The following is a 57,671-nucleotide window of genomic DNA, read 5'->3' on the forward strand; positions in this document are numbered from 1 at the left end:
AGAGTCTTAATACCTATTATCTGTTATGGAAGGATATGATATACTCTGTTTACGAAAATAATGTTCTTTATAAAGAACATTATTCGTTGCAGATTGAACAAAGGACATGATTTTTATTTACAAATGGGAATTCAAGGTCTATAATATTCTTTATAAAGAACGACAGGTTTTTTATAGAGAACGAATTGGATGCGTGAAAATGAAGGTGGAGGAGGACAGCCATGAATTACCGTAAAAGAATTCTTGCTATGTCATTACTGGTAGATACTTTACTTATGTGGACCGCTGTTCACGTAGGGTGGCGCATCGCTGAGGGAGAGACGAATATACCGGTTTCTTATCAGGCAGCTGTGTTCCTTGCATTGGCTGGCAGCTATCATTTTTTTGCTTTCAAACACCAATTATATAAACGGGCATGGTCGTATGCCAGCACCGGAGAAATGACCGCTCTATTTAAAACTATTTTATTTTCGGTTATGGTCATGACACTCAGTGAGTTTTTGTTCACTGGATCGGTTATAGGCGAGCCTGCAATTGTCACTTGGCTGCTGCTTATGGTGACAATGACCGGTATTCGCTTTTCTAACCGGGTGATTGGAGACATGGAGTTGATTAAAAGCAGCCGCAAGAAGAAAACGCTCATTGTTGGAGCAGGTTCAGCCGGTATTATAACAGCAAGGCAATTGTTAAAAGACCGGCAGACGGATTTAACACCAGCTGTTTTTGTTGATGATGATCCGAGAAAGCATCAGCTCCAGATGCTGGGGATTCCGATTGCAGGCAGTACAGACCAGTTAGTAGAAATTGTTGAGCAGTATCATATTGATCATATTGTCATTGCCATTCCGTCGCTTTCCCGCTATCAGCTTGACCGAATCTATCAGATTTGTTTAGAAACAGGCGTTCACACGCAGATTCTGCCACGAATCGAGCAGCTAATGCTGGAGAAAGGGCGGATGCCGAAATTGGAAGATATTCAGCCGGAAGACTTGCTGGCGAGGGAGCCGATTCTTTTAAATACGGATGAAATTACTGACACGCTAACGGGAAAAACGGTTCTTGTGACAGGAGCGGGGGGATCGATCGGTTCAGAAATATGCCGTCAGGTCTGCCAGTTCCAACCGGAAAAGCTTTTGCTGCTCGGACACGGGGAGAACAGTATTTATACGATTGAGATGGAGCTAAGAGAGCAATACGGAGCTGAAATTGACTTTATTCCAGTTATTGCGGATATTCAAGACCGTGAACGGATGTTTCAAGTGATGGAAATGTACAAGCCCTCTGTTGTCTATCATGCCGCGGCTCATAAACATGTGCCCCTTATGGAACTAAATCCGCATGAAGCGGTGAAAAACAACATAATAGGGACAAAAAATACAGCTGAAGCGGCAACAGCGGTCGGTGTAGAACGATTTGTCATGATTTCTTCCGATAAAGCGGTGAAGCCTACAAGTGTAATGGGAGCGACAAAACGGCTCGCTGAAATGATTGTGCAGCATATGGACACAGTCAGTACAACAAATTTCGTCGCTGTCCGATTCGGAAATGTGCTTGGAAGCCGGGGCAGTGTAATCCCGCTTTTTAAAAAGCAAATTGAACGCGGCGGTCCGGTAACGGTGACTCATCCGGATATGGTGCGCTATTTCATGACTATACCTGAAGCCTCCCGCCTCGTCATGCAGGCAGGTGCGCTTGCGAAAGGTGGAGAAGTATTCGTATTGGATATGGGCAGGCCGGTCAAAATTGTGGATTTGGCTAAAAACTTAATTCAGCTTTCCGGATACAGCCTTCAGGATATTGGGATTTCGTATACGGGGATGCGGCCAGGTGAAAAGCTTTATGAAGAATTGCTTGATGCTGATGAGATTCATGAAGAACAAATTCATCCGAAAATTTACATCGGCAAGGCATCTGCACATAATGTTCAAGAGGTATATTACGTCTTGCGTGAATACGCGTCAATGGATCCGTCCCTTCTTTCCGGGCTGCTGCTGGATATTGCTCACCACCGCGTGGTAGGCCAAGAGGCTAATCCTATCGCTGTGAATCAATAAAGAACTAATGAAGGAGAGGATGGAAATGGCTCTTGTTTCAACAAATAAAAAACGAATTTTTTTGTCACCGCCTCATATGAGCGGAAAAGAGCAATGGTATGTGAATGAGGCATTCCGAACGAATTGGGTTGCCCCGCTGGGCCCGAATGTGGATCAGTTTGAACAAGAGATGGCGAAATATTCCGGAACAAAAGGGGCGCTGGCTACTAATTCTGGCACGGCGGCTATTCATCTGGCGCTTATGCAGCTCGGGGTCGGAAGGGGGGATATCGTCTTTTGCTCAACGCTTACGTTTGTCGCCAGCGCAAATCCGATTGTTTATCAAGAAGCGGAGCCGGTGTTTATTGATTCGGATGAAGACTCATGGAATATGTCTCCGCAGGCACTGGAGCGGGCTTTTATTGAAGCGAAGAAAGAAAACAGGCTGCCAAAAGCAGTTCTTATTGTTCATTTATATGGGCAAAATGCAAAAATGGATGAGCTTTCGGCGCTTTGCAGCCATTATGGTGTACCAATTATAGAAGATGCAGCTGAATCACTTGGCACTGAATATAAAGGGAAAAAGAGCGGCAGCTTTGGAGAATTCGGTATTTACTCATTTAATGGAAATAAAATTATTACAACATCGGGGGGCGGGATGCTTATCTCCAATGAGATAGAAAAGCTTGATAAAGCACGTAATATCGCTTCTCAAGCCAGGGAACCTGTTCCCTACTATCAGCATGAAACGACCGGCTACAATTACAGGATGAGCAATGTTCTTGCAGGTATTGGCCTTGCGCAGCTAGCGGTGCTGGATGAGCGGGTGGAGGCAAAACGCGCCCTTTTTGTTCGTTATAAAGAATCGTTGGAGTGTTTAGATGGAATTAATTTTATGCCTGAAGTGGAGGGGGGGAAATCGAATCGCTGGCTGACGACATTAACAATTGATGAGGCCGTTACAGGAATTAATATTAGCGAGCTGATTATTGCGCTGGAAAAAGAAAACATTGAAGCGAGACATGTTTGGAAGCCGCTTCATGCGCAGCCGCTGTTCAAAGGATGCCAATACGTTGCGCATTGCGAAGGCGATAGTGTATCAGAACGCCTTTTTGAGAGAGGGCTTTGTCTTCCATCCGGAACAGGCATGGCTGTGGACGAACAGGATCGGGTGATTGCTGTTATCGAACAATATTATGCCAAAAGTAGAAAAAGACAAGGGGGACGCATATGCCGATCTTGGTAACAGGAGGAACAGGGTACATAGGCAGCCACACATGTGTAGAGCTTTTGGAGAATGGCCATGATGTGGTTGTATTGGATAACCTTTCGAACAGCAGTTTAGATGTGCTGAATCGAATTCGCTCATTAACCAACAAGGATATAACGTTTTACGAAGGTGATCTGCTGGATCGTGATCAGCTTGAAGCGATTTTTAATGCTCATCAGATTGACGCGGTCATTCATTTTGCTGGTTTAAAATCGGTTGGTGAATCAGTACAGGATCCAAACCGTTATTATTCTATCAATTTGAACAGCACACTGAACTTGTTACAAGTGATGGATCAATTCCATGTGCGAAAAATGATCTTTAGTTCTTCAGCTACCGTTTACTCAGAGGATAACCCGATGCCATTATCAGAAAGTGCCTCACTTCAGGCGATCAATCCGTATGGGCGGACAAAATTAATCATCGAGCAAATGCTGAAAGATCATTATCAGGCGAACCCGGCCTGGAGTTTTGTTATTCTGCGTTATTTTAATCCGATTGGCGCTCATCTGAGCGGTGAAATGGGTGAAGACCCAAGGGGGCGACCGAATAATTTAATGCCATATATTACACAGGTCGCAATTGGCAAGCTGCCGGAGTTGAATATATTCGGAAATGATTATCCAACCCCGGATGGAACGGGGGTGCGGGATTATATTCATGTTGTCGATTTAGCAAAAGGTCATCTTCAAGCGTTGGAAAAAGCAAAAGAAACCGGTTTTTTCACTTATAATCTCGGTACTGGAAAAGGATACAGCGTTTTTGACGTCATTGAAGCATTTGAAAAAGTGTGTGGTCAAAAAATTCCATATCGGATCCTTAATCGAAGACAGGGCGACGTACCGGCTTGCTGGGCCAACCCCGAAAAAGCGAAAAAAGAACTTTACTGGGAAGCGAAGTTTGGACTTGATGAAATGTGCAGAGATTCCTGGCTGTGGCAAATGAGGAATCCGAACGGGTATGAAAAAACACATACGTTCGTATCGGATAAAGGCTAAAAAGTTATTAATAATTTATTAATAGAAAGAAAGGTAGGAATATTATGATGAATGTTCAGCAGCAAAATGTCAGCAGCTTTATAAAGGTTCTTTTAAATCGATGGCAGTTGATTGTTTCGATCACACTTCTTTTTACAATAGGAGCAGGACTGATCAGCTTTTTCGTCTTATCACCTGTATATGAAGCTACATCAAAAGTATTAGTAAGTGAAGGAAATACTCAAGCAGCCAATAGCGACCCGGCTACTTCTTTTTATCAAATGGAAAAATCTTTTAAGTTGTTTGACACATTTATCGTCGTCGCGGAAAGTCCGCAAGTGCTCGAGAAGGTTATTGATAATTTATCATTGAGAGATTCTTACGGCCAGTTGAGTGAGAGAGTAACGATCAATCAAGTGCGGGAATCACTGGCGATTGAAATTAAAGTAAGGGATGAAAGCTCACGTCAGGCCGTTCAAATTGTGAATGAAACAGCGGCCGTATTAAATAACGAAATCAGCAAATTATACGGGGAAAATCAACTTTCTGTGCTGGATCAGGGAAATAATACAGAAGTTGTCAGTCAAGTAATGCCGAAGCCGTTTTTGAATATGGTAGTCGCATTTCTAGTGGGGCTGGTCCTATCCATGGCAGCTGCGTTCGTTTTGGAGTTGATAAAAAGACCAATAGAGCGGACCTTGCCGAAAACAGAGGACACCGCCGTCTTAAATAGCAGAATGCTGACAAAAGTGGACAAACTATAAAGAAAGAGTGATCTAGATGAACCAAATCAGAAAAGCGATTATTCCCGCGGCAGGCCTGGGCACCCGGTTTTTACCTGCCACCAAAGCGATGCCAAAAGAGATGCTTCCGATCGTAGATAAACCAACTATTCAATACATTGTAGAAGAAGCAATCGAATCAGGCATTCGTGACATTTTAATTGTAACAGGCAAAGGAAAGCGCGCCATTGAAGATCATTTCGATCGTCACATTGAATTAGAAAACCATTTGTTTGAAAAAGAAAAAATGGAACTGCTGCAGGAAATCCGCAATATTTCAACAATGGTTGATATTCATTATATTCGCCAAAAGGAGCCAAAAGGGCTGGGGCACGCCGTCTGGTGCGCGCGAAACTTTATCGGCAATGAACCTTTTGCCGTGCTACTCGGCGATGATATTGTTCAAGCAGATGTGCCATGTACGAAACAGATGATGGATATGTATGAAAAAACGAATTCCTCGATCCTCGGCGTTAAAAAAGTGCCGCGCCAGGAAGTGAACCGATACGGGATTGCTGCTGTAAAAGCACACAGTCCACTCCTTCATACCGTGACAGAACTTATTGAAAAGCCGCTGGTTGAAAAGGCGCCATCTGAATTGGCGATTATGGGCCGTTACATTTTAACACCAAACATTTTTAGCATTCTCGCTCAACAGGAGCAAGGCGTAGGGGGCGAAATTCAGCTGACTGATGCGATCGCCCGCCTACAGCAAACTGAACGAGTTTTTGCGTATGAGTTTGATGGAAAGCGGTACGACGTCGGGGAGAAAATCGGCTTTGTGCAAACAACCATTGAATTTGCTCTTCAAAAGCCGGAATTGAAGCAATCGCTTTTAACGTATTTACAAGAAATCGTGGCAGCTGAAAATAAAAAAGAACAATATGAAGAAAAGTTCGCATAATGAAATGGTCGTAAAGGAGTGATGGCAGTGGAAAAGAAAAAGGTGGCGCTCTTTCTTCCATCATTAGCAGGAGGCGGGGCTGAGCGGGTTATGGTCAGCCTTGCGGAGGAATTTTCCAGGTCAGGTCACGACGTTGATCTTGTACTGGCGAAAGCAGAGGGGCCTTATTTAGATCAAGTACCACCGGCTGTCCGCATTATAGATTTAAATGCGTCGAGAGTATTATATAGTTTAGTTCCGCTTGTCCGTTATTTAAAGAAATATCAGCCGGAATCTATTCTTTCCGCTCTCAGCCATGCGAATATAATCGCTGTTTTTGCTTCTTTAATTGCCAGGATCAATACGAAAACGGTAGTGAGCATTCATAGTAATATGACGCATATCTCCCCGATGACAACGAGGCCCTTTGTGTCAAAATGGATTTCACCGCTCATAAAATGGAGTTTTCAAAAGGCGAATAAAGTGATCGCGGTGTCCCAGGGTGTGGCGGAAGACGCCGTCCAGACGCTTCATCTGCCAAAAGAAAAAGTTCAGGTGATTTACAACCCGGTCGTTGATGAAGAGTTGATCCGAAAAGCAAATGAGCAAGTCGAACATCCCTGGTTTGCGGAAGGGATGCCGCCTGTCCTGCTGGCTGTGGGACGTTTAACAGAAGTAAAAGATTTTCCGACACTAATCCGGGCTTTTGCAAAACTTCGAAAAACCTGCCCGGTCAAATTAATTATTCTTGGTGAAGGGGAGAAAAGAAGCGAATTAGAATCACTCATTCACGATCTTCACTTGGAAGAAGATGTTGATATGCCGGGTTTCGCTGAAAACCCATATGCATATATGAAAAGGGCCAGACTTTTTGTTCTTTCCTCAATTAGTGAAGGACTCCCAACGGTGTTAATTGAAGCTTTAGCATGCGGAACGGAAGTGATCTCCACCGATTGTCCGAGCGGTCCGAAAGAAATCCTGAAAAATGGGAAGTACGGGACGCTTGTCCCAGTCGGCCATGATCACGCCCTATATGAGGCAATGAAAATAATTCTTGAAACTGTCCCGGAACAAACCAATGCAGAAGCCTATAGTCCATTTTGGAAAACTAATGTGTCACGTCAATACCTTGATATTTTATAGACGGCGGTGGCGAGAATGAAAAATGTATCTTTTCTTTTATTACTGATTATGATATTTGCAATTCCGTGGGAGAATGCGGTTGTTTTGGGAGCGTTCGGAACAATCGTTCGTCCACTTGGAATGCTTGCCTTTGTGATGACTGTTTTTTACGTGCTGAAGACAGGCGAGTATCGGCCATTCAACATGATTCATTATGCACTATTGGCTTTTGTCGTTTGGAGCGGTATGAGCATTCTCTGGACCGTTGATCCGGATTTGACACTGATCCGCATTAAAACATATGCACAGCTGTTTATTATGGTATGGCTCATTTGGGAGTTAGTACGGACAGAGAACCAAATGAGGATCCTCATACAGGTATATATATGGGGTGCATGGGTATCAATTTACAGTACAATAACGAATTACATGGCACACGAGCAGGCAGCATATGGGCGCTATTCGGCGGAAGGATTTGATCCAAATGACCTCAGCGTTATGCTTGCGCTTGGCATTCCACTGGCCTGGTATTTGTTCCTAAAGCAAAAAAACTTCCTTTTAAAATGGACCAATGCTGCTTATATTATGCTGGCGATGTGGACGATCAGCTTGACCGCATCACGCACAGGATTTGTGGTCGGCGTTATGGCCCTTTTCTACATAGTTCTCACATACCGGCAGCTGTCGGGCAAAATGAAAGTGACGATGTCACTCTTTTTGGCAATAGCTACTTTCTATGGTATTTCTTCCACGCCGGCTGACTCGTTTAAACGCATCGCCACTATTCAACAAGATATGAATGATGGCAGCTTGAATGGGCGGGGGGTAATGTGGAATGCGGGACTTGAGGTAGTTAATGATCAGCCCATAATCGGGATAGGGGCCGGTGCTTATCCTGCGGAAATGGAATTGTTGATTAACGCTCGGAATTTAAGCCATAACACACTGTTGGCCGTTCTGGCTGAAACGGGCCTCATTGGACTGCTCCTGTTTTTATTTGTCTTATTTCTTTTTTTCTATACAGCCAGCAAAACGAATTATGTAGAGAGTATGCTTTTTCTCACATTGCTTGCCGTCTGGGTGTTATCAACGATGTTTTTAACATGGGAAATGAGAAAGCCAACATGGCTGTTATTCGCTCTGATTGCACTTGAATACACGAAATTGTATCAACCAACGCTATTTTACCAAAGGAATAGGGTTCAAATAAGTAAGGAGTGAGAAGAAATGGTCAACATTTTGTTTCTCATCACTGGGCTCAATACAGGGGGCGCGGAGATGCAGGTATACCAAGTTGTGAAAGCACTTCAGGCAAAGAAAGCCGGCTTTCATCCTGTCATTGTTTCGCTTCTTCCTCTTGGGCCAGTTGGACAAAAGCTGCAAGAAGAAGAATTCACTGTTTATTCATTGGACATGGATCGGGGGAAGCCAAGCATCGCGGCGGTTTCCCGGTTAAATCGAATTATGAAAAAGGAAAGTATTCAAATCATTCATTCGCATATGTATCATGCCAATCTGCTAGGCCGGCTTATGAAGCTATTTCACCCTGGTGTAAAGCTTGTTAACACGATTCATAATATTAACATTGGCGGTCGTCATCGGGAACGAATTCTGCAACTGACAAATCGAATGGCCGATTCTATTACAATTATTAGCCAGACTGCACGAGAGCATTTTGTCAAAGTGGGCGCTGTACGGCCAGAAAAGTTATTGTTTTTACCGAACGGCGTCAATACGAACCTTTATCAAGGAAAAGCGGCAGCAAGAGATATTATTCGATCCAGTTTAAATATTGGTAATGCCTTTACATGGCTGGCCATTGGACGATTTGATGAACAAAAGAATTACCATAATCTTCTGAAGTCATTTCAGCTTGTTCTAAAAGAAGAAAAGAATACTAAACTATTACTAGTCGGTATTGGTCCGCAGCTGGATGAAATGAAACAACTGGCAAATAAATTAGGAATCTTGGAATATGTACACTTTCTCGGGTATCGTGCGGATATACCGGATGTGATGAGCGCTTCCGATGCGTATGTGATGTCTTCTGACTGGGAGGGAATGCCGCTTGTGCTGCAAGAAGCCTCCTCTGTTGGTCTGCCGATTGTTTGTACAGATGTCGGAGGAAATAAAGAAGTGGTTATCTCTGAAAAAACAGGATTCATTGTTCGGCCGAAAAGCCATTCCGCCTTAGCCGAAAGAATGCTCCAGCTGCTTCAGCTCGATGATGAAGAAAGAAAGCAGATGGGCCAGGCGGGAAAAGAATACATGCAGGCCGTTTATGAGCTTGACAGTGTAGCGGATCGATGGAATGCGCTATACAAGCAAGTGTTAAGCAAAAGCTCACAGGCAGGATAAGGAGGACAGGCAAATGATTCAACAAACAGCTGCCAAACCCAAAGTTGCATTCGTCGCTTCTGTCTACAGGCATTTAGCTGCTTTCCATAAACCTTATATGGAGTGGTTTCAGCATCAGGGTTTTGAGGTACACGCATATGGACAGCAAGATATTGGAAAAGAAGAAGTCCAAAATACTGGTGTTATTTGTCATGATATACCGTTCCAGCGCTCTCCATTTCAGTTAGACAATGTTCGAGCATTGAAAGAGCTGACCAAAAGCTTTCAAGAAGAATTGTTTCAAGTGGTTCACGTTCATACGCCGGTCGCAAGCGTACTCGGAAGAATTGCAGCAAAGAAAAGTAATGTGCCAACGGTTTTTTATACAGCGCATGGATTTCATTTTTTCAAAGGAGCCCCGCTGAAAAATTGGCTCACATTTTATCCGGTTGAACGATTGATGGCGAAATACACCGACTATCTTGTAACTATTAATGAAGAAGATTTTCGCAGGGCGAAACGTTTTCCGGTGAAAAAAGAGGTCTTGTTTGTAAAAGGAGTTGGTGTTGACCGGCAGGTATATGAAAGCGGGCGTTTAAGCGGTCAATTAAAACTTGAAAAACGACAAGAGCTGGGGATTGGAGCCGATGAATTTGTCATCATCTGTGTGGCAGAATTAAGTGAACGAAAAAATCAAATGCAGCTGATTGAAGCGTTGGGAAAAATGAGGAAAGACGGCCCGGTTAAATGTTTATTAGTCGGAAACGGGGAATCGGAAGAAAAATTAAAAGCAATGGTAGACCAGCTGAATCTCAAGAAGACGGTTCAATTTCTTGGATTTAGAAGGGATGTGCCTGACCTAATAGAAATCGCGGATACTGTAACGCTCTTATCAAAGCAGGAAGGGCTGCCGCGGGCGATTATGGAAGCACTGGCAGCGGCAAAACCAGTTGTTGTGACCGATGTGAGAGGAAATAGTGATCTGGTGATCCATGGTGAAAATGGATACGCAGTTGAACTGGGGAATATCGATGCAACCGTACGCGCGTTTGAATCGTTAATGAACAGCCGGGATCAATTAAACAAGATGGGCAAAAAGAGCAGGGAACTTTCCGAAGAATATGATACTGTGCGTATCGCCAAACATATGGAGAAAATTTACAAAAAAGCAACACACGTTGCATCTCATTTTTCCCCACGGGAGGAGATCGGATGAATCAATTAACAATTAAAAGAGGCTTGGATATACTGTTTGCTTTGTTTGCCATTATTGTCCTATTGGGTGTACTTATGATCATCAGCATTGCGATTAAAAGCGATTCTAAAGGACCCGTCTTGTTTAAACAGAAACGGCTTGGTAAGAATGGGAAAACATTCGAAATTTATAAATTTCGAACAATGGTGGAAGGGGCAGAGCAGAAAGGAAAAGGAATCTTTCAGGATACTAATGATGAACGAATTACCAAAGTAGGAAAATTTTTAAGAGAAACAAGCCTTGATGAGCTGCCACAGCTGTTTAATATTTTGAAAGGTGACATGAGTTTTATTGGGCCAAGACCTCCACTAACGTACTATCCATATTCATTTGATTCTTATTCCGACGAGCAGAAAGACCGTTTCAATGTTCTTCCTGGAATAACCGGCTATGCTCAGATTATGGGAAGAAATTCGTTAAACTGGGAAGAAAAGATTAATTACGACATTGATTATGTTGAAAATTATAGTTTAGTACTGGATCTAAAGATTTTTATTTTAACGATATATAAAATCGTCCAAAAGGAACATATACACCACCCGGAATCAGCAGATAGCAACATGAAGCAGCTGGACAAAAAAGCTTAATTGTATTGATTTGCCTTAAATAAGGGGGAAAGTTCCTTTTTGATCATAGAACGGGACACTCAAGACAGCATGTTGACCGCATGCAAGTCAATAAAGATGAACGGCTTGTTACGGGAGAAGGGCATCCGTTCGATCATCAACTGTATTAAAGAAACTGCAAAATTCCTTCCATAATAAAATAAAGCCTGTTTCAAAGCGCATCAGGCATGTATGATTTTTCTTAAAAGGAGTTGAGTTTTTTGGTTGAAAACGGTGTAATTTCAATCATTCCAGTGCGGCCGTCTGATGTGGAGCTGGTATCAAAATGGACAGAGGAATGGATCGTAGCCGGAAACTCTTCCGCTTATTCATTAACGATTTTTTCAAGCCCGGGCTATACAAACTTTTTAACATATCAGCAATCCATTCCATGGCCATACAATCCGACAAGGCTGCTTGGGGCTTACGATGAGGACGCGCTGCTTGGGTTTATCGAGATCCGTATCATGTCGGATCGCTTGTTTATTAATAATTTTTGCGTTCAAAAGGAAGCGCGCGGACGGCGGGTTGGCGAAATGCTTTTGCAGCAGACGGAACTGCTTGCCCGGAGTATGAATAAAAAAGCCGTTAGTCTCGATTGCTTTCTATGGAACGAGCGGGCGATGGACAAATACTTGAAAGCAGGATTTCATCAGGTTGCACATGCTCATTGGTTTACAAGTGAAAATCAGTACCGCTCTGAAAAAGATCCGGCACTGTTCCTTGTTGAAGGGTACCCGAATGCGGAAGCGAATCAAAAAGAATTTGGCTTTTCCCAGTTTCAGATACGAACCGAAAACGGGATCTTCAGCGTAAATCGCTTAAAAGAAAACTATTTTCGCGTCACGGCAAATGAGCAGAACCTGAATTATTTTAATATTCTTTCAAGATTAGATCAAAATCGCTCTCTTTTTATCATTAGTCCAGATTCGGAACCGGAAGCGGGATCGCTATGGAAAAAAGTAAGTTCCAGTGTTCGAATGGAAAAGCTTATTTAATACAACTAAAATAACGGGGTGAAGATATATTGTTTAAGGTACTCGGTATATTGGAGAAGGAACAATGGCAGCATTACATGCAAAAGATGCCGCATGCTGATATTTATTTTACAGCAGAATATTGTCAAATTTACGAAAATAATCAAGAGGGACAAGCGCAGCTGTTTGTTTATGAGAATGGAGACGCTTGTATTTGCTATCCCTATTTATTAAGAGAAATTGACTGTGCCCGATTAAATGTACCCAGCGTTGAAAAGTTGTATGATATTATAACTCCTTATGGCTATGGCGGCCCTCTGGCAAATATCACGGATGAGCAGGAAAGAAAAGCACATTTTCAAACATTTAATCACTTATTTGAAGAATACTGCAAGACGAAAAACATTGTGACGGAGTTTGTCCGCTTTCATCCGCTTATCCGAAACGATCGGGATTATGATACTATAACGCCTATTTTTAACCGGAACACGGTTGCTCTCACCTTGCAAGAGGATGAAAGTGCCTTAATGGACAGCCTTCGGAACAAGGGAAGAAACCGGGTCAAATATGCAATGAAGCAAGGGCTGACGGTCACAGAAGAAGGATTGGATCACTTGGATTGGTTTGCGCAGAATTACGCAAAAACGATGAAAAAAAACCAGGCGGATACGTACTACTTTTTTAAGGAGGAGTTTTTCAGAGATACTGTTGAGCTGCTGAAAGACAACATCACCACATTCGCGGTTCGGTATGAAGGTGAAGTTATTGCTTCCTGCATGTTTATGCATTATAACGGCTATGTATCCTATCACCTCACTGGTTCCAAACAGGAATATCTGCATCTCGCCCCATCTAACCTTTTGGTCTGGCATGCAGCTGCATGGTTTGGGAAAAAAGGATATAAAACACTTCATCTTGGGGGCGGTTATCAGCAAGATGATGATTTATTAAGATTTAAGAGAAATTTCACGAAGAATCCGCTGCTTGAGTTTTACATCGGCAGAAAAATTCACCTTCCGGAAACATATCAGTTGTTAACAGAAGGAATTGATGTAACAGGAGATTATTTTCCTTTATATCGTCATCCGTCATTAGCGGAGAAAGTGAATGTTTAAAAAAGGAAAAACTGGCGCCGGAGAGGCGCCAGTTTTTTTATTGAAGGCGGCATGTAATATTGGCTAATGACAGGGATGTGGGCATTGGCGGGTAAAACCGCCTGTAATAGTATATAAAAGAATTGGAAAACCGATGTCCACAAAAGCAGGGGCTGTCTCTATCCGGTAGAGACAGCCCCTCAGAATGCAGATAAACAAAATCTTTTGTCAGCACATCTATTCATTCGTTCTTATTCACCCTTGTTCTTTTATGATAGCGGGTTGTGGCTTTCTTATTGGCACTGCCGATGTTTCTTATAAGAGGAGTGCATAAAAGAGTCGGTTCACGCGAACATGTGCCGCTGGCGGCAGCGCCGAAACGGAACCATTAAAATGCCTGCTCTTTTTTCGTGAATAAAAAAAGCTAAAAAACAGCATGAATATTCACTGCTCTTCAAAAAAACGGAAGACTTTGTCGATATCTCCTATTTCTATTAATAAAGAAGATAGTAGCCGGCCAGTTTCGCATATTCTTTCCACAGCATTCGTTTACTTTCCTCATCGTCCCACCAGGCGGTAAATTGATAACGGGAGGGCGCCGTTGCGTATGAAAGAGCAATGCTGCTGTCGCGGTATACTTTTTCAAAAATATACTTCGTTCTTCTCATATGGTAATCACTCGTCACAATAATAGCGGATGTTATCCCCTCCTCCTCAAGTAATTCTCTCGTGTGAGTTGCATTTGTATATGTGCTGTGGGCGGCTTCCTCGGCAATAATATCTTCTTTAGGAATTCCAAGCTGGAGGGCCTGCTCTACGGTAAATGTTCCTGTGTTAGCGCGAGATAATAAAAGCTTATCTGCGTAACCTTCTTTCCAAAGGTCTACTCCTTTATAAATTCTTTCCACACCAGGACTGAGGACAATCACGATATCTGCTTTCTCTGGTTTTTCCTGAGTTAAAAGAACATTCCCGGCATTTATAAAAAAAACGGCAAGAAGACCGGCCCCAAGTATGGAAATGCCAGTAATCAGCCGCCGTTTATTACGGACTTTCAATGGTTTTAGTTCTCTCCCTTCTCAAAAAAATAATGTATTAATTTGATCCGTTTCCTTGTGATTTATTCCGCTCAATGGTTGATTCCTTCGCTTCTTCCCTGTGGAGTCCTGCGCCCGCATTGTCGAGTAAGTCGTTATCAGTGATGGTTGCATCTAACACATTTAAAACAGCAATCCCTGCTTTGCTATTCTTACTTATTTTATTTTGTTGAACCACGATGCCGCTTTGATCATGAAGTCCACCCCAAATATAAAGGCCGTTTCCTTGATTATCCCGGACTAGATTTTTTACCAGTCTGTTTTGCCCAACGTGATTGATAAGGACAATGCCATCCTTTTTACTTTTCTCAATTACATTATTTGATATGTTATTTTGCGTTGAGAAGTTAACGAAAATCCCTAAGCCATTTTCTGAAATAAAATTATCATCCACAGTATTATTTTTGGCAATTCCTTGTTCCACACCGCCGCCGATATAAATGCCGCCTTTTTTATTATTTTTTACGATATTTTTTTGTGCAGAGCTGTTGCTCGCATAAATAAATGAAATACCATAGCCCTCATTGTTGAAAACTTCGTTGTTTAACAGTTCTACCTCTTCAAGCGGCAGGCTGTAAGGCGGATCGCGTTCTAAATCAATGCCTGCTGCCGGAGGCGTTCCGTTCGTGCCGGAAAAGATGCTGTTTTTAACCACAATCTGTTTGCCGGCTGTTATTGAAATTCCCTGCCGTCGGTTGTTATGGGATTCAACATTGTCAATTGTGATAGAAGATGGGTACGTTTCCTGGCTGGCATTTCCTTCCACGAAAAAACCATCTCCCCAGAAATCCTGTGCTCTCACATTTGAAATGGTGATTTCGCTGGAGTTGCCTCCAATGTAAATGCCGTGCCCGAACTCTCCTTCTGTTCCTTCATGTTTATATCGGTCACCAATCAGCGTACCACCGGTGATTTTTACATTTTCACGATTGTAAATGGTGAGCATCCGATAGATGGGCAGACCATTCGGAATGCTTTTTAAAATCGTTTTTTCATCCATGTTAATTTCAATATTATCTTTTACATTTAGTGACCCTGTTTCTGGGTCAGTGTTGATAAGAAACGTTCCGGCGGGAATGAGGACGATGCCATTTTTGCCAGCCGCCGCGTCAATGGCAGCTTGGATGGAAGAAGTGTCGTCCTTTGAATCATCAGCATTTGCACCGTAATCGGTAATATTGATTTCAGGACGTGTTTCATCTGTAGTCTTAGTGGAAGAAGTGTCATCTTTGGAATCATCCGAATTTGGTCCGTAGTCGGCCACGTCGACTTCGGACCACGTTTTCGTCGTATTGGTATTATTTTCATTTGAACCTTCCTGCTGCTGAACAAACAGCCCAGATAAAGATGGGAAGAGAAACGCCAGAATGACTATAAATAAAATGATTAAATAGGCAGATTGCTTCTTAAACAAACGATTGCTGTTAGATTTCATAGATACCACCTTATTGAACTTTGACAGAGGGTGTTTCGATTTTTTTAAATGAATTTTTTGGTTTGCTGGTTTTGCCAATGCCGACTTTTCCAACTAAATAAGCGCCAAAAGGAAGTTTATTGAATGAGAAAATCATGAAAGCGGATAACGCAATACAGCCAAAAAACAGAGCCGGCACCATTACGAGTGGGTGGATATCCTCCCATAAAAAGGAGAAACTTGCGGCGACCGCCAGGAAAAACGGATGGAACAAGTAAATGCCAAATGAATATTTACTGACCCAAGTGAAAAAGCGCGGCACGCGTTTCAGCAGCATAGCGTGTGAATAAAGGAAAAAAATCATGCTTACTGTGAAAAATACCATATCGATCCGTTTGGACGAAACGACTGGCAGGACGCCAAGCTGATAAAGAGAAATGGATAGTAAACCGAATAACAAAACCGAAACGGTTGTCCAGTGGCGGTATTTCACAAGCAGCCGCTGAAACGCCTCATAATAGTAGCCGCTGTAAAATGCTATCGTAAAGTAAAACAACCAGCCTGGAAATGGCACCCAGTAATATTGCGTCCATATATAATTAGCGAATGGGATATCCATTGGCGGGACAAAATTAAAAAATGACAGATAAGCAGCATTAATGAGAAACGAGCCGGCAATGACTTTTTTTAGTGATGCTTTTTTTAAATAGTTATGAAAAAGCAAGTGAAGGGCATAAAATTGAAAGATAATTAATATAAAATAACCATGATAGTCACCAAGCAAAATATGGCGCCACGTATACGTCAAGAAAGCTTCTGAAAAAGCGGCACTCGCTCCTGTTTCTTGAAATGCTTTTGCAGCCGCGTAAAACACCCCGAAAAATACGTATGGTAAAAAGATGTACTTGATCCGGTTTCCCCAAAAGGAACCAATCGCCCGATTCCGGTACGAGTAAGCGATAATAAACTCAGAGATAAACACGAAAGCAGGTGTGCCAAATGTAATCAGCAAACTAAAACTGTTTATTGTTTCACTGTTGTTCAAATATACGCGATCTAGTACGTGTAAAAGCAAAATGCTTAGACAGGCTGCACTTCGCAAAATAAATATTTCATTGACAAGCGCCCGTTTTTCTTTCATAGTCACCTCTCCTAATCTTAAAGTTTTTTCTTTATGAAGAACATATTGTTCGTTATATAGAATATTACTATGAGAACAAAAAAAAGTAAAGTGCTTTGCCATGCTTTCTTCTCTCAATCTCTTTATGAATTGTCAAACAATATGTTAATTTATCTGACAACATAAATTTTTCAGAAAATACTTGTAAAAGCGTTTTCGATTGATTAAGATGAAGGTGATAAACAGAATAAGCGCGGATGATAGTTGTGGGAGAGTGCGGAAACGCCGCCGACGGAGCAAGTTTCAAAAGCCTTGAAACGAATCTCTCAGGCACATGGACCACAATTGGACGCAGCTCTGGAGAGTGCATGATCATTCATGCCACCAAAGGGGAAAATCCAAATTGGATTAAACTTTCAGGTAAACGGACAGAGAAAAGGGTTGATACCTTTTCTCTGTCTTTTTTTATTGCCAGCTTCAGACGCCATCAGGCCTACAGGATGTAGGTCACAAAAGCATTGCGGCACGATGCCGCGTTCTTAGCTTTTGTTCCATTTATCCAGCCAAGCACTTCTGGAGGCATAAACCGCCTCTGCCAGCGCTCGTCTTATTTGTCTTCGATAAACAGACATCTTGCGCTTTTCTTGTATCCAAAACGATAAGTGGAGGTTTGTTATGGTGGAATTAAAGAAAACACCCCTTTTTAGCGAGTACGGAAAGTATGGAGCGAAAGTAATAGATTTTGGCGGCTGGGCGCTGCCGGTTCAGTTTACCGGCATTATAGAAGAACACGTGGCGGTGCGGACAAACGCCGGGCTGTTCGATGTCTCGCATATGGGAGAAGTGCTGGTAAGAGGAAGCGGAGCAAAAAGCTTTATTAACCACCTTGTCACCAATGATGTATCAGCGCTCGAAAACGGGCAGGCATTATACACCGCAATGTGTTATGAAGATGGCGGGACAGTGGATGACCTGATTGTGTATAAAAAAGCGGATGGTGAATGGATGCTTGTCATCAACGCAGCAAATATTGACAAAGACATCGACTGGATGAACAAGCATGTGTCAGGCGATGTAACAGTGACCAACATTTCAGATGAAACGGCTCTCTTGGCAGTGCAGGGACCAAAAGCAGAACGCATTTTGCAGACACTGACAAAGGAAGACTTGTCCGCCATTCGTCCGTTTCGATTCAGTGATCATGTTTCGATTGGCGGTGTTGACGCTGTGCTCATCTCCCGAACCGGCTACACAGGAGAAGATGGCTTTGAATTGTATGTGCCGGCAAAAAGGGTGGCTGCTCTATGGCAGCGGCTGGCGGAGGAAGGAGTTCCATTATGCGGGCTCGGCGCCCGCAATACGCTCCGCTTAGAAGCAAGACTGCCGCTTTACGGCCAGGAGCTGACAAAAGAGATCAGCCCGCTTGAAGCAGGAATTGGCTTTGCGGTGAAAACAGCAAAAGAAGCAGCGTTTATCGGGCAGGCTGCGCTGCAAAAGCAAAAAGAAACCGGTCTTGCACGGAAAACAGTCGGCATTCACATGATCGACCGCGGCATTCCGCGGACCGGTTACCGGATTTTATCCGAGCAGGGTGAGCCGATCGGATTTGTGACATCTGGAACCCACTCGCCGACATTGAAAAAACCGATCGGCCTTGCCATTGTCCATGCGGATTTTTCCGGCATTGGCACAAAATTTTTTGTGGAAATCCGCAAGAAAAAAGTGGAAGCGGCCGTTGTGAACATACCATTTTATAAAAGGGGAGTGAACTAAATGACGTCGACATTCAGATATTTGCCAGATACAAAAGAAGATCAAAAAGAAATGCTGTCTTTTTTAAACATGTCATCTATAGATGAGCTTTTTTCCGATGTGCCAGAATCGATTCGCTTAGACGTCGAGCTGGCCATTCCAGAGGCGAAACCTGAACCGGTATTATGGAAGCACATGCAAAGACTGGCCGGGCAGAATGTAACTGCCAATGAACTGCCGATGTTTCTCGGCGCCGGCACGTATGATCATTACATTCCAAGTGTTGTGAATCATATGATTTCCCGATCGGAATTTTACACCGCCTATACGCCGTACCAGCCGGAAATTTCACAGGGAGAGCTGCAGGCGATTTTTGAATTCCAGACGATGGTGTGTGAACTAACAGGAATGGACGTCGCCAATTCATCGATGTATGACGGTTTTACCGCTCTTGCTGAAGCGGCGTCGCTGGCGGTGGCGCATACAAAACGGTCAAAAGTCATCGTATCCAAAGCCGTTCATCCGGAATCGCGCGCGATTTTAAACACGGTGGCGGCAGGTCCTGATTATGGAGTAGAAGAAGTGGCTCTTTCAGCTGATGTGACCGATCTTAAAGCTTTAAAGCAGCAAATCGACAGCGAAACGGCTGCGGTGATTGTACAGTACCCGAACTTTTTCGGATCGATTGAAGATTTAAAAGAAATCGACGCCATTGTGAAGGAAAAAGGGGCACTTTTTGTCGTTAGCGCCAATCCGATGTCACTAGGCCTTTTGCAGCCGCCTGGTAAGCTTGGTGCAGATATAGTTGTTGGCGACATGCAGCCGCTCGGCATTCCGATAGCATTTGGCGGTCCTTCCTGCGGCTATTTTGCGGTGGCGAAAAAATTAATGCGGAAAGTGCCGGGCCGTATTGTCGGCCAGACAACTGATGATAAAGGGAACCGCGGTTTCGTTCTGACACTTCAGGCACGCGAGCAGCACATCCGCCGCGATAAAGCGACGTCGAATATTTGCTCGAATCAGGCGCTAAATGCGCTTGCATCCGCTGTTTGTATGACCGCGCTTGGCAAAACAGGGCTGCGAAAAATGGCTCTGCTGAATTTAGAAAAAGCCGATTATACCGCGAAAGTATTTAAGGAAAAAGGTTTTTCCGTTCTGAATAAATCACCGTTTTTTAATGAATTTGTGGTCGAGCTGCCATGTGCGGTTACAGATATAGAGGAGAAGCTGATTGAAAAAGGGTTTATCGGCGGCTTTGATTTAGGTGCTGACTACGGTGAACCGAACCAGATGCTTATTGCAGTAACCGAGCAGCGTACTAAAGATGAAATTGACCAATTTATTGATGTAATGGAGGCGGCCACGAAATGATCACATATAAAGACCTTATTTTTGAAATCAGCCGCCCGGGACGTATCGGCTGCAGCCTGCCGGAAAGTGATGTGGAAGCAGTCGATTTGTCGAAAAAGCTGCCGGCGCATTTAATCCGCGACGAAGCGCCGGAGCTGCCGGAAGTGTCTGAATTGCAGCTGGTCCGCCATTACACGGCGCTCTCAAATAAAAATCACGGCGTCGACAACGGCTTTTACCCGCTCGGCTCATGTACGATGAAATACAATCCGAAAATCAATGAAGATGTAGCACGCCTTGACGGCTTTAGCCGCATTCATCCGTATCAGCCGGAAGCAACGGTGCAGGGAGCACTTCAGCTTTTGCATGAACTGCAGGAGGATCTTGCGGTCATTACCGGTATGGACGCCGTGACGCTTCAGCCATCTGCCGGTGCGCAGGGCGAATGGACCGGGCTTATGATGGTGAAAGCGTACCATGAGCAAAAAGGTGAAAAGCGTAGGAAGGTACTCGTGCCGGATTCCGCGCATGGCACAAATCCCGCGAGTGCAACGGTTGCCGGATTCCGCACCGTGACGATTCCATCGAATGAAAATGGCCTGGTTGATGTCGAAGAGTTAAAGAAGCATGTAGATGATGATACCGCGGCACTTATGCTGACAAATCCAAACACGCTCGGCTTGTTTGAAAAAGATATCGTGGAAATTGCTAAAGTTATTCATGAAGCAGGGGGGCTGCTTTATTATGATGGCGCCAACGCCAACGCCATTTTAGGCAAAACAACGCCAGGAAAAATGGGCTTTGATATTGTTCACTTGAACCTGCATAAGACATTTACGACACCACATGGCGGCGGCGGTCCGGGGGCAGGGCCGGTTGGTGTGAACAAAAAACTTATTCCATTTTTGCCGGTGCCGCGTATTGAGAAAAAGAACGATTTGTTTGTCCTAAACGTAAATGAGCCGCTGTCCATCGGCCGTGTGAAAGGCTATTACGGCAACTTCGGCATTTTAGTACGTGCCTACACGTATATTCGCACAATGGGGCCGTCTGGGCTGCGGCAAGTCTCAGAAAGCGCCGTATTGCACGCGAATTATTTGCGCAAAAAGCTGGAGCCGTATTTTTTGTCGCCATACGAGCAGGTAAGCAAGCATGAATTTGTGCTATCAGGCTCAAAGCAGAAAAAGCTGGGCGTCCGTACGCTTGATATGGCGAAGCGGCTGCTTGATTTCGGCTACCATCCGCCGACCATTTATTTCCCACTCAATGTCGAAGAATGCCTCATGATCGAACCGACGGAAACAGAGACAAAAGAGACATTGGACGCATTTGCGGACGTGATGATTCAAATTGCGCAGGAAGTAGAAGAAAATCCGGACATTGTGCTGAATGCGCCCCATACAACGGTGATCGGGCGGCTGGACGAAGTAAAAGCGGCCCGCCAGCCAATGGTCCGCTATGAGAAAGAAACGGTTCAGACATGAAGATCGAACTGACCTTATCTGCCCGCCAGCAGCTGCTTGGCTGGCCTGTTACAGAAAGTCAGGTGCCACGCATTGACGCCAATTTGTCAGGCGGATGCAGCCTGTCGGTTCATTTCTCACTCGTGCTGGACGAACCGCGCCGGAACGACACAGTTATTGACTGCGGTGACGGCGTTTCTCTTTACATTGACCGGTTTACCGATCGGTATATGGAGGAAGAAACGGTCGTTGATTACACAGATGAGGATGGATTCATCTTCAAAAATTCGTTTGGTTCGAGCTGTACCGTTTAAACGCAGGAGACTGTCTCTTTTTGGAGACAGTCTTTTTTGCTCTGCTAGATTCATTTTTAACAGAACAAACTGCTGTTTGGCGTAATCAGCCAATTTCACTTCAAGGTACGGGGATGCTGCCATTTTATTTCTAGCGCGCATGGTCCTTTTTTCCTGTTTTTAAATTTTTGAGATTAAAAGTGTTTTCTTGGGATATATATAAATAGTTGGTATTTTTTAAAGAAGGAAGGTGGCTTTATGGGGGAAAGAGCATGGCCTGTTCATTCTTTTGCAGATGCGATTCGACCGGAGCAAACGTCGGAAGACATTTACGGAAAAGGATATGTATATTCGCCAAAATTATATGCGCATGATTATGAACATTTTGGCGGAGATTTACTTAGCCTTGAAGCGTTGACTGGGCGCGAACTGAGCATAGCCGGAGAGATGCCGGTTATTTGTCATGAAGGCGCAGTGACACCTAGTGCCGTTCGTTTGCTTGAAAAAGCGGGGCTGCATTTACCGTCTGTCCGTTATACGTACCGGAATGATGAAGAATATGTATCTATTTTGAAGAAACTGTCTTTGCATGGAAAAAAAGTGATTTTTCAATATCCACATCCTTCTGAAGATGTCCCCGATTCTCTTTATTGGGTCGATCCATCCATCATTGCTTATTTAAGCGACAAGCGCAGCATTCCGGCCCTTGTACCAGCAGAGCATGTTGCGCCAAGGCGAATGGTCAGCCTGGATGAGCTGCTGGAGGATACGCCGCCTATGCCTTTTATTTTAAAAACGGGCGACGGACGCCCGACGTCTGGCGGATGTGGTGTGCTTTTGATTGAAAAAAAGGAACAGCTTTATCATATAAATGAAGACTTTGGTGATTTATCGACTATCATTTTAGAAGAATATATACAATACGATCAGAATTTTGGTTTTCATTTTGCAGCAGACGAGGCAGGAAACATTCGATATTTGGGAAAATCCGAGCAAGTCGTCAATGATGAGAATTGCTTCCGCGGCAGCTGGATCAGTACAGATGCTGCGCCATTTGAGCGTGTTGTCGAAGCAGGGTTGCGGGTAATGGAAAATATCGCAGCGGCCGGTTATGTCGGTGTTGCTGGCTTTGATGTGCTGATGCGCGGCGACTCGTTTTATTTTATTGATTTAAATGTACGCTTTAACGCCTCTTCATGCGGCCTCATGCTTTATGAAAACATAAGGGGCTTGTATAAGAAACCGTCTGTCCGTTTATCTAATCTTGAATGGAATGGATGGTTTGATGATGGACTGGCGGTTGTGGAAAAATACATGGACAAGAAACAATTTGTTCCGCTCAGCTTACTGGATGCCGCGTATGTAGATGGTGCGACAGGCTCCTCAAAAGTGATCGGCCTTGTAATAGGCGAGAATGATCAAGAAGTGGAACGAATTTTAAATTTTATGGAACATGATGGGTTAACAAGAAGAGAATAGGAAGAGAAGGCTGTCCCGTAAAACAGGGACAGCTTTTTTATGGAAAACAGAAAATTTAACTATTTTAGAGCTATATATGTTCAAAAAAAGTGTAGCATCACGCCATTATATTACTTAATAATACTATTTCGAGTATATATTACCCGGTAAAAAAAGTAGTCATAAATAGAAATATAATCAATATAATAGTTTTATAATCTTAGAATTGTACGAAAAGGCATGGAAGGATAAAGGAAAAGGAGCGAAAAAATGTCGGAGAAAACCGGAGTGGATCTTGAGTGGATAGAATTGATGAGCCAAGCGAAAGAAATCGGTTTGGAACCAGATGAGGTACGGAATTTTTTACACTGTAGTCAGGAAGAAAAAAAGGAAATCTCTAATTAAAAGGGATTTCCTTTTTTTCTGGAGTGTTGTTTGGGACCTCTACGTGTTTGCAGAAAAGAAGAAAAAGGGAAAAAGAAGCCGACCTGCTTTTTTAGCTAACTGGCTGAGATACAATCATTGTTTTATCCTTTGTTCTTTTATACGAACTCCGATCATAGCGATCTCTCTTTTCCACTCGCCCTTCTTAGTTCATTATAATGCACAAATATTTAAGAAATCACTATTATTCTTTATATTAAGTACGCAAATTGTTTCTTTATTAAGAACATTTAGTTCTTTGTACCTATTAAAACTCATTTTGAAGAGTGATATAATCGCCTCAAAGTTGTTCTTTAAATAGAACAAAATATGGAGGTGAGAAGGATAAACGTTTTGTATATTGCACAAAAACGCCCAATTTTCACCGGATCTACGGATCAAATGAGAGCTTTTCAGCAAATAAGCAGCCTTTTAAAGAGAAATTATTGTGTATATTGTCTGTTCCAGGAAAATGGATCGGTTTTCTTAGTAGAGGGAGAAGAGTTGGTTCGGAGCGGTATAGAAAGTATTTATATGAAAAAAACAGGTCCTTTATGCTTTGCAATGTTGAAAAGTTATTTGTTTAAGCGGTATCCGTTTAGTGCAGCACGTCACTCATTTCCAGAAATCAGACGAACGTTGAAACATATGATGCAAGAAGTCCGCTTTGATATTATTCATATTCAATCGAATATGGTACACAATTTTCCAGACATTGATCGCTGGCTGGAGGCTGTGGTCGTTGATTACATGGATGCGATCAGCTTAAGCTTAGAACGACGGTACAGATGGACAAACCAGCTTATGGAGAAAGCGGCGGTGCGGGGAGAGCTGGGCCGTGCACGAAAATATGAATCTTACTTGAAAGAATGCGCAACAAATGGCATTGTCCCATCTGAAACCGATCGAAGTCATTTAGCACCGGTGACGATCGAAAAACTGGATGTTGTGCCAAATTACGTAGACGATTCGCTTTTTTCGACCGATATTCACAATCCTAAAAAAGAAGCCATCGTTTTTACGGGACCGCTTCATGAGCCAGAGTATGTCGACGCAGCTATTCGCCTTGTGAAAAATATTTTTCCGGCGTTAAAGCTGTCTTTTCCAGAACTTGAATGCTGGATTGCTGGATCTAATCCTTCTGCTGAAGTGAGGAAACTAGCTTTATTAGAAGGGATCACATTAATAGAAGAACAAGAGAATGTGCGTAAACACGTGTTGAAGGCCGCTGCTTGTGTTTATCCGCTTCGGTTCGGGTATGGACAAAAAATCTCTGTATTAGAGGCGGCCGCCCTTGGATGTCCGATTGTCTTAAGCCATATTGCTAACGAAGGAATTGAGTTTACAAGTGGAAAAGAGGTGCTGCTGGCTGACACAGATGAGCAATTTATTTTTAAAACCAGGCAGATGCTTTCGAACCGGATAAGAAGACAGTTCATGGCGCATCAGGCTCAGTCCTTTGTTTGTACTTTTTTTTCGGAAAAACAAGTCATCGATCAGTTGGTGTCGGTATATGATAAGGCGGCCAAACAACGAGAATACTATGAAAAAAATAAGCATGAAGAAAAATCGGGTATATGGAATCTATAATCAGGATGAACCTTAAAAAATAGTTTAAATAGTCTGATAGCGTTTTGCGATCTATTCACACGAATAAAAAACAGATGTGACAAGGGCAAACTTGCTGAAAAGCAAGGACGCAAAGCTACAGGTCCTAAAGTGGATATCTGCTTGGATGGCTGTGCTGCCGAAAGCGGGGGGAGAGCTTGTATGGATGGGCTTGAAGTTCATACCGTGGAGGAGGAATGGATCAGTCTGATGTCAGAGGCAAAACAGTTAGGCTTGTCGATACAAGAAATACGTGGGTTTTTAAGAACAGTACATCAGGAGGAGCATAGAGAGGATTAACACATATTCAAGCTCATAGACACGTAATATAAAAGCAGCCGACCTCACAAAAATGGGCTGCTTTTTTATATGGAGTCAAAGAGAATATTAGTTAATTGATTTTTTGCCATTTTTGAAATTCAAGAAATTCTTTAAATTGTTCTTTACTTGTACCGGATTCCATCGCTTCACGTGCCAGCTTCATCCACTCTTCGTCTAGTACAGGGGAATTTTCGTAGACAGAATCATTTAAAAGCTGTTCAATATTGACATCGAGTACCCGTGATACTTTTCTCAAAAATTGAATAGAAGGATTTAATTGAAGATCCCGCTCGACAGAAGAAATATACGATTTAGCTGTGTCGGAGCGGCTGGCCAGTTCAGTAAGCGACATTCCTTTTTCAAGACGAAAAGAGCGGATTCTTTCGCCAATAGACATTTGTATCGCCTGCCTTTTATTGATATTTTTTTAAGTGCTGTCTCTTTTTCAAAAAAATGCTATGAAAATGAATACATCCCTTGATAAATTTTATCATATAATCGAATTAATTGTCGAATTCATTGTAATATTCAGATATATTTACTTAATTATACGTTTTTTCATTTCTTACAATTATTCAACTATCAACCGTTTGATTGGCAAAAAATGTTAATGGTGAGGTGTTGCGGAAAATAGTAAGTATAACTGTTTTGTTCTTCGTTGACCAGGTTTTTAAAACACGTTTTTTTCTTCGTACTCTGCACGGAGTGTATTGTAAAAGTGAGCATATGTCACGCTGATATAAGGAGCAATCCAAAGAAAGCCGATGCCTAGTGTCACTATCCCAAGCAAAATCCAGCCGATAAAGGACAGACCCAGCACAAACGCTTCTCCTTTATGGCCATCCATCATTCTGCGTGATTTTGTAATGGCTTGAAGTGGTGAAAGCTCAGGCTCGTCACGCAAAATGTAGTACGTCATCATATAAGAAAACGATTTGATAATACCGGGAATAATAAGCAGCAGGAACCAGAAAAACAAAAACAAGCCTTGAAGTATCGATACAAGAATGCTTTTGCCAAACATTATTTTGTACGGTTCAAGCAATTGGGTAAAGCCAATTTTCCTGCCGCGTGATAAATCCACCCATGCCCACGTTAAGCCGAGTGTCATTGGAATCAGCAGAATGGAGATGGCAAGGATGACAGTGTCTTTCCAGGAATAGTCGTACTCATCTGGATTTAACAGAAAGTCAGGACCGCCTAACAGGAGCATCGATACAGCAAAAAGTCCTACCGCAATCAGCCAGTTCCCTTTGAGCGAAGCACGTGCCTGCGCACGCAATTTACTATAATACATATGGATTCCACCTTTCTCTTTTATATACGCATGATGCTGTTAAAAGTTCCTCCTTTTTTGAAAAAGAGGCCATTTTCGCATCTTGACCACTGTAAAAATTTGTCGTATGTTGTAAGGCATAAGTGTAGATAAATAAAGGAGAATGTTTATTGGAAAATAGAAATTTAGTGTATCCGAAAGAAACAATTTACTTTATTGTGTGCTGCTTCGTCAGCATTGGCGTATATATAGCCTTGTTTTTTTTGATTGTTGTATTGCCGGTGATTTTAGGCTTGTTTGTCGTTTCGCTATTTTTTCATGCGTTGATGATGGGATCCATTCGTGGGAATGGGATCAAGCTGAGTGAAGGGCAGTTTCCGGATGTGTATGAACGAGTTCAGGCGCTTTCACTGGAGATGAGGTTAAAGAAAGTGCCGGATGTGTTTATTGTACAGTCAGAAGGGGCCCTTAATGCCTTTGCGACCCGCTTTTTTGGCCGGGACATGGTAGTGCTTTACTCGGAAGTATTCGAATTGGCGCGCCAGCAGGGGGAAAAAGAACTTGATTTTATTATTGCGCATGAGCTGGCTCATGTGAAACGGCGTCACCTGTGGAAGAGCTGGCTTACACTGCCGGCATCATGGATTCCTTTTTTAAGCGAGGCATATTCGCGCGCGGCTGAATATACGTGTGACCGCCATGCGGCTCACTATGTGAATGATGGACAAGCCGCCAAGAACGCGTTGACGATTTTAGGGGCTGGAAAAGTACTATACCGAGAAGTTAATGAAGAGGCTTATGTGCGTCAGATTGAACAAGAATCGAATCCTTTTGTCTGGCTGGCGGAAAAATTGTCTACACATCCTGTCTTGCCGAAGCGAATTCAGCATATTGGCCAGTTTTTGCGCATGCCTGAATCGACCTCTTATCAGTCACCGAAAGGAAAAGTAATTGCCGGTATCGGAGCGATCTTTGCAGCGGGCAGCATTGTGATTGCCGGAGGGGTGTACGCACTGTCGGAAATGGTCACAGCAGGGGTATTTTCTGACTTAATGGAAGATGATTTTATCGGAGAAGATGTGACGGGTGAAACGGATGTGATGTTAGCGGCTTCTTCTGGAGATATGTCTTCTTTAAAGGAGATGATCGATGAAGGAGCAGACATAGGCGCGTTAAACAGCAATGGAGAAACGGCCTTGCATTATGCGGCCAACAACGGACAGCTTGAAACGGTAGCATTGCTTTTAGAGGCAGGGGCTGATCCGAACGTTGAAGATGATTATACGTTCACGCCGCTTTGGAGTGCATACATCAATGGCGATGAAGAAATGGCTGCTTTGCTTGTGCAGTATGGAGCTGATCCGGATTTAGAAGATGCAGAGGGTGACACAGTTCGAGGCTATGCGGAAATGGATGGGGAAGACGGATTTTTAGCGATATTTAACGAGGAGGAATCTGATGACAGCCTTATTAATTGATGCAGACGGCTGCCCGGTTGTTGATCTGGCTTGCTTAGCAGCAAAAGAATATAAGCTGCCTGTTGTCTTAATTTGTGATACGGCACACGAAATGAGCCGGCCCGGTGCAGAAATAATTATTGTATCAAAAGGAGCCGATGCGGTTGATTTTGTGCTCGTCAATCGAGTCAAAAAGGGAGATATCGTCATTACCCAGGATTATGGCCTGGCCGCAATGGTGCTGGCTCGACAAGCCTATGCGATCGATCAAAATGGCCGCGAGTATACACATGATAATATTGACCAGCTCTTGTTAAGCCGGCATACAGCGAAAAAAATCAGGCAGGCGGGCGGCAGATTAAAAGGTCCGGCCAAACGGCGTGAACAAGATAATGAACACTTTTCGCTTGGATTAAACCAGCTGCTCAGCCGGGTAATTGAACAATAAAAAGCAGTGGATTTATAATCCGCTGCTTTTATATTTCCTCATCTGATTGTTTTTTCCATTTTTGAAACGCTAAAAATTCTCGGAATTGTTCTTTGCTGATACCGGAATCCATTGCTTCCTTTGCTAAATGAACCCATTCATCATCGACTGGTTCTGGAGATTTCTGCGGGTCGACAATGAGGGATTCTACCGATACATTCAGTACAGCCGCAATTTTTGTTAAAAATTGAATAGAAGGATTCATTTGCAAGTCACGTTCTACAGAAGAAAGGTACGATTTTGCTACTGCTGCCCGTGATGCCAGTTCTGTTAAAGAAAGCTTTTTTTCCATACGTAATTTTCGTATACGTTCCCCAATCGACATCCAATCACCCTTATCGTGTTTTCCTTTATAAATAGTATCAAAGAATTCGACAAAATTATACATTTGAACGAAAAAAGGACAAAATTTGTTGAAGATTTAATGAAAGAATAGGAGAAAGCCAGAGGAGAGGAAAAGTTCTTGATGAGAAAATTACCATGAAGAGGACGACTGAACGGTCAGTAAATTTTACTGTTGTCAGGACTGTTCTCCATGTCATAGCTGTGTTGTGAATAAATGCGTGTGCGAGGTGGGTTATGAAACGGACGACGTGCCGCAAAGGTTAGTTTGCGGCAGCGGCCAGTTTTCGCTTGTAAACCATTTTGGAAAGCGACACACTCACTTCGTAAAGCAGAATGAGTGGAATAATCACAAGAACGTCTGACAAAAAGTCGGGTGGTGTAATTAAAATCGATATGACAATGAGCGCAAAGTAGGCGAATTTACGCATTTTTTGCAGGTTGTAAGGATTTAAAATGCCAAGGCTCGTTAAAAACATCATAATAACCGGCATTTCAAATAGCACGCCAAACGGCAGTGTCATATGAAGCAAAAACTTAAAGTATTTTTCCGTAGTAAAAAAGGTCGCAAACATGTCGCCGGACAGCGACATTAAAAATGACAGCACAATTGGAAACAAGACAAAGTAGCCAAATGACATGCCGGCAATAAACAAAAAAAACAAGGCTGGAATGTATGTCACAGTCACTTTTCGCTCTGTGGGGGACAAAGCGGGCCGGACGAACAGCCATGTTTGGTGAGCAGCGACTGGAATGGTCGCTGCGCCAGCAACGACGACCGCAATCAGGACATATACCATAATAATGTCACTCGGCCCAAGCAGTGCCAGTTTAAACGGCAGATCTTTCACAATGTATTGATAAATATCTTGTACAAATGTAAAAGAAACGAGAAAGAACACAAGAAACGCTGCGATGGTAATGATAAGCCGCCTGCGCATTTCTTCAAAGTGCTCCAACGCTTTCATGTTTTGCTCTTCCACGGGATCACCTCTAAAAAAAGCTGTCCCCGCTATTAGCGGGGAACAGCCCGGATTGTTAAACGAGTGTTTTTTCTTTTTTTGTTTCGGGCTTTGCTTCTTCTTCATCTGATACAAGCTCACGTGTCGACTTTTTAAATTCCTTTAGTGTTGAACCGAATGCGCGGCCGATTTCCGGCAGCTTGGATGGCCCGAAAATGATTAATGCGATGACGATGATTAAAACTAACCCCGGTACGCCAATGTTTTGCAGCATGAAAAGTCCCCCTTAGTATTTAAAGCCGGTAATTGCGACGACAGATGGACGCGGCTGGCTGTCGCCTTTGCGGTGCGGCCACATACTTGTCGGATTGTTTTTATCTTCGGTTTCTTCGCCTGGATGCTGAACGGCAAGGAACAGGGTTGTTTCATCATCAGTAAAGCACGGGCCTGTTAATTCCGCTTCAATCGGCGCGGAAGCAAACTGATACGCTTCACCCATCGCGTCACCGCTCGTTGGAATAACAAAAACGCCGTTGTTTTGGAATGTTTTAAAAATGCCTTTTCCGACTGAGCTGGATGAAATATCGGTAACAGTCCAAAGATTGCCATCGCTGTCAAACGTTAAGTTATCCGGAGCGCTAAAGCCGCTTTGGCGTCCGCCGCATGCGAAAATTTCAAAGTCAAACGTCAATGAACCGAGATCATCGTTATCTTCAAGGAAACGGGTAATGTGGCCGTGCATATTGCCGTGTTTTGCATTATTTGTGTGCGCGATAAAAACAGACTTGTCGAACGGGCTGATTTCAACATCTTCCGGACGGTCTGTTGGTGTGGCGCCCAGTAAAACAGCCGCATCATGTGCGTGAACAAGTACGTCCGCCTGTGTCTGGAATTTAGCTAAAAGCTCTGCATTGTCTTTTGTGGCAGCACGAACCGCTTCAATGGTTAACGCCACCCATGTACCTTTAGCCATATTCGCTGCATATAATGTGCCTTCTTCAAGTAAATCGGAATTTGCCTGCTTGCGCGACTTCACGTATTTGTTTTTGCTGATGAACTTGTAGACGCACGCATCCTGCTTGTCATCCCCCATGTAAACCGCAAGGCGGCCATCATTTGTTAAGCCCATCGCTGAATTTTCATGATGGAAGCGGCCAAGTGCGGTATGCTTGCGCGGAGCAAAATTCTTATCAAATGGATCGACTTCTACGATCCAGCCATAATGTGTTTCGTTCAGTGATGCTGCTTCTGACGTTGACTCGTAGTTTTCTTCCGCAGAAAGAACCGTGTTCCAAAGTGTTTTGCCGCCGGAGCAATTTGCGAATGTTCCTTGAACGATATCAACGCCGCCGACTGCTTTTGAGCCGCGGGCAGGACCTGTTAAACGGAACGGCGTCAATCCTGTAATGCGGCGTGCATATTTTGAAGATGTGTCCATTTTCCAAACACCATCTTCATTCTGGTAAATCTCAATGATCGAGCCACCTTGATTATAAAGAAGCTTTTGAATTTGCGAAGCGGAATATTTGCCGTTAACTGGAGCGCCTGTTACCCAAAGATCGCTCGTGTATTCATGGTTAACCCAAAGAAGTCCGCGCTGATTAGACCTGTTGATTGGGAAAAACATTGTAAAATCGTTATTGTACCCGAATGTATCGCCGGCTTTATTAATGACGTCGCCGTATGCTGCCACCACATCATATTTATATCCGCGCGGCAGAACGAGTTCATCCTTATCAGATGGCTGAATAGGCTTAAAATTTAAACCAGATACCTTTTTCTTTATGCCGAACAAATGGGAAGCCGCTTTTGTCCCTTGTGCCTGCGTTTTTGGCGCGAATGTGCTTAATCCCGCTGAAGCAACGGTCAAGGCTGTAACACCTGTACCGACATAAGTTAAAAATTTTCTTCTGTTTAAATCTTGAGTCATGACTGGACCACCTTTATGTATTTTTAAAACACCCAGTTGTTATGGTAAAAGATGAATGTAAAGAGAAATAACTTAAATTGTGCGAATTATGTAAAAAATTATTAAGTTTGTAAAAAGAATTGAAACTATTATTGAATTATTTCGTAAAAATAAGTCAAAGAGGTGATCGATCGATGAAAGTATTTATTGGTTCTGTCATTGTGTTGTTATTAATTGGGGCAGGTATTTGGCTCATGCTGTCACCTTCTTTTAAAAAAGTGGGGGAGACAGCTAGTAAAGTAAAAGAAAATTTCAAGGAGGAAAATGATGGAAACGATAACGCCGAAAAAGAAAAATAAAAGGATGAATAAAAAAGTAGTAGGCGGTTCGCTTGTTGCAGTAGCACTTATTTTAGGGTTAGCCCTTTTATCTATGTTTATTGAAAAAATTCCGAACGGTTACGTGGGAGTTGTATACAGCCCGAATGGCGGTGTCCAGAACGAAACGCTTGGACAAGGATGGCATCTTGTCGGACTATTCGACAAAGTGACGGTATATCCTGTCCGGATGCAGACAGTCAACTATAAAGACATTCAAGTGGCGACATCTGATGGAAAAAGCGTTACCGTTGATTTTGCTTATAACTACAGCATTCAGCCGGATAAAGTGGTCGATGTCTTTAATCAGTTTGGTCCAATTGAAGTGGAGCAGATTGAAGAGTCCTACTTGCGCACACGTTTATGGGATGCCGGGCGAAAAGGAATTGCCAAGTATTCGGTCATTGACACATATGGAGAAAAATCATCTGAAGCAGCCGTGAATGTCCAGACGCTTTTCGCAGAGGATATTCAAGCGCTTGGGTTTGTCGTCGATAATATGACTCTTGGTGTTCCAAAGCCGGACAAGTCTACACAAGCGGCGATTGACAAGCGGGTGGAAGCAGCGCAGGAACTTGAGCGGAAACAAATTGAATTAAAGATTGCAGAAGCAGAAGCGCAGAAAAAGAAAATTGAGGCACAGGGGATCGCGGACTACAACGAAATTATTAAAGCCTCTATATCTCCTGAAGTTATTCAAAAAGAATGGATTGAAAAATGGGACGGCGTCATGCCGAAAGCAACCGGCTCTGACCAGCTGATTTCCATTCCGATGGACGAAACAACACCGCCTGCTTCAACTCAGCCATAAATGGAGGGAGTTCACAGATAGCAGTGAGCTCCTTTTTTCTGAAAATTCCCTGTGGTTTTTGATTCTTTTTATGGTAAAATTATCTAAGAATTAAAAGTGAAGAGAAAGAGCTGGAGGAGAGATAAATGAAAAATTGGTTAATATTGCTCACGGCTTTACTTGTTGTCATGGGAATCATGCAGCCTGCTCAAGCAGAAGCGGAAACAGTGTTTTATACAAAATCTTCTGTCGCCCACGCGGATGGATCTACTACGCCTGTTTATGCAGTCAATGAGCCTATGACCATTCAGCTCGACTGGACATATAGTGGAGAAGAACCGGCTGTGTATAAAGTGCCGGATCCGTTTAAAATCAGCAAGGATGAGGAGCAGTCTTTAAAAACAGCAATAGGAGAAACCATTGGAATTTTGAAGTTAAATGCAGCCGAAAATACGGTCACAGCCGTTTTAGACGAAGCTGCAAAAGCTGGTGCAACAGGCACAGCAGCTATTCCAGCTTTATTTAACAAAGATAAGTTAACCAAAATAGGGTCGTACGATGTTTTGTTTCCGACCGGTGAAACCATTTCGTTTACAGTAACCGAAGCAGCAACAGGTGCGATCAAGGTGGTTGCTCTTGATGCAAATTCAAAGGCAAAGCTGGCCGGTTCCGCTTTTACAGTGGTAAATGAATCAGGAAAAGTCGTGGCTTCGCTAACGACAAACAGTGCTGGAGAAGCTTTAGTGCCGAACCTTGAATTCGGAACATACACAGTAACGCAAACAGCAGCACCAGATGGATATGCGGTACCGGAAGATCCGTGGAAAATTGACTTAAATACGGTGCTCGTCACAAAAGAAATTTCACATGAAAAAGCGACTGGCTTAATGGGTGCATTGAATATTACGGTTGTTGAAAAAAGCAGCACGACACCGATTGCCGGCGCCGAATTTGAATTAAAACCAGAAAGCGGTCTTTTTTCTAAAAAAGTGGTCACCGATGAAAAAGGACAAGCCTCTTTAACCAGCCTTTCCTATGGCAAATACATCTTAACTCAGACAAAGACGGATTCGGATTACGTGCTGCCGACGGATTCATGGACGATTACAATTGGCAGCCAGACGCCAGTTGAACAAAAAGTTGAAAACACACTTGTTAATGCCTATGGCACATTGACTGTTACACTCACGGATGCTTCTTCAAGTGCAGTACTAAAAGGAGCAGAATACTCTCTTTATGATGAAGCAAAAAAACTCGTCTCTAAAGTAGTGACAAATGACAAAGGAGTCGCTTCTTTTACAAATGTAAAGGCTGGCAGCTATATGCTTGAAGAAACGAAGGCGCCAGACGGCTATACGCGGTCAACTGATAAAACAGCCCTAACAATCAAAAGCGGCGAGACGGTCGAATTAAAGCTTAAAAATACGAAAATAGCAGCTGCATCGTCAAGCTCTACTGAAACGAAAGCAGCTGGAACACTTCCGCGAACAGGCGATGAATCCGGCATGATGTATATGTTCGGAGGAATATTGCTCGCAGCGGGCACGATGCTGCTTATGAAAAAAGGAAAACGTGCGTGAAACGGAGACAATGGATTGGTGTTCTATTTATTCTCGCATCTATTGTGCTGATTGGAGCGCCTTTTTTAAAGTATGAATTGCTTGAAGCCAGATCCGAAAATTTGACGGTTGAAGCGTTGACGCCGGAAAAAATTCAGAAAAACAACGAACAACCGGCCGAATTTAATATGGAGGCGATTGAGCCTCCTTCTGTCATAGAAAGTGTTGTTCAAGAAGCGGAAGCCGATAAAGCAGCGATTGTCGGCCAGATTAAGATTCCCTCCGTTGAATTAAGCCTTCCTATTTTAAAAGGAACGACCAATGAAAACTTAATGGCCGGTGCCACAACGATGCGTGAAAATCAATGGATGGGTGTCGGCAACTATCCGCTCGCCGGTCATCATATGAATCGGGATGATCTTTTGTTTAGCCCTGTTCTGAACGTGGAAAAAGGCGACGTTATTTACGTAACCGATTTAACGTATGAGTATGCGTATGAAGTGACAAAAACAGAAATCGTTCATGAAAGCCGTACGGATGTAATGGACAATACGATTGATCCGATGATTACGCTCGTTACGTGTTACAGTCCACGTGATCGGGAAAAGCGTTTTATTGTTTATGGAAACCTGAAAAAAACAACGGAATATAAAAAATAAGACGCACCGTCACGGGGCGTCTTATTTTTTGTGGGAAATGATATGGGATATTTTGTCATAAAACTACAAAAAAACCTCCTGGCGCGCTGCCAGAGGTCGTCCTTATAATTCAGCAGCCAGTACGAGATCGCCGGGGTGCTGTTCACATTCGGGTGTTGATTCTAGAGGGACAATAATCATTTGCCAGTCGTCATCCGTCGGCATTGTATAGGAAACAGCGCCGGTACCGGATTCGTCTGTCTTCAAAGTACCGGGCCGCACTTCACCGCTTCTGCCTCTTGTCCCTGCTGTTAAATGACCCTTCAAGTGTTTAAGTGCCAGGCGTATTCGTCCTTGGTGCTAAGCGGGATATTTCTTTCTTCAGCGATCGTTCGCGGGGATATCCATTTAAAACAAAACAATTCAATAATCTCCAGCTGTTCATCAGTGAGGTGGGTGGTTGCCTATCGTAATTTCGTTTCTCCTTCCTTCCATTGAACGAGATCCTCAACGGCTGGTTCGCCGCTTTTTAAGGACATCGCGGTCATCAAGTGCTTCAGTATGTTTATTTTTTCGCCGCATAGCATATGATCAATCCTGGCGTTGCGGGTAACAGTGAGCAACATCATAAAAATTTTCCTTTTGACCGGTCTTGCAAGTTTGTTTTATTTCAAACGATTTCCGCTGGAAAATGTTGCATTTTGAAAAAATAACTGTATTATTTATATTAATACAGTTAATACGGTTTATGAGAAAGGAGGACGGCGATGTTTACCATTGATACGAGAAGCCGCGTGCCAATTTACGAGCAGCTGATGGAAAAGCTCAAAGAACTGATCATTCGCGAAGTGATGAAAGAAGACGAGCAGCTGCCATCGGTACGGGCGCTGGCACAGCAATTAACGATTAATCCAAACACGATTCAAAAAGCGTACAGGGAGTTGGAGCGCGAAGGCTATATTTATTCAGTTCCAGGTAAAGGAAGCTTCGTATCACCGGTGAAAAACGAGATCAATAAGGAGCGGATGGAGATGTTGAGGAGTGAGCTTGAGCGGATCGTCGGCGAAATTTTATACTTGGGCGTACCGAAAGATGAAGTGATTAAGCTGATTGAAACGATGGAAGAACCGGAAAGGGGAGAAGGCGGGAATGATTAAGGCGGATCATGTGTCGAAGCGCTTCGGTCGTTTTGAAGCAGTGAAAGATGTGCACGTGCATGTGAAAAAAGGATCGATTTACGGACTGCTTGGTTCGAACGGTGCCGGAAAAACGACACTGCTCAAAATGTTGTCCGGTATTATCCAGGCGGACCAGGGAAAGCCAATGATCGAGGGGGAAGTGATTTTCGAACGGCCGGATATAAAAAAACGTATTTTATTTATTCCGGACCAGCCATACTTTTTTCATCAAACTTCGCTTTTACAGATGGCCTCTTTTTACGAGGCGGTGTATGACCGGTGGAGCACGGAGCGGTTTCACCAGCTGCATGGACATTTCGATTTTGATCCGAAAGCAAAGCTCTCACGAATGTCAAAAGGAATGCAGCGCCAGGCCGCGTTTATATTAACGCTGTCCGCGATGCCGGATGCTCTTATTTTGGACGAGCCCTTTGACGGACTCGATCCGGTTGTGCGCCAGCAGGTGAAAAATCTGCTTATTCAGGATGTAAGCAGCCGGGAGATGACGGTGCTTGTCTCGTCGCATAACTTGCGGGAAATGGAGGATTTCTGTGATGCGGTCGGTGTGATGCATAAAGGGCGGATTCTCTACGAGCGTGATTTGGAAGAGCTAAAGATAGATGTAAGCAAACTTCAGGTCGCATTCAAAAAAATGCCTGATGAAACGTTCCTAAAAGGAATGGAGGTCATACATTTTGAGAAGCGGGGACGCGTGCTGACATGTATCGTTCGTGGGAATGAAGGCGATATTGACCGGCATGTGCGTGCCTATGAACCAGCGATTTATGATGTGCTTCCGCTTACATTAGAAGAAATTTTTACGTATGAAATGGGGAGTGTCGGCTATGAAATCCGGAATCTTATCGTTTAATAAAGGACTGTTTTTGCAGCATACACGCTCCGTACTGTGGATTAGTGTATTTTTCCTATTATCCCAAATTGTCTTGCTGCCGCTTGGTATGCTGGTCGTGCTCCGTGATGAGTGGGGAGTAAAGGCAATTTTAGATGAAAAGCCGGAAAATATACTGCTCACCATTTCATTTGCAGTGCAATATATTACGTACATGGTATTCCCGGTGCTTGCGGGCATTATTTTAACAAGCTACATGACGAAAAAAGGTTCCTCCGATTTTGTCCACAGCCTTCCGTTTAAACGAAGCACACTGCTTACACATGTTTATGCGGCTGGGGCAATATCGCTCGCTGTACCGGTTTTAATTAATACGGTTATTTTGCTGGTCATGCGGCCGTTCGTTCACCCCATTACCTATACGATAGGGAATATAGTGGAGTGGGCGGGCTTATCGATGTTTATCGTGCTGTTTATGTTTATCGCAACCGTATTAATCGGCTTGTTTATTGGTCCGGCGATTTTGCAGGGAGTCATGGCATACGGCATTTTCGTCCTTCCGGCAGCGCTGATCGTCATCACAGTAACAAATGCGCGCTATTTCATTAAGGGGTTGGCTGTTGAAGCGTATACGGCAAAAATTATGGAAGACGGTATTTTCTTAGTGCGGGCCGGCAGTTACGAGACCCGCCCGTTCGGCGGGACAGAGTGGGCTGTATACATTGCGGTTGCGGCTGTGACGGTTGCTGTTTCCTATTACGTTTACAAAGTAAGACCCGCTGAAGCGGGAGATGAAACGATTGTGTTTCCATTTTTCAGATGGACGTTCATTTTCGTTTTAACGTTTGTGGCGATGATGATTGGCGGTATGTATTTTGCCGTACTGCTTAGCGGTACGATCGGCTGGATGATAGCCGGCTATGTCATCGGCGCACTGGCCGCCTATACGCTGCTGCAAATGATTGTGCAAAAGTCACTCCGGCTCATTTGGCCGTGGAAAGGGTTTGTTTTTTATACTGCATTGGTAATTGTTTTGATCATTCCAGGAACCATTTTCGCCAAATCATATGAACAAGCTATTCCTGACACAAATGAAATTGAGAAGGTATATATTGGCGATAGTGCAGAGCCGTTTGTAAATGAATTTTATATGGAAGAACAAAAGACATTATTGAAGCCAAACGCTGGTTTTATGACAGGAGCTGACTCCATTGAACAGGTGCGTGAAGTACACACCGCACTGATGGAGGAGCATAATGGAAGCCGATTAATGGACAGTTATTCTGTGACGATTATATATAGCTTAAAGGATGGCAGCCGGATGCAGAGACAGTATATGGTAAGCCCGGAAGTTATAGCAGATGCGACGGGGGAAATAAGAAAAAATCCAGAGTTTATTAAAGCATCCAGTTCATTATTTGCATTAAAAAACCCAAATGAGATTACGTATTTGTCCATTTATAATGGAGCGACAGGTTCACAAATGGCAAATGTCGCAGAAAAAGCAACGGTAGATGCTCTGAGAAAAGCACTTGAACAAGACATGTTGATGAGAGAATCAAGAATGTTTTCGATAAATTATTATGCAAGCGCTGGTTCTCTTGATCTTTCAATCGGAAAAAACAGAACCCAGACGAATCTTTATCACGATATCAGTTTAAGTGACAAGCAGACGATTGAAGCGATCCGCGAGCATGTGCCGAACGGTGAATTGTTTGCTTCAGCTGAAATGGTGGAGGAAGCTTATATTGTTAAAGCAGAAAGCCCGGAAGAGAAGCAAAAGCTAAATGATTTTATTTGGAGCGGGGAAGAAAATCCGGACTTGAAAGAAATGCCGCTGGAGTATGAACAGGTAAAAAGTATAAATGAGATTAGAAAATTAATGAATCCCGATCGCCTGGTCGAAGAGAGTGAGCGTTTACTCATTTTAAAATGGAAAGGAAATCCCGGCTATACAACTATTACGATGGTAGGGTTAAAAGAATAATCAGTGAAGCCGTCTCTTTTTTCAAGGGCGGCTTTTTATTAAAATATTAACAATTTGTATGAATTTTTTAAATTTTTTGTAACTTAATTGTCAAGATATTTAAAATCAATTAAACTTATCAATACATATTCACGAATTATAGCATGTAAGGAGGAGTTTTATTGAAATCTTATTCCAAATTTGTTACCGCATCTGCCACCGCCGCACTGTCAATATCAGCTGGAAGTGTTTATGCTGAATCGCCATTTGAAGATGTCTCCAAAAATTACGAAGAAGCGGTTCAATTTCTTGCAGACAATGATATTTCCAAAGGAATGGGCAACGGGCTGTTCGGTACATATGAATCTATTAAACGCGTTGATGCCGCCATTCAGCTAGCCCGTGCACTCGGTTTTGATGCGAAAGATACATATGAAGATGCCGGATTTACAGATGTGCCCGCACGAGGAGAATGGGCAGTAAATGCGCTCGTAGAAGCAGGCATTGCCTCCGGAAAGTCATCAAAAAAGTTCGGGTCCAATGATTTGATCGCCCGTGTAGAAGCAGCAAAATGGCTTGCGCTTGGTTATGAACTGACCATTGATTTTGAGACAACAAAAACAAGTTTTGCAGACGTAAATAAAAATTGGGCTCCTTACGTGGATGCGCTTCAAAAGTCCGGAATGGCTGCCGGCAAAAGTCCGTCACGCTTTGGTGCAGGGGATTCATTATTCCGTGGTGAGTGGGCATTGTTTTTACATCGCGGGGCGCAGATTCCAGATGGTTTCGAGTTATCAATCATTCATACAAACGATACACACGCGCATATCGAGAATGTTGCCCGTAAAGCAACTGTTATTGAAGCACTCCGTGAAGAAAACCCGTCTTCACTATTGGTGGACGCCGGAGATGTGTTCTCAGGCACACTTTATTTCAATGAATTTAAGGGACAGGCGGATCTTGAATTTATGAATCTTCTTGGCTACGATGCGATGACATTTGGCAACCATGAGTTTGATCTTGGCACGGAGCCTCTTGCTGAATTTATTAAAAATGCAAGGTTTCCATTTGTGTCCGCAAACGTAAATGCATCCTCTGACTCACATCTTTCTTCTTTGATGAATGAAACGGTGACAGACGCGCCGATGGATGGAAAAGTATACAATGGTATTATTAAAGAAGTGGACGGAGAGAAAGTCGGCATTTTCGGTTTAACAACGGCAGAAACAAAAACGATTTCGTCCCCTGGAGACGGCGTTGTATTTGAAAACTATATTGAAGAAGCGGAAAAAGCGGTTTCTTCTTTTGAAGCGGAAGGCGTCAGCAAGATTGTGGCACTTTCTCATATTGGCTTCCAGGATGGCGGCGGTGATAATGATGTAACCCTTGCGAAAGAAGTAGAAGGCATTGATGTAATCGTCGGCGGCCATTCGCATGATCAATTGGACGAACCGTATATCGATGAAACAGGCGACGAGCCGACCATCATTGTCCAGGCAAATGAATACAATAAATTTGTCGGTACACTGGATGTTATCTTTGATGAAGATGGACTGGTAATAGAATATGCGGGTGGGCTGATTAAAGTAGATGAGCAAAATGAAGACGACACGTATGTCTTTGAAGAAAATGAAGAAGTGAAAAACATTTTAGCCACGAAATATACACCAGCCATTGATAAGATGAAAGCAAAAGTTGTTGGTTCGGCATCTGCCGCGCTTGATGGGGAACGTGCGAGTGTCCGGACGAAAGAAACGGATCTTGGCAACTTAATAACGGATGCAATGCTTGCAAAAGCGAAAACAATTGATGCGGAAACTGTGATTGCGCTTCAAAACGGTGGCGGCATCCGCGCTTCCATCGACGCGGGCGATATTACAATGGAAGAAGTATTGACAGTGATGCCGTTCGGCAATGCACTTGCCATCATGGATTTAACAGGCGCTGAAATCAAAGCAGCGCTTGAGCACAGTGTCAGCGCCGATCTTGATCCGGAAACCAATACGCTTTCACAAAATGGGGCATTCCTGCAAGTAGCCGGCTTAAAATTTACGTATGATTCATCAAAAACAGCGGGCGCCCGTGTGACGTCCGTTGAAGTAAAGGAAGGCGGCACATATAAAGTGCTCGATGCAGCGAAAACATATGCCGTTGCGACAAACGCATTTACCGCAAAAGGCGGCGACAATTATGAGGTGTTTAAAACAGCGTATGAAGAAGGCCGTGTGAGTGAGCCTGGTTTCGTAGATTGGGAAACATTCACAGAGTATTTAGCAGCAAATCCGCAAGTGGATGCGTCGGTTGAAGGACGTATTACCGATACAAAATTGCCGCAGTAATCTTTCATAAAATCGGTCGGGCAGAGGAATATGCCCGACCGGTTTTTCTGTTTTGGTGACGAAATTCTGATAATTTCTTCTTTTTTCATATAAACGGTGGTATAATTTTTGGGATAAAGCGCATTTCATCTAAGAATGTAAACAAGCAAGGAGTGGCAGAAATGATCGTATGTAAATTTGGCGGCACGTCAGTTGCCAGCGCCGAACAGATTAAGAAAGTAGCATCTATTGTAAAAGATGAACCGAAGCGAAAAGCGGTTGTCGTATCGGCACCAGGTAAACGTTTCGGCGACGATATAAAAGTAACAGACTTATTAATCGCTCTTGCTCATGCATCTCTGCAGGATCAGAATGCGGAAGACGAATTAAATGCGGTTGTGGATCGTTATGCGGACATCGCAAAAGGGCTTGATCTGGACGGGACAATTGTAAACGTCATTGAGCAGGACTTACGCGGCCGCCTCCAGGAAAACCGTGATAACCCTCCGCTGTTTATGGATCAGCTGAAAGCGAGCGGAGAAGATAATAATGCAAAATTGATCGCTGCATATTTTACAAGTATCGGGTTGGATGCGGAATATGTGAATCCAAAAGAAGCAGGACTGATCGTCAGCGACGAGCCCGGCCGTGCGCGTGCACTTCCGGAAGCATATGAAAACTTGGCGAAGCTGCGTGAGAATGGGAAGATTGTTGTGTTTCCAGGCTTTTTTGGCTATACAAAAGAAGGTGTTATGATGACATTTGCCCGGGGAGGTTCTGACATCACCGGCTCCATTTTAGCGGCTGCCTTAAAAGCAGAGCTATATGAAAACTTTACAGATGTGGATTCTGTTTTTGCGGCGAATCCAAACGTTGTGGACAATCCGGCAGAAATTAAGCGGATGACGTATCGTGAAATGCGCGAATTGTCGTATGCGGGCTTCTCTGTTTTCCATGATGAAGCATTAATGCCGGCATTCCAGCATTCGGTTCCTGTCTGCATTAAAAACACAAACAATCCTTCCGCGCCTGGCACAATGATTGTAGCTGAACGTGAATACACAAAAAGCCCAGTTATTGGTATCGCGGCAGATGACGGGTTCTCGACATTATATGTCAGCAAATACTTGATGAACCGCGAGATCGGTTTTGGCCGGCGCCTTCTGCAAATTTTGGAAGAAGAAGAAGTATCTTATGAGCATACACCGTCCGGCATTGATGATTTGTCGGTGATTGTACGCAGCCACCAGCTCACACCGGAAAAAGAAGAGCGTATTTTAGCGCGCTTCCGTGACGAACTTCATGTTGATAAAGCAAACGTAGAACATGGTTTTGCGATGATCGTGCTTGTCGGTGAAGGCATGCACAATACGCTTGGTCTTTCTGCACGCGCGACAGCAGCAATTTCCCGTGTTGGGGCAAACATTGAAATGATCAACCAAGGCTCATCAGAAGTCAGCCTTGTGTTCGGCATTCAGGCAAAGGACACAGATAACGTCCTGCGTGAGCTGTACAAAGAATTTTTCAGCAAAAGTGCTGTTCTTCAATAGAATGAATTAGAAAAACCGCAGCCTCAAAGAGCTGCGGTTTTCGTCGTTGTTTGAAAAGGAGATGGCCCAAAAGCTTATTATCCATTGGATATGCTGGCTTATTATGAGCTAGCGCCGATATATTTCTGATTGCGCCGAAAAAATATGTGCCAACGCCGGAAAAACCCATTTTCTGGCGTTAAAGCCTAGTATTTCAGCTTTATTCTTCTTATTTCGGCGTTAGCGTGAAAGAGTGAATAGTAAAAGGCTGTCCTCAAAATCCGGATGTACCTGATTTATGGGACAGCCCTTTTAATATTAAATTATTTTAGTTTATCCAGAATACTTTTACCGGACATGCGCGTTCTGTGGGAATCACTGTATGATTTCCGCAAGGTGTTTGTCCCCATGCGATTTTTTACTTTCGGGTAAACGATTGGAGCGATAATGGCACCGTACTTGATCAACTTTTTCAAATTCATATTGGTCATCTCCGTTCTAAATTCTTCATAGTAAATCTTATACCCGTGTTCAAAAAAAACAAAACATTAGAAGTAGTATACCACAACTTTATAAAATATTTCCAACAACAAGACGTTTGCAATACTGCAATGATAAAATAGCTAGAAAATTTAACCGAAAAAGAGGGGTAAAAGGAAGGCGAAAAAAGTACAGGTATGGCTGTTCGCCTTGTTTTTGTTTGTCTCGTCCGTCCTGACACCTCAGACAGAGGGAGCAGGGGGAGTCGATTATACAGCACTTGGTGATTCGATTGCGGCGGGACAAACTCCATGTTTTATCCGGGAAGAAGCATTACCCGGGCTGAATTTGCTATTTCAATGTATAATTTTTTACAGAGGACTTATCAATAAGCGTGTTAAAATCCGTAAAGAAAACTTTACGGTTTATTTTAACTGTACATCTTTAATACAATATGTTAGTATTTACAAGGTATTTAAACACAATATATAGTATGTGATGAAAAGCAGGTACCAGCAATGGTGTAAAAGGGAATCCGGTTCAATTCCGGAGCTGTCCCCGCAACTGTAAGTGCAGACGAATGCCAGGCCACTGTGAAAACGGGAAGGCGGCAGGAGGATGACGCACGAGCCAGGAGACCTGCCTGCTTTTCTTTAAGCGACACTTTCTTCGGGGGTTGAGAGGTGGAAGCGGCGAAATTCTGCCTGTTTCCTCATTTTACCCATTCAGAGCGATGACTCAGCCGAAGAGGCTTGAGCCATCGCTCTTTTTATTTTGCTTACATAAAAAGGAGGAACACTACATGACAATTACGACTATTTCAGGAATTGATCAACTCTTACATACGCTGCAGCACGAATTCGGCGAGGGAAAAATCGGCCCGCTATTAAAAGTGAGCGAGCGCTGGACGGCAAAACGTCCGGATGCCGGCATGGACGAATGGTCAAAAGCGATGACGCTCGAAGCGCTCAGCTTTATGGACGAGGAAGAGCCGTATTGGACGTTTGTCGCGGCTCGGATTTATTTGCAGCAAATATACCGGGCGATTGCGGCGAAAAGAGGCGTGAATGCTGAGCATGTTTATACAGACTTTGCCGGGCACATTTACCGTGAGACAGAAAAAGGGCTTTATGATGAACGCCTGATCGGAGCATATACGAAAGAAGAGCTTCAAGAAATCGGCAAGCTCATTGAACCGGAACGAGATCAACTTTTTACATATATAGGACTGAAAATGCTGGTGGACCGCTACGTCGTCCGTGATTTTGACAAAACACCGGTAGAACTTCCGCAGGAACGCTGGCTTACGATCGCCATGACCCTTATGCAAAACGAAAAAGAAAACCGCCTGGCGAAAATTGCCGAATCATACTGGGCAATGAGTAATCTGTATATGACGGTTGCGACACCGACCTTGTCGAATGCCGGCAAACCGTATGGACAGCTTTCGAGCTGTTTTATCGACACTGTTGACGACAGTTTACAGGGGATTTACGACAGCAATACGGATGTTGCGACCTTATCGAAATACGGCGGAGGCATCGGTGTGTATATGGGCAAAGTCCGCAGCCGGGGCTCGTCTATCCGTGGGTTTAAAGGCGCGTCAAGCGGCGTTATGCCATGGATTAAGCAGCTGAACAACACAGCGGTCAGCGTCGACCAGCTTGGCCAGCGCCAGGGCGCTGTGGCAGTCTATTTGGATGTTTGGCATAAAGATGTATTCGCCTTTTTAGACTTGAAACTAAATAATGGTGATGAACGTCTTCGGGCACATGATATTTTCACAGGGGTCTGCCTGCCGGATTTGTTTATGGAGCAGGTTGATGCGCGCGGCGAATGGCATTTATTTGACCCGCATGAAGTGCGCACAGTTATGGGCTTTTCGCTGGAAGACTTTTATGACGAAGCGCGTGGAAAGGGTTCGTTCCGTGAAAAATATGAGCAGTGTGTACAAAACGAGCAGCTTTCCCGTGAAACGGTGCAGGCGATTGATATTATGAAGCGGATTATGCGCTCGCAGCTTGAAACCGGTGTGCCGTTTATGTTTTACCGTGACGAAGTAAACCGAAGCAACCCGAATAAACATGAAGGGATGATTTATTCGAGTAATTTGTGTACCGAAATTTTTCAAAATATGAGTGCGACTGAATTCGAATCAGTTCAGCTTGAAGGCGATATGATCGTCACACGCAAAAAGCCGGGCGACTTTGTTGTGTGCAACTTGTCATCAATTAACCTTGGTAAAGCGGTGCCGGCGGATGTACTTGATCGATTAATCCGCGTGCAGGTGCGCATGCTTGATAACGTTATTGACTTAAACATGATTCCGGTTCCGCAGGCGGAGCGGACGAACAGCCGATACCGCGGCATTGGGCTTGGCACATTCGGCTGGCATCATCTGCTCGCGCTGAAAAACATTCGCTGGGAAGCGGATGAAGCGGTTAAGTATGCAGACGAGCTGTACGAAACCATCGCCCGCTTGACGATTCAGGCATCAATGGAACTGGCCCAAGAAAAAGGGGCGTACCCTTTATTTGACGGATCAGACTGGCAGACAGGCGCTTATTTTGACAAGCGCGGCTACGAGGGAGCAGAATGGGATTCATTGCGTGAGGACGTACAGAAAAACGGCATGCGTAACGGCTATTTAATGGCGGTCGCGCCGAACTCGTCAACATCGATTATTGCCGGCAGCACCGCAAGCATCGATCCGATTTTCCAAAAAAGCTATTCCGAAGAAAAGAAAGATTACAAAATTCCAGTAACGGTACCAGATTTAAATGCAGAAACAACATGGTACTACAAGTCGGCGTACTTTATCGACCAGCAGTGGACGCTGCGCCAGAACGCCGCACGCCAGCGCCATATTGACCAAGGTGTCTCGCTGAATTTATATGTGCAAAATACGATCAAAGCAAAAGAACTGCTCGATCTGCATCTAGCTGCGTGGAACCAGGGGCTAAAAACAACTTATTACGTCCGGTCTACATCTGTTGAATTACTAGAATGCGAATCTTGCTCGAGCTAAGGAGAGAATATCATGACACTGATTGAAAAACGAAAATTGATGGACAAAGAAGCGCCAAACCGCTCCACGGCGATTGTTAATGGCCGTTCATCTAACGTCTTAAATTGGGATGACGTGAAATTTGACTGGGCGTATCCAAAATACAAACGGATGCTTGGGAATTTCTGGACACCATTTGAAATTAATATGAGCAATGACGTGAAGCAGTTTCCGGGTCTTTCAACTAATGAACGCGAAGCCTTTTTAAAAACAATTGGCCTGCTGGCGCTTCTTGACAGCATTCAAACCGATTACGCTGGCAAAGTAGCCGATTATTTAACAGATTCCAGCCTGCAGGCGCTGATGATTATTTTGGCGCAGCAGGAAGTTATTCATAACCACAGCTATTCGTACGTGTTATCGAGCCTTGTGCCGAAAGACGAGCAGGATCGAGTGTTTGATTACTGGCGGAGTGAGCCGGTGCTGGAGAAACGAAATGATTTTGTGATGAAAGGATATGAATCATTCGCGGAGCAGCCCACGGTCGAAAACATGCTGGATTCGATTGTGTATGATGTTATTTTAGAAGGTTTATTCTTTTATTCTGGATTCGCGTTCTTTTATCATCTTGCACGTCATCAAAAGATGGTCGCTTCTAGTACGATGATTAACTATATTAATCGCGACGAGCAGCTTCACGTCGATTTGTTTGTGAAAATTTATCAGGAGCTGCTGAACGAATATCCAGAACTCGACACACCGGATCGTGCGGAAAAAGTGCAGGCGATTTTTAAAGAAGCGGCAGAACTCGAAATCGAATGGGCCCGTGATATTATTGGGGATAAAATTGAGGGACTGGATGTTGAGGACTTGGAGGCATACATTTATTTCTATGCTAACGTACGCTGTCAGCAGCTCGGCTATGAAAAGCCATATCCGGACTACCGGAAAAATCCGCTTAAATGGATTAAGGCGTACGAGGACGTAGACCTTGGCAAAACGGACTTTTTCGAGCAGCGGTCTCGTCAGTATGTGAAGGTAAATGTACAGGATAATGGGTTTGATGAATTATAAGGACTAACACGAAAGAGACTTTTGTCAGTAAGATTAGACAATAGTCTCTTTTTTCTTTACAAATAATTTCATTTATTTACATTATTTTTACACGCTATTTACATTATCCGTACATTCATTCGCTAAACTGGCACAGAAAACTTAATTAGAGGAGGAATGACTGTACATGCACAGAAAACACTTTTATTCATTGGTACTCGCAAGCAGCTTATCAGTTTCTTCACTTATAGCGCCAACACCGTTTGCTTCAGCAGAAGAAGCGCCTGCTGCGCAAATGGTGTTGGCGCCACCGATCATGATTACGGAAATACTGCCAAACAGCAGCAATGTCGATAAATCAGATGCGTACGAATTCATTGAGCTGTACAACAACAGCAGCCAGCCGTTCCAGTTGAAAGATTACAAGCTTGTATACGGATATCCGGACGGAAAAACAGCAGACTGGACATTTCAAGAAGATAAAGAGATCGCACCAGGCGAAACAATGGTCGTTTGGATTAAGCTTGAAAATAAAGCGAATGAGTCCATCACATTGGCTGAATTCAATACAGAATTTGGCGCTTCATTAACAGATTCACAGTTTACATACATAGAATCTGCCGGAATGGCAAATACGTCAGAGAGAAGCCTTTCCGTAGCAGATACAGCGGGTAATGTCTTGTCAACGTCTACTTATTTGCCCGGGGATGTAAGTGAAAACAAAGGTATTCAATATAAACCCAGTGCTGACGGCAAAACGACGGACATTTTAACGTCAGCGGATTCGGCAACGCCTGGCACGTTAATCGAAGGGCAGAAACCGGAAGCGCCGGCTGAATTGGACGCAAAAGCCCCTGTGATTACTCACACACCGCTGGAATCCATTGAAGCCGGGAGTGATGTAACAATCCGTGCGTCTGTATCTGATGAAACGAAAATAAACAATGTCAAAGTGTTTTATCAGCTTACAGAAGAGGGAGCGTGGCTTGAAAAAGAGATGACAGCAGGAGAAGACGGTTCATATGAAGCGGTTATTGGTGTATCTGAACTTTTATCAGATGGAGTAACATACCGGATCGAAGCATTTGACGGTCAAAACACGGCCAAAACAGAGGATTTTCTTGTTGCGGTGAGCGGACTGGATTATGATTCCCAAGCTGTGCCTGCATTGCTTGTGACAGAACTTGTACCGGACTCCACGAATGTAGGCAGTTCAGATGGGTACGAATTTATTGAAGTGTATAACAACACAGATAAAGAGATTAATTTAAAAGATTATGCGCTCCGCTACCGATATCCGGCAGAGGGACCGGAAGCTGACCTGGTTTGGAAAGCGGAAAAAGAAGATATTATGCTGCCGGCGGGCGAAACCATCACGTATTGGATCATAAATGCTGCAAACCGAGATAAAACAGTGGCTGATTTCAACAGCCACTATGGGACAGATTTACAAGAGAATATAGATATTGTAAAAGTTTATTCGGGTGGTATGGCAAATGACAGCTCCCGTGGCGTCGCAATTGCAACGAACACCGGTGTCGACGTCTCGGCCGCTTACTATTTCGACCAGCCGAATGTCGATGATTCAGCCGCAAACAAAGGTATTTTTTATGCGTTTCCGCGTCAAGCAGACAGCAAAGATATGCGGAAATACAGCGCTGCTAAGGAAAATGCGACACCGGGGGCAGTAGCTTCCGTGCAGGTGCCGGCTGTTAAGAAGAAAACGACAGTAGATGAACAAGCGCCTGTTTTGACAGATATGACAGAAACAGCACCTGTATCAGCGCGCCAAAATGTAAAATTAACGTTTGACGCCTCTGACGACCAGTCTGTTAAAACAATGCGTTTATATTACAAAACAAAAGAAGCGGATGAGTACACGGCCGTTGATTTGGTCGAAAATTATGATACTGGCTTGTATTCCCATACTGTCTATTCTCCTGAATTGCTTGGCAAAGAAGGCGTGCAATACTTTGTCAAAGCATCTGATGGAACGAGTGAGATTGAAACAGAAGTGAAAGACATTTCGGTTTTAAATGACACGACTGAGAAAACAGGATTGAACGTAGAAGATGGATCGATTTTAAGCAAAATAGCAACGATTAAATCGTTTGGCAGAGATTCAACCTTATTAATTGACGAACAAGATGTAACAAACGAAACGATTCCGTCATTGCCAACGAATGCTTATTTTGCATTTGATGTGAAAAAAGCCAACTTGTATTTCAAAAACGGTGTGACGATTGGCGAAGAAACACTGCATATTTTTGATGATACGATTAACACGTACGAAACGATGACAGTGCCGGTTGATCCGTCGAAGTTTAAAATGGGTGAAGGAACGACCATGTCGATCCGCGCAGGGACGAAAGTATCACCTTTTGATACAAATTCAGAAGAAAATCGTGATGATTTTTATGTCAAAAATGTGCGCCTCGTGCTTGAAGACGGAACAACGATTTATGATGCGTCATACAACGATGCGGCGAAAGAAATTTCAATTGGAGACGGAGGCAGTGCCAAGCCTGTTGTTGATTTCACGTTTAACCTGCCGGATGAAGCATTTACAGCGAAATCATATCAATGGGATACGACAAAAAAAGCTGACGGCAATTATTCAATTAAAGCAGAAGGCTCAGCGTCTGCCATTGCCGAGGTTCAAGTTGACAATAGCGCACCCGTCATTACGCCATCTGTACAAGAAGGAGAACCATATAAAGGGGAATTTACCATTAATGCCGAAGTGGGAGATGACTCGGGTGTAGAAACTTTAACTGCGCTGCTGGATGGCGAAGAAGTGTCTCTTCCACTTGATACCTCGTCTGCCAAACTGTCACCGGGCGCTCACACCGTAGAGTTTACAGCGATGGACCAAGCCGGTAATGAAGCAAAACAAACCGTCACATTTACCGTAGTGGAGGAACAGCCATACGCACCGGAAGCTGCTTCACCAGCCGACGGAGAAAAGAATGTTAATCCGAACAACGCCAAGTTGCAGGTGAACGTAACCGACCCGACGAATGACACGCTGAATGTCGATTTTTACCGTGGATATGAATATACAGCAAATGATGCGGAAGTACGTGTGTTTGAAAACAATACCGATCAGGAACCGCCAAAAGAAATGGTTCCAACAGGAGAAAAAGTCGTTTCGAACACGGAAAAAATGGCCCAATCAGATGGAGAGTACGTGGAAACGAAGTCTGTCGATAAATTTCCATATCACCGCTTTGAAGTAGCTGTAGATGAAAAAGTAGATGAAACGGACGAAATTGCCCTGCATTGGGAAGGAAAGTCATTGATTGGCCGGAAAGTATCGATGTATGTATGGAACTATGCTTCGTCAAAGTGGGAATTGGAAGAGTGGAAAGTCGCGCAGGATGACAAAAATTTCACGCTGGCCGGTCAAGTAAGAGGAATGGATTACGTAAAAGATGAAAAAGTTCAGGTGATGGTTCAAGACGAAATCGCGTCAACACCTGAATTTGATTATTCGTTTATCTGGATGTCGGATACGCAATATTATTCAGAGAGCTATCCGCATATCTTTGAACGCATGACGAAATGGACAGCAGAACAAAAAGAGGCGATGAATCTAAAATATGTCTTCCATACTGGCGATCTCGTTGATGAAGCGGATCAGCCAATTCAGTGGGAGCGCGCAGATACGTATATGAAAACGCTGGATGATGCCCAAATTCCGTACGGCGTATTGGCTGGAAATCATGATGTTGGACATAAAACCGGGGATTATGATGAGTACAGCAAATATTTCGGTGAAGTGCGCTTTGCCCAAAAAGACTATTACGGAGAATCCTACAAAGACAATCGCGGTCATTATGACTTAATTAGTTCAAACGGCAACGATTTTATCATGCTGTATATGGGCTGGGGTGTAAACGAAGAAGATATCGCCTGGATGAATAAAGTACTGACGGAACATCCAGACCGAAAAGCAATTATCAGTCTCCATGAATATTTGCTTGTGTCTGGCAACAGAAGCCCGATCGGTGATCAAGTATTTGAAGATGTCGTGAAGCAAAATGAAAATGTCATTGCGGTGTTATCCGGCCATTACCATGACAGCGAAACACTCATTGACGAAATTGATGATGACGGAGACGGGACAGCCGACCGGAAAGTATACCAGATGCTTGCGGACTATCAGGGTGGTCCAGAAGGCGGCCAGGGCTTCTTGCGGATGATGAAAGTGAATCCAGTTGACAATAAAATTCACATGCAAACGTACTCGCCATATTTGGATCAGTATAATTATTACAGTCCGGTCGACTATCCAGGGAAAGATGAGTTTGCCATTGATGTCGATTTGACGCCAAAAGAAAAAGTCGTAGCGACGGATTCATTTAACGCGGAAGTGTATACGGATGAAAAAATTGGATCGCAGACAGGCATAAAAGATGGCGAAATGGCAGAGGCGTCTTGGAGAAACCTTGAACGTTCTACCGACCATGGCTGGTACGTGAAAGTAAAAGACTCTTTTGGCGGAGACGTGCAATCTGATGTCTGGTCCTTTACAACAGGTTCACAAGGAAGTGGAAATGGAAACGGAGGCAGCACACCAGCACCAACTCTACCGCCGGTTATACCACCAGTGGGTGAAGGCCCAATTATTGATGTGACGGACGAGATGATTGAAAAAGGCGAAGAGTCATGGACATTGACATCGGATCAGGAAAGCATCGAATGGGTACTGCCGAAAACAGTAATTGATGCGGCCGTACAATCAGCGAAGCCGCTTCAAATGCAAACAGTTGAAGGACACAGCGTGCTTATTTCGCCAGAGGTACTTGTCCAAATGCAAAAGTCAGGCGAGGAAAAAGTATCTATCCAAATGAACGTATTGGACAAAAAAGCCGCTTCATTGCCGCCTGGACAAGTGCATAGCAGCGTAATGGATATAACGATCAAAGCAGGCGAAACAGATATTGCGTCGCTGGATGCGCCAGTCGAATTGCGTTTTAAATTAGAAGGAAAGATAAAAGCAGAAAAAACAACCGGTGCTTTTTATAATGGAGCAACGAAGCGGTGGGAGTATGCAGGTGGCTACGAGGAAAATGGCTATTGGGTTATTCCGGTTTCTTGCTTGTCAATTTTTACGATTATGTCAGCCCAAGCCGCATTTGTCGATACAAAAGGCCACTGGGCAAAAAATTGAAATTGAATCAATCGCTTCAAGGCTGATTAAAAGTGGGGAAATAGAAAGTATGTTTGCACCAGAGCGAAAACTCACTTGTGCTGCTTGTACGTGTCCTGCAAGTCCCTTTACACGAGTATGAGGGAACATTTGCAGACGTTCAACAGTCTGAAAAGTGGGCGGCAAGGCAAATTGAAGCAGTGAACTGGGCTGGAATTGTCTTTGGGAACAATGAACAGTTTGATCCAGATGCAGGCATTACACGCGAACAAATGGCTGCTATGATGATTCGAGCAATTCAATTTTCGAATCCGGAGATGCATTATCATTTAATGAATAAAATGGAGTAATAAAAAACGCCGGGAGCTTTTCGCTCCGGCGTTTTTTATCTTGGACGGTATACTTTTGCTGCTTTTCGTTTGTTTAAATATTTTTTAACGATCGGGTAAACAACCGGACCGTATTTCATAGCCATTTTCATTAGATTTTTGAAGCCGCCTGATGAACGCGCCATATTTTTTCTCACCTTTCCGTTTTCAGTTATGATTTATTACAAGTGTACCCGGCACTTTTGAATGTTAAACATTTGATCGGGAAAGCTGATATAATGAGAGGCAATGAGAACTTTGGAAAGGACGTGCGTGTATGGCTCTTCAAGCTGGAACAATCGCAACGCTGCATGTGAAAAATAGACAGGAATATGGCTGGTTTCTTGAGGATGAAGAAGAAGAGGCTGTATTGCTTCATAATAGTGAAGTGAGGGATGGATTTGAACCGAACGAGCCGGTTGAAGTCTTTTTGTATCAGGATCATGGCGGCCGGATGGCAGCAACAATGGACCGTCCGCTTATTACGCTCGGGGAATACGGATGGGTGGAAGTAGTCGGAGAAGAAATGAAGCTCGGCGTATTTGTCAATATCGGTATTTCAAAAGACGCGCTCGTGTCTGAAGATGACCTTCCATATAAATTCGAGGTGCGCCCGATTGAAGGGGACAAATTGTATTGCACGTTGAAACTCGATAAAAACGGCCGTTTGTTTGCGAAGCCGGCAACGGAAGAAAAGATTTGGGACATTGCGAAGCGGGCGAATAAAACGGATATGAACAAAGATTTTACTGGAATCGTCTACCGGACAGGCAAGGCAGGCACATGGATTATTACCGATGACATGCACCGGGCATTTTTGCATCCAACAGAACGGGAAGACGAACCGCGTGTCGGACAGACCGTTACAGGAAGAATTATTGATGTTCATGATGATGGTTCTGTGAACGTATCACTTTTAGGCCGCCGGACAGAGCGCCAAAAAGATGATGCGGAAAGCATTTATGATTATTTAATGATTCGCGGCGGCAAAATGCCTTATTGGGATAAAAGCCTGCCGGAAGAAATCGAAAAACGTTTTGGCATCAGCAAAGGCGCATTTAAACGGGCGCTCGGCAAGCTGATGAAAGAAGGGAAGGCATATCAGGAAGACGGCTGGACGTACGCCGGCGCAAAATCGGAAAGTGAATAAGCTGACCGGCGCCTCATTTTTTCGCGAGCAATTGTTTTCTTTCATGACCACATCCAGCTTTTCGTGAACAAATTCTGATAATCAATCGTAAACAAAAGGGACTTCGCCAGCAGGCAAAGTCCCTTTTGTTCATTAATCATTGTCATTGGATAAATTCAGCTTGGTAATAAGCGCAAAGAATAAGCTTAAGAAAATGGCAATAACCGTAGCGAGCGCCATGCCTTTTAGCTGCAGGTAGCCCCATGTGAATGTGGCACCTGACAAACCGATGACAAGCACAACAGTTGTCAAAATCATATTGGTTGTTTTGGAATAATCAACTTTTGTGTCAACGAGCATGCGAAGGCCGCTTGCTGCAATAATCCCGAACAAAAGCAGTGAAATGCCACCCATTACCGGCGTCGGAATTGTTGAAATCAAAGCTGCGAGTTTTCCGAAAAACGATAAAATGATCGCCATGACCGCCGCACCGCCGATGACCCAGACCGAGTACACTTTTGACAGAGCCAACACGCCAATGTTTTCGCCGTACGTCGTATTTGGTGTCGAGCCGACAAAGCCGGAAATGACCGTTGAAATACCGTTTCCGAATAAGGAAACACCAAGACCTGGCTTCTTCATAAGGTCACGGTCAACAATATTCTGGGTCACGACGAGGTGGCCGATATGCTCTGCAATTACGACAAGTGCGGCCGGTGCGATAATTGCGATGCTCGTCCAATTAAATTCAGGTGCATAAAATTGCGGGAGCGCGAACATTTCTGCTTCACGAACTGGTGTGAAATCCACCATTCCAAACATCGCTGCAATAATATAGCCGGCAACAATGCCGACGAGAATCGGAATGATTTTCAGGAAGCCGCGAAACATAACGTTGCCAATAATCGTAATACCAAGTGTCAGCATCGCCACGATAATTGTGTTGCGGTCAGGGGACCAATTTTCTGAACCATCTGAAATAATGCCTGCCATTTGTGCCGCAACCGGAACGAGTTCAAGCCCGATGACCGCAACGATGGCACCCATTGCAGCTGGTGGGAAGACAACATCAATCCAGCCGGTGCCGGCGACTTTAATAATGCCGGAAACAAGGATGAAAATAAGGCCAACGACGATAAATCCTCCAAGCGCCTGATTATAGCTGCCATCAGCGAGCACTAAAAAGACGGGGGATAAAAAGGCAAAACTTGACCCGAGATAAGCCGGGATCTGCCCTTTACAAAGAAAAATGTACAAAAGCGTGCCGATGCCGTTCATTAATAAAATCGTGGCAGGATTGACACCAAATAAAACCGGAACAAGAACAGTAGACCCGAACATAGCAAATAAATGCTGCAAACTAAGCGGGATCAGTGCCGGAATCGGCGGCCGCTCGTCAACTTGATAGGTACGCAAATTATCTTCCTCCTAAATGACACACAAATTGTAGTCATTATACTTCAAAAATGAACATCTGACTACACAAAAAAACAGAACCTAACAGGCAGGTTCTGTTTAAAATTATTGCATCATTAAAATTTCTTCCAAGTCCCACTCATTAATTACGCCATCCATGTTCACGTCTTCCGTTACGTCAAGCACATCAATCACACCATCTCCATTGATATCTTCAAGCACAGGAAACGGCTCATCTTCTACAAGCGGTTCTTCGACAATGGGCTCTTCATCGACAGCCGGCCATTCTTCAGCAGGTATCTCTTCAACGATTTCTTCCTCAGGAGGCATCTCCTCAATGATTTCTTCTTCAGGCTCAAAATAGGGAATGTCTTCTTCCGGCACTTCTTCAACGTAATCTTCTATTATAACGTCTTCTTCCACATCTTCTTCTACATACTTTTCTTCCTCGTACCACCAGTCTTCCGGAATGTCGTAGTAGTCATATGCTTTGTCCTCACTGTACTCTCCGCCGTCGAAATAAGCATCATCGTTCCAATATTCTTCAAAAAATAACAAGCCGTCTTCAGTGTAAAAAAGACTTGTTATTTCATCTTCAGAGAGCGGAGACGCGCTCCAATCATTTAGCATAGCCGCCACATCTTTGTAGGGAATGCTAAAGCCAATCGCTTCTTCTCCTGTTAATTTTGCTGAATTAATCGCAATGACACGGCCCGTGTTTTTCGACACGAGCGGGCCGCCGCTGCTTCCGGGTGCAATGGCTGCAGACGTTTGATAAATATTATCGTACGAATGTGGATCAATAATAAAGCTGCGATCCACTCCGGTAATGTAGCCAAATGTCGCCGTGTTTTCCAGTGCCAGTGGGCTGCCGAGCGCGATCACTTCATCACCGACTTGTGCTTTTTCACCTGTTTCGATATTCAGCGGCGAGCGGCCGGCGAAGTCCGGTACCCGAATTAGGGCAACATCTGTTTCGTTGGAATAGCCGATCACTGTGCCTTCATGTTCCACTCCATCTATGTCTTTCACGATCACATATACGGTTCCTTCGACAACGTGTGCATTGGTCGCTACATCGCCGTGGTCATTGATCAGGAATCCAGATCCTTGACCATAATCCGTAAAAACAGTAAATACATTTTGCTGGGTTACGGCGATAATATCGGTAAGTGCTTCTTGTTCACTCGCTGCGACTTCTTTTGGCGGCGCCACTGTCTTGCGGACAACGGCCTGCGCTTCTTGTTTTACCGGCTGCATCGCTCTTTGCGGTACGTCATCCTTGTTTACCAGATAATAAATAACACCGCCGAACCCAAGCGCAGTGATGAGGCATAAAAAACCAAGAAATTTAATGAATGAGAACGCTTTGCCGCTTTTTTTGCCACAGCCCGGACAGTAATGCGAACGGCTGCCTAGTTCTGTGCCGCATTTTGCACAAAACATGCTTAACACCTCCAATAGTTCTAGTTATTTCTCATTATATACCAACTTCCAAATGAGAAATAGACTCTTTTTGAAATGAAAGAAAGGGTTTTATGACGAACAGCCATTTTTGATGGCGAATAACAAAAAACTGCCCTACATTATACGAGACAGCCGGCCAGTCATGTTCCTTTTTTAAATGTCCTTTGAAAAAAGTCGTCTGTTTTACTTTGAATGACTTTGTTTAATAAAATTCATTTGGTTAAAAAAACGAATAAATGTAAGAAAATTTAACAAAATGTTCGTAAATAAAAACAATGCCTACATCAATGATTGTAAGCGGTATCGACGAGGAATTTATTCGGA

The 57,671-nt window shown here is 43.7% G+C and carries 49 protein-coding genes, 1 pseudogene and 4 riboswitches; of the genes and pseudogenes, 37 read left to right on the forward strand and 13 right to left on the reverse strand.

The genetic code is table 11. The features are described from left to right. Positions 1–221: 221 nt before the first annotated feature. The 12 genes from BA724_RS10430 to BA724_RS10485 all read left to right on the forward strand — a co-directional run bounded on the left by BA724_RS10430 (position 222) and on the right by BA724_RS10485 (position 13,356). On the forward strand, positions 222–2,054 hold the full coding sequence (locus BA724_RS10430; protein ID WP_069938596.1) for a polysaccharide biosynthesis protein: 1,833 nt from the start codon (positions 222–224) through the stop codon (positions 2,052–2,054). Positions 2,055–2,079: 25 nt separating this feature from the next. Next, positions 2,080–3,279, forward strand: a complete 1,200-nt coding sequence (locus BA724_RS10435; protein ID WP_069938597.1) for an aminotransferase class I/II-fold pyridoxal phosphate-dependent enzyme — start codon at positions 2,080–2,082, stop codon at positions 3,277–3,279. Further along, positions 3,264–4,301, forward strand: a complete 1,038-nt coding sequence (galE, locus tag BA724_RS10440) for a UDP-glucose 4-epimerase GalE (protein WP_069938598.1) — start codon at positions 3,264–3,266, stop codon at positions 4,299–4,301. The genes BA724_RS10435 and galE overlap by 16 nt, the downstream gene beginning before the upstream one ends. A gap of 44 nt (positions 4,302–4,345) precedes the next feature. Beyond that, entirely contained in the window at positions 4,346–5,044 is a 699-nt protein-coding gene (locus tag BA724_RS10445; protein ID WP_069938599.1) for a YveK family protein, read from the forward strand. Between the two features lie 16 nt (positions 5,045–5,060). After that, complete coding sequence (gene galU / locus BA724_RS10450; protein ID WP_069938600.1) at positions 5,061–5,966, forward strand: UTP--glucose-1-phosphate uridylyltransferase GalU; 906 nt, start codon at positions 5,061–5,063, stop codon at positions 5,964–5,966. Between the two features lie 27 nt (positions 5,967–5,993). Further along, a complete protein-coding gene (locus tag BA724_RS10455) occupies positions 5,994–7,088 on the forward strand; it encodes a glycosyltransferase (protein ID WP_069938601.1) in 1,095 nt (364 codons plus the stop codon). A 15-nt stretch (positions 7,089–7,103) separates the two neighbouring features. Beyond that, positions 7,104–8,288: an O-antigen ligase family protein gene (locus tag BA724_RS10460; protein WP_069938602.1), complete on the forward strand. Its 1,185-nt coding sequence runs from the start codon at positions 7,104–7,106 to the stop codon at positions 8,286–8,288. Between the two features lie 57 nt (positions 8,289–8,345). Continuing rightward, entirely contained in the window at positions 8,346–9,425 is a 1,080-nt protein-coding gene (locus tag BA724_RS10465) for a glycosyltransferase (RefSeq protein WP_169818538.1), read from the forward strand. Between the two features lie 13 nt (positions 9,426–9,438). Beyond that, positions 9,439–10,620 carry a glycosyltransferase family 4 protein gene (locus BA724_RS10470; protein ID WP_069938604.1) on the forward strand — a complete coding sequence of 394 codons (1,182 nt, stop codon included), beginning with the start codon at positions 9,439–9,441 and terminating at the stop codon, positions 10,618–10,620. Continuing rightward, positions 10,617–11,246: a sugar transferase gene (locus tag BA724_RS10475; RefSeq protein WP_069938605.1), complete on the forward strand. Its 630-nt coding sequence runs from the start codon at positions 10,617–10,619 to the stop codon at positions 11,244–11,246. The genes BA724_RS10470 and BA724_RS10475 overlap by 4 nt, the downstream gene beginning before the upstream one ends. 239 nt (positions 11,247–11,485) lie before the next feature. Next, positions 11,486–12,262: a GNAT family N-acetyltransferase gene (locus BA724_RS10480; protein WP_069938606.1), complete on the forward strand. Its 777-nt coding sequence runs from the start codon at positions 11,486–11,488 to the stop codon at positions 12,260–12,262. Positions 12,263–12,291: 29 nt separating this feature from the next. Next, entirely contained in the window at positions 12,292–13,356 is a 1,065-nt protein-coding gene (locus BA724_RS10485; protein ID WP_141719920.1) for a lipid II:glycine glycyltransferase FemX, read from the forward strand. Between the two features lie 473 nt (positions 13,357–13,829). On the opposite strand, the gene BA724_RS10490 is transcribed toward BA724_RS10485, so the two are convergent. Genes BA724_RS10490 through BA724_RS10500 form a run of 3 tightly spaced genes read right to left on the reverse strand, consistent with a single transcriptional unit; the run spans position 13,830 to position 16,987 of the window. Then, a complete protein-coding gene (locus BA724_RS10490; RefSeq protein ID WP_069938608.1) occupies positions 13,830–14,393 on the reverse strand; it encodes a YdcF family protein in 564 nt (187 codons plus the stop codon). Between the two features lie 37 nt (positions 14,394–14,430). Next, positions 14,431–15,867, reverse strand: a complete 1,437-nt coding sequence (locus BA724_RS10495) for a right-handed parallel beta-helix repeat-containing protein (RefSeq protein WP_069938609.1) — start codon at positions 15,865–15,867, stop codon at positions 14,431–14,433. Positions 15,868–15,877: 10 nt separating this feature from the next. Continuing rightward, a complete protein-coding gene (locus BA724_RS10500; protein ID WP_069938610.1) occupies positions 15,878–16,987 on the reverse strand; it encodes an acyltransferase family protein in 1,110 nt (369 codons plus the stop codon). Positions 16,988–17,223: 236 nt separating this feature from the next. Further along, a riboswitch (glycine riboswitch) is annotated at positions 17,224–17,318 on the forward strand. 3 nt (positions 17,319–17,321) lie between these two features. After that, positions 17,322–17,400: riboswitch (glycine riboswitch) on the forward strand. Positions 17,401–17,641: 241 nt separating this feature from the next. On the opposite strand from BA724_RS10500, the gene gcvT reads away from it, so the two are divergent. The 8 genes from gcvT to sinI all read left to right on the forward strand — a co-directional run bounded on the left by gcvT (position 17,642) and on the right by sinI (position 25,613). Next, positions 17,642–18,739, forward strand: coding sequence for a glycine cleavage system aminomethyltransferase GcvT (gene gcvT / locus BA724_RS10505; RefSeq protein WP_069938611.1), 1,098 nt, complete (start codon positions 17,642–17,644; stop codon positions 18,737–18,739). Next, positions 18,740–20,089 (forward strand): aminomethyl-transferring glycine dehydrogenase subunit GcvPA, encoded by a 1,350-nt coding sequence (gene gcvPA / locus BA724_RS10510; RefSeq protein WP_069938612.1) that lies wholly within the window; start codon positions 18,740–18,742, stop codon positions 20,087–20,089. It begins immediately after the preceding gene. After that, complete coding sequence (gene gcvPB, locus BA724_RS10515; protein WP_069938613.1) at positions 20,086–21,552, forward strand: aminomethyl-transferring glycine dehydrogenase subunit GcvPB; 1,467 nt, start codon at positions 20,086–20,088, stop codon at positions 21,550–21,552. The genes gcvPA and gcvPB overlap by 4 nt, the downstream gene beginning before the upstream one ends. Beyond that, positions 21,549–21,845, forward strand: coding sequence for an iron-sulfur cluster biosynthesis family protein (locus BA724_RS10520; RefSeq protein ID WP_069938614.1), 297 nt, complete (start codon positions 21,549–21,551; stop codon positions 21,843–21,845). The genes gcvPB and BA724_RS10520 overlap by 4 nt, the downstream gene beginning before the upstream one ends. 237 nt (positions 21,846–22,082) lie before the next feature. After that, complete coding sequence (locus tag BA724_RS10525; protein ID WP_069938615.1) at positions 22,083–23,303, forward strand: ATP-grasp domain-containing protein; 1,221 nt, start codon at positions 22,083–22,085, stop codon at positions 23,301–23,303. 249 nt (positions 23,304–23,552) lie between these two features. Then, entirely contained in the window at positions 23,553–23,687 is a 135-nt protein-coding gene (locus BA724_RS18010) for an anti-repressor SinI family protein (protein ID WP_083256184.1), read from the forward strand. A gap of 522 nt (positions 23,688–24,209) precedes the next feature. After that, on the forward strand, positions 24,210–25,295 hold the full coding sequence (locus BA724_RS10530; protein WP_169818539.1) for a glycosyltransferase family 4 protein: 1,086 nt from the start codon (positions 24,210–24,212) through the stop codon (positions 25,293–25,295). A gap of 74 nt (positions 25,296–25,369) precedes the next feature. Beyond that, positions 25,370–25,457, forward strand: a riboswitch (cyclic di-GMP riboswitch). 18 nt (positions 25,458–25,475) lie between these two features. Beyond that, positions 25,476–25,613: a DNA-binding anti-repressor SinI gene (gene sinI, locus BA724_RS18015; protein ID WP_083256186.1), complete on the forward strand. Its 138-nt coding sequence runs from the start codon at positions 25,476–25,478 to the stop codon at positions 25,611–25,613. Between the two features lie 91 nt (positions 25,614–25,704). On the opposite strand, the gene BA724_RS10535 is transcribed toward sinI, so the two are convergent. Then, on the reverse strand, positions 25,705–26,031 hold the full coding sequence (locus BA724_RS10535) for a helix-turn-helix domain-containing protein (RefSeq protein ID WP_069938617.1): 327 nt from the start codon (positions 26,029–26,031) through the stop codon (positions 25,705–25,707). Between the two features lie 273 nt (positions 26,032–26,304). After that, entirely contained in the window at positions 26,305–26,931 is a 627-nt protein-coding gene (locus tag BA724_RS10540; RefSeq protein ID WP_069938618.1) for a DUF975 family protein, read from the reverse strand. A 149-nt stretch (positions 26,932–27,080) separates the two neighbouring features. Between BA724_RS10540 and BA724_RS10545 the strand changes: the two genes are divergently transcribed. Both BA724_RS10545 and BA724_RS10550 read left to right on the forward strand, forming a co-directional pair. Beyond that, on the forward strand, positions 27,081–28,388 hold the full coding sequence (locus tag BA724_RS10545) for a M48 family metallopeptidase (RefSeq protein ID WP_069938619.1): 1,308 nt from the start codon (positions 27,081–27,083) through the stop codon (positions 28,386–28,388). Beyond that, a complete protein-coding gene (locus BA724_RS10550) occupies positions 28,369–28,815 on the forward strand; it encodes a YaiI/YqxD family protein (RefSeq protein WP_069938620.1) in 447 nt (148 codons plus the stop codon). The genes BA724_RS10545 and BA724_RS10550 overlap by 20 nt, the downstream gene beginning before the upstream one ends. Before the next feature lie 28 nt (positions 28,816–28,843). Here BA724_RS10550 and BA724_RS10555 read toward each other — a convergent pair whose 3' ends face one another. The 4 genes from BA724_RS10555 to BA724_RS10570 all read right to left on the reverse strand — a co-directional run bounded on the left by BA724_RS10555 (position 28,844) and on the right by BA724_RS10570 (position 32,088). Further along, positions 28,844–29,179, reverse strand: coding sequence for a helix-turn-helix domain-containing protein (locus BA724_RS10555; RefSeq protein ID WP_069938621.1), 336 nt, complete (start codon positions 29,177–29,179; stop codon positions 28,844–28,846). 280 nt (positions 29,180–29,459) lie between these two features. After that, positions 29,460–30,164 carry a twin-arginine translocase subunit TatC gene (tatC, locus tag BA724_RS10560; protein ID WP_069938675.1) on the reverse strand — a complete coding sequence of 235 codons (705 nt, stop codon included), beginning with the start codon at positions 30,162–30,164 and terminating at the stop codon, positions 29,460–29,462. Positions 30,165–30,234: 70 nt separating this feature from the next. Further along, complete coding sequence (locus BA724_RS10565; protein WP_069938622.1) at positions 30,235–30,432, reverse strand: twin-arginine translocase TatA/TatE family subunit; 198 nt, start codon at positions 30,430–30,432, stop codon at positions 30,235–30,237. Between the two features lie 12 nt (positions 30,433–30,444). Then, positions 30,445–32,088, reverse strand: coding sequence for a PhoX family protein (locus tag BA724_RS10570; protein ID WP_069938623.1), 1,644 nt, complete (start codon positions 32,086–32,088; stop codon positions 30,445–30,447). 173 nt (positions 32,089–32,261) lie between these two features. Between BA724_RS10570 and BA724_RS18625 the strand changes: the two genes are divergently transcribed. The 4 genes from BA724_RS18625 (at position 32,262) to BA724_RS10585 (ending at position 35,452) form a co-directional block, all read left to right on the forward strand. Beyond that, positions 32,262–32,426, forward strand: a complete 165-nt coding sequence (locus tag BA724_RS18625; protein WP_169818540.1) for a hypothetical protein — start codon at positions 32,262–32,264, stop codon at positions 32,424–32,426. Continuing rightward, a complete protein-coding gene (locus BA724_RS10575; RefSeq protein WP_069938624.1) occupies positions 32,395–33,255 on the forward strand; it encodes a prohibitin family protein in 861 nt (286 codons plus the stop codon). Before BA724_RS18625 ends, BA724_RS10575 begins: the two co-directional genes overlap by 32 nt. A 125-nt stretch (positions 33,256–33,380) precedes the next feature. Further along, the gene (locus BA724_RS10580; protein WP_069938625.1) at positions 33,381–34,814 is read left to right on the forward strand and encodes an LPXTG cell wall anchor domain-containing protein; all 1,434 of its coding nucleotides are present in this window, start codon (positions 33,381–33,383) and stop codon (positions 34,812–34,814) included. Then, on the forward strand, positions 34,811–35,452 hold the full coding sequence (locus tag BA724_RS10585) for a class A sortase (protein ID WP_069938626.1): 642 nt from the start codon (positions 34,811–34,813) through the stop codon (positions 35,450–35,452). Before BA724_RS10580 ends, BA724_RS10585 begins: the two co-directional genes overlap by 4 nt. A 102-nt stretch (positions 35,453–35,554) precedes the next feature. On the opposite strand, the gene BA724_RS18300 is transcribed toward BA724_RS10585, so the two are convergent. After that, entirely contained in the window at positions 35,555–35,758 is a 204-nt protein-coding gene (locus BA724_RS18300; RefSeq protein ID WP_141719921.1) for a hypothetical protein, read from the reverse strand. A 440-nt stretch (positions 35,759–36,198) separates the two neighbouring features. Between BA724_RS18300 and BA724_RS10590 the strand changes: the two genes are divergently transcribed. The 10 genes and pseudogenes from BA724_RS10590 to BA724_RS10630 all read left to right on the forward strand — a co-directional run bounded on the left by BA724_RS10590 (position 36,199) and on the right by BA724_RS10630 (position 53,317). Then, a complete protein-coding gene (locus BA724_RS10590) occupies positions 36,199–36,588 on the forward strand; it encodes a GntR family transcriptional regulator (protein ID WP_069938627.1) in 390 nt (129 codons plus the stop codon). Beyond that, a complete protein-coding gene (locus BA724_RS10595; RefSeq protein WP_069938628.1) occupies positions 36,581–37,480 on the forward strand; it encodes an ABC transporter ATP-binding protein in 900 nt (299 codons plus the stop codon). Before BA724_RS10590 ends, BA724_RS10595 begins: the two co-directional genes overlap by 8 nt. After that, positions 37,455–39,446, forward strand: a complete 1,992-nt coding sequence (locus BA724_RS10600; protein WP_069938629.1) for a hypothetical protein — start codon at positions 37,455–37,457, stop codon at positions 39,444–39,446. Before BA724_RS10595 ends, BA724_RS10600 begins: the two co-directional genes overlap by 26 nt. Positions 39,447–39,607: 161 nt before the next feature. Beyond that, positions 39,608–41,764 carry a 5'-nucleotidase C-terminal domain-containing protein gene (locus BA724_RS10605; protein ID WP_069938630.1) on the forward strand — a complete coding sequence of 719 codons (2,157 nt, stop codon included), beginning with the start codon at positions 39,608–39,610 and terminating at the stop codon, positions 41,762–41,764. Between the two features lie 161 nt (positions 41,765–41,925). Beyond that, positions 41,926–43,293: an aspartate kinase gene (locus tag BA724_RS10610; RefSeq protein ID WP_069938631.1), complete on the forward strand. Its 1,368-nt coding sequence runs from the start codon at positions 41,926–41,928 to the stop codon at positions 43,291–43,293. Between the two features lie 755 nt (positions 43,294–44,048). Further along, positions 44,049–44,144, forward strand: a pseudogene (locus BA724_RS19245) (S-layer homology domain-containing protein); the annotation flags it as partial. A 98-nt stretch (positions 44,145–44,242) separates the two neighbouring features. Continuing rightward, positions 44,243–44,413: riboswitch (cobalamin riboswitch) on the forward strand. Positions 44,414–44,554: 141 nt separating this feature from the next. Then, positions 44,555–46,780, forward strand: coding sequence for a ribonucleoside-diphosphate reductase subunit alpha (locus BA724_RS10615; RefSeq protein ID WP_069938632.1), 2,226 nt, complete (start codon positions 44,555–44,557; stop codon positions 46,778–46,780). Between the two features lie 12 nt (positions 46,781–46,792). Next, positions 46,793–47,833, forward strand: a complete 1,041-nt coding sequence (locus tag BA724_RS10620; protein ID WP_069938633.1) for a ribonucleotide-diphosphate reductase subunit beta — start codon at positions 46,793–46,795, stop codon at positions 47,831–47,833. A gap of 166 nt (positions 47,834–47,999) precedes the next feature. After that, positions 48,000–52,988 carry a lamin tail domain-containing metallophosphoesterase family protein gene (locus tag BA724_RS10625; protein WP_069938634.1) on the forward strand — a complete coding sequence of 1,663 codons (4,989 nt, stop codon included), beginning with the start codon at positions 48,000–48,002 and terminating at the stop codon, positions 52,986–52,988. A 53-nt stretch (positions 52,989–53,041) separates the two neighbouring features. Next, entirely contained in the window at positions 53,042–53,317 is a 276-nt protein-coding gene (locus BA724_RS10630) for an S-layer homology domain-containing protein (protein WP_069938635.1), read from the forward strand. 35 nt (positions 53,318–53,352) lie between these two features. Here BA724_RS10630 and BA724_RS19055 read toward each other — a convergent pair whose 3' ends face one another. Further along, a complete protein-coding gene (locus BA724_RS19055) occupies positions 53,353–53,481 on the reverse strand; it encodes a hypothetical protein (protein ID WP_281182010.1) in 129 nt (42 codons plus the stop codon). Between the two features lie 131 nt (positions 53,482–53,612). Between BA724_RS19055 and BA724_RS10635 the strand changes: the two genes are divergently transcribed. Then, positions 53,613–54,485, forward strand: coding sequence for a CvfB family protein (locus tag BA724_RS10635; protein ID WP_069938636.1), 873 nt, complete (start codon positions 53,613–53,615; stop codon positions 54,483–54,485). Positions 54,486–54,617: 132 nt separating this feature from the next. Here the strand turns inward: BA724_RS10635 and uraA are convergent, their stop codons facing one another. Together uraA and BA724_RS10645 are read right to left on the reverse strand one after the other, a co-directional pair. Then, positions 54,618–55,880, reverse strand: coding sequence for a uracil permease (gene uraA, locus BA724_RS10640; RefSeq protein WP_069938637.1), 1,263 nt, complete (start codon positions 55,878–55,880; stop codon positions 54,618–54,620). 105 nt (positions 55,881–55,985) lie between these two features. After that, positions 55,986–57,326 (reverse strand): trypsin-like peptidase domain-containing protein, encoded by a 1,341-nt coding sequence (locus tag BA724_RS10645; RefSeq protein ID WP_069938638.1) that lies wholly within the window; start codon positions 57,324–57,326, stop codon positions 55,986–55,988. Positions 57,327–57,671 lie beyond the last annotated feature (345 nt).

The organism is Domibacillus iocasae, assembly GCF_001750285.1.
In the GTDB taxonomy this organism is placed as follows: domain Bacteria; phylum Bacillota; class Bacilli; order Bacillales; family Domibacillaceae; genus Domibacillus; species Domibacillus iocasae.

Bases quoted from the DNA above. Each gene is read 5' to 3' on its own strand.
- BA724_RS10465 (WP_169818538.1), top strand. From the start codon at position 8,346: ATGCAGGTATACCAAGTTGTGAAAGCACTTCAGGCAAAGAAAGCCGGC.
- BA724_RS10570 (WP_069938623.1), bottom strand. From the start codon at position 32,088: ATGACTCAAGATTTAAACAGAAGAAAATTTTTAACTTATGTCGGTACA.
- BA724_RS10550 (WP_069938620.1), top strand. From the start codon at position 28,369: ATGACAGCCTTATTAATTGATGCAGACGGCTGCCCGGTTGTTGATCTG.
- BA724_RS10430 (WP_069938596.1), top strand. From the start codon at position 222: ATGAATTACCGTAAAAGAATTCTTGCTATGTCATTACTGGTAGATACT.
- BA724_RS10500 (WP_069938610.1), bottom strand. From the start codon at position 16,987: ATGAAAGAAAAACGGGCGCTTGTCAATGAAATATTTATTTTGCGAAGT.
- BA724_RS10495 (WP_069938609.1), bottom strand. From the start codon at position 15,867: ATGAAATCTAACAGCAATCGTTTGTTTAAGAAGCAATCTGCCTATTTA.
- BA724_RS10475 (WP_069938605.1), top strand. From the start codon at position 10,617: ATGAATCAATTAACAATTAAAAGAGGCTTGGATATACTGTTTGCTTTG.
- BA724_RS10470 (WP_069938604.1), top strand. From the start codon at position 9,439: ATGATTCAACAAACAGCTGCCAAACCCAAAGTTGCATTCGTCGCTTCT.
- galU (WP_069938600.1), top strand. From the start codon at position 5,061: ATGAACCAAATCAGAAAAGCGATTATTCCCGCGGCAGGCCTGGGCACC.
- BA724_RS10600 (WP_069938629.1), top strand. From the start codon at position 37,455: ATGAAATCCGGAATCTTATCGTTTAATAAAGGACTGTTTTTGCAGCAT.
- gcvPA (WP_069938612.1), top strand. From the start codon at position 18,740: ATGACGTCGACATTCAGATATTTGCCAGATACAAAAGAAGATCAAAAA.
- gcvT (WP_069938611.1), top strand. From the start codon at position 17,642: ATGGTGGAATTAAAGAAAACACCCCTTTTTAGCGAGTACGGAAAGTAT.
- BA724_RS19055 (WP_281182010.1), bottom strand. From the start codon at position 53,481: ATGGCGCGTTCATCAGGCGGCTTCAAAAATCTAATGAAAATGGCTATG.
- tatC (WP_069938675.1), bottom strand. From the start codon at position 30,164: ATGAAAGCGTTGGAGCACTTTGAAGAAATGCGCAGGCGGCTTATCATT.
- BA724_RS10555 (WP_069938621.1), bottom strand. From the start codon at position 29,179: ATGTCGATTGGGGAACGTATACGAAAATTACGTATGGAAAAAAAGCTT.
- BA724_RS10595 (WP_069938628.1), top strand. From the start codon at position 36,581: ATGATTAAGGCGGATCATGTGTCGAAGCGCTTCGGTCGTTTTGAAGCA.
- BA724_RS10580 (WP_069938625.1), top strand. From the start codon at position 33,381: ATGAAAAATTGGTTAATATTGCTCACGGCTTTACTTGTTGTCATGGGA.
- BA724_RS10435 (WP_069938597.1), top strand. From the start codon at position 2,080: ATGGCTCTTGTTTCAACAAATAAAAAACGAATTTTTTTGTCACCGCCT.
- BA724_RS10525 (WP_069938615.1), top strand. From the start codon at position 22,083: ATGGGGGAAAGAGCATGGCCTGTTCATTCTTTTGCAGATGCGATTCGA.
- BA724_RS10625 (WP_069938634.1), top strand. From the start codon at position 48,000: ATGCACAGAAAACACTTTTATTCATTGGTACTCGCAAGCAGCTTATCA.
- BA724_RS10635 (WP_069938636.1), top strand. From the start codon at position 53,613: ATGGCTCTTCAAGCTGGAACAATCGCAACGCTGCATGTGAAAAATAGA.
- BA724_RS10645 (WP_069938638.1), bottom strand. From the start codon at position 57,326: ATGTTTTGTGCAAAATGCGGCACAGAACTAGGCAGCCGTTCGCATTAC.
- BA724_RS10590 (WP_069938627.1), top strand. From the start codon at position 36,199: ATGTTTACCATTGATACGAGAAGCCGCGTGCCAATTTACGAGCAGCTG.
- gcvPB (WP_069938613.1), top strand. From the start codon at position 20,086: ATGATCACATATAAAGACCTTATTTTTGAAATCAGCCGCCCGGGACGT.
- BA724_RS18625 (WP_169818540.1), top strand. From the start codon at position 32,262: ATGAAAGTATTTATTGGTTCTGTCATTGTGTTGTTATTAATTGGGGCA.
- BA724_RS10460 (WP_069938602.1), top strand. From the start codon at position 7,104: ATGAAAAATGTATCTTTTCTTTTATTACTGATTATGATATTTGCAATT.
- BA724_RS10540 (WP_069938618.1), bottom strand. From the start codon at position 26,931: ATGTATTATAGTAAATTGCGTGCGCAGGCACGTGCTTCGCTCAAAGGG.
- BA724_RS10565 (WP_069938622.1), bottom strand. From the start codon at position 30,432: ATGCTGCAAAACATTGGCGTACCGGGGTTAGTTTTAATCATCGTCATC.
- BA724_RS10445 (WP_069938599.1), top strand. From the start codon at position 4,346: ATGATGAATGTTCAGCAGCAAAATGTCAGCAGCTTTATAAAGGTTCTT.
- BA724_RS10610 (WP_069938631.1), top strand. From the start codon at position 41,926: ATGATCGTATGTAAATTTGGCGGCACGTCAGTTGCCAGCGCCGAACAG.
- BA724_RS10520 (WP_069938614.1), top strand. From the start codon at position 21,549: ATGAAGATCGAACTGACCTTATCTGCCCGCCAGCAGCTGCTTGGCTGG.
- galE (WP_069938598.1), top strand. From the start codon at position 3,264: ATGCCGATCTTGGTAACAGGAGGAACAGGGTACATAGGCAGCCACACA.
- BA724_RS10615 (WP_069938632.1), top strand. From the start codon at position 44,555: ATGACAATTACGACTATTTCAGGAATTGATCAACTCTTACATACGCTG.
- BA724_RS10620 (WP_069938633.1), top strand. From the start codon at position 46,793: ATGACACTGATTGAAAAACGAAAATTGATGGACAAAGAAGCGCCAAAC.
- BA724_RS10575 (WP_069938624.1), top strand. From the start codon at position 32,395: ATGGAAACGATAACGCCGAAAAAGAAAAATAAAAGGATGAATAAAAAA.
- sinI (WP_083256186.1), top strand. From the start codon at position 25,476: ATGGATGGGCTTGAAGTTCATACCGTGGAGGAGGAATGGATCAGTCTG.
- BA724_RS18010 (WP_083256184.1), top strand. From the start codon at position 23,553: ATGTCGGAGAAAACCGGAGTGGATCTTGAGTGGATAGAATTGATGAGC.
- BA724_RS10535 (WP_069938617.1), bottom strand. From the start codon at position 26,031: ATGTCTATTGGCGAAAGAATCCGCTCTTTTCGTCTTGAAAAAGGAATG.